51 protein-coding genes, 5 tRNA genes and 2 rRNA genes are annotated in these 55,993 nt (G+C 58.0%); 14 read left to right on the top strand and 44 right to left on the bottom strand.

The window, feature by feature from the left end; all coding sequences use genetic code 11:
• Positions 1 to 306: 306 nt before the first annotated feature.
• Positions 307 to 383, top strand: a tRNA-Arg gene (locus tag H8709_RS11150).
• A 163-nt stretch (positions 384 to 546) separates the two neighbouring features.
• Here the strand turns inward: H8709_RS11150 and H8709_RS11145 are convergent.
• Entirely contained in the window at positions 547 to 4,296 is a 3,750-nt protein-coding gene (locus H8709_RS11145) for a diguanylate cyclase domain-containing protein (RefSeq protein WP_262398415.1), read from the bottom strand.
• A 539-nt stretch (positions 4,297 to 4,835) separates the two neighbouring features.
• On the opposite strand from H8709_RS11145, the gene H8709_RS11140 reads away from it, so the two are divergent.
• Positions 4,836 to 5,564, top strand: coding sequence for a VanZ family protein (locus H8709_RS11140; RefSeq protein WP_262398414.1), 729 nt, complete (start codon positions 4,836 to 4,838; stop codon positions 5,562 to 5,564).
• Between the two features lie 192 nt (positions 5,565 to 5,756).
• Here the strand turns inward: H8709_RS11140 and H8709_RS11135 are convergent, their stop codons facing one another.
• From H8709_RS11135 to H8709_RS11120, 4 genes are all read right to left on the bottom strand, one after another.
• Entirely contained in the window at positions 5,757 to 6,053 is a 297-nt protein-coding gene (locus H8709_RS11135) for a hypothetical protein (protein WP_262398413.1), read from the bottom strand.
• A 12-nt stretch (positions 6,054 to 6,065) separates the two neighbouring features.
• The gene (locus tag H8709_RS11130; protein WP_262398412.1) at positions 6,066 to 6,191 is read right to left on the bottom strand and encodes a hypothetical protein; all 126 of its coding nucleotides are present in this window, start codon (positions 6,189 to 6,191) and stop codon (positions 6,066 to 6,068) included.
• Positions 6,188 to 6,661, bottom strand: coding sequence for a methylated-DNA--[protein]-cysteine S-methyltransferase (locus tag H8709_RS11125; RefSeq protein ID WP_262398411.1), 474 nt, complete (start codon positions 6,659 to 6,661; stop codon positions 6,188 to 6,190). The genes H8709_RS11130 and H8709_RS11125 overlap by 4 nt, the downstream gene beginning before the upstream one ends.
• A gap of 133 nt (positions 6,662 to 6,794) precedes the next feature.
• The gene (locus H8709_RS11120) at positions 6,795 to 6,929 is read right to left on the bottom strand and encodes a hypothetical protein (RefSeq protein WP_262398410.1); all 135 of its coding nucleotides are present in this window, start codon (positions 6,927 to 6,929) and stop codon (positions 6,795 to 6,797) included.
• 262 nt (positions 6,930 to 7,191) lie between these two features.
• Between H8709_RS11120 and H8709_RS11115 the strand changes: the two genes are divergently transcribed.
• The 3 genes from H8709_RS11115 to H8709_RS11105 all read left to right on the top strand — a co-directional run bounded on the left by H8709_RS11115 (position 7,192) and on the right by H8709_RS11105 (position 9,553).
• Complete coding sequence (locus tag H8709_RS11115; RefSeq protein ID WP_262398409.1) at positions 7,192 to 7,812, top strand: potassium channel family protein; 621 nt, start codon at positions 7,192 to 7,194, stop codon at positions 7,810 to 7,812.
• A gap of 227 nt (positions 7,813 to 8,039) precedes the next feature.
• Positions 8,040 to 8,699: an NAD-binding protein gene (locus tag H8709_RS11110; RefSeq protein WP_262398408.1), complete on the top strand. Its 660-nt coding sequence runs from the start codon at positions 8,040 to 8,042 to the stop codon at positions 8,697 to 8,699.
• Between the two features lie 224 nt (positions 8,700 to 8,923).
• Positions 8,924 to 9,553: a cytidylate kinase-like family protein gene (locus tag H8709_RS11105; protein WP_262398407.1), complete on the top strand. Its 630-nt coding sequence runs from the start codon at positions 8,924 to 8,926 to the stop codon at positions 9,551 to 9,553.
• 70 nt (positions 9,554 to 9,623) lie between these two features.
• On the opposite strand, the gene H8709_RS11100 is transcribed toward H8709_RS11105, so the two are convergent.
• Together H8709_RS11100 and H8709_RS11095 are read right to left on the bottom strand one after the other, a co-directional pair.
• Positions 9,624 to 10,397 carry a biotin--[acetyl-CoA-carboxylase] ligase gene (locus tag H8709_RS11100; protein ID WP_262398406.1) on the bottom strand — a complete coding sequence of 258 codons (774 nt, stop codon included), beginning with the start codon at positions 10,395 to 10,397 and terminating at the stop codon, positions 9,624 to 9,626.
• A gap of 18 nt (positions 10,398 to 10,415) precedes the next feature.
• Entirely contained in the window at positions 10,416 to 10,892 is a 477-nt protein-coding gene (locus H8709_RS11095) for a metallophosphoesterase family protein (RefSeq protein WP_262398405.1), read from the bottom strand.
• A gap of 161 nt (positions 10,893 to 11,053) precedes the next feature.
• Between H8709_RS11095 and H8709_RS11090 the strand changes: the two genes are divergently transcribed.
• Complete coding sequence (locus H8709_RS11090) at positions 11,054 to 11,881, top strand: helix-turn-helix domain-containing protein (RefSeq protein ID WP_262398404.1); 828 nt, start codon at positions 11,054 to 11,056, stop codon at positions 11,879 to 11,881.
• A 171-nt stretch (positions 11,882 to 12,052) separates the two neighbouring features.
• Entirely contained in the window at positions 12,053 to 12,529 is a 477-nt protein-coding gene (locus H8709_RS11085) for a VOC family protein (RefSeq protein WP_262398403.1), read from the top strand.
• A gap of 90 nt (positions 12,530 to 12,619) precedes the next feature.
• Here the strand turns inward: H8709_RS11085 and aspS are convergent, their stop codons facing one another.
• The 13 genes from aspS to H8709_RS11020 all read right to left on the bottom strand — a co-directional run bounded on the left by aspS (position 12,620) and on the right by H8709_RS11020 (position 28,999).
• Complete coding sequence (aspS, locus tag H8709_RS11080) at positions 12,620 to 14,413, bottom strand: aspartate--tRNA ligase (RefSeq protein ID WP_262398402.1); 1,794 nt, start codon at positions 14,411 to 14,413, stop codon at positions 12,620 to 12,622.
• A gap of 21 nt (positions 14,414 to 14,434) precedes the next feature.
• Positions 14,435 to 15,769 carry a histidine--tRNA ligase gene (hisS, locus tag H8709_RS11075; RefSeq protein ID WP_262398401.1) on the bottom strand — a complete coding sequence of 445 codons (1,335 nt, stop codon included), beginning with the start codon at positions 15,767 to 15,769 and terminating at the stop codon, positions 14,435 to 14,437.
• A gap of 601 nt (positions 15,770 to 16,370) precedes the next feature.
• A complete protein-coding gene (locus tag H8709_RS11070; protein ID WP_262398400.1) occupies positions 16,371 to 16,781 on the bottom strand; it encodes a methylglyoxal synthase in 411 nt (136 codons plus the stop codon).
• 88 nt (positions 16,782 to 16,869) lie between these two features.
• A complete protein-coding gene (locus H8709_RS11065) occupies positions 16,870 to 17,604 on the bottom strand; it encodes a nucleotide-binding protein (protein ID WP_262398399.1) in 735 nt (244 codons plus the stop codon).
• Between the two features lie 197 nt (positions 17,605 to 17,801).
• Positions 17,802 to 19,892: a penicillin-binding transpeptidase domain-containing protein gene (locus H8709_RS11060; RefSeq protein WP_262398398.1), complete on the bottom strand. Its 2,091-nt coding sequence runs from the start codon at positions 19,890 to 19,892 to the stop codon at positions 17,802 to 17,804.
• A gap of 624 nt (positions 19,893 to 20,516) precedes the next feature.
• Positions 20,517 to 21,041 carry a rod shape-determining protein MreD gene (mreD, locus tag H8709_RS11055; RefSeq protein WP_262398397.1) on the bottom strand — a complete coding sequence of 175 codons (525 nt, stop codon included), beginning with the start codon at positions 21,039 to 21,041 and terminating at the stop codon, positions 20,517 to 20,519.
• A gap of 96 nt (positions 21,042 to 21,137) precedes the next feature.
• Positions 21,138 to 22,130 carry a rod shape-determining protein MreC gene (gene mreC / locus H8709_RS11050; RefSeq protein ID WP_262398396.1) on the bottom strand — a complete coding sequence of 331 codons (993 nt, stop codon included), beginning with the start codon at positions 22,128 to 22,130 and terminating at the stop codon, positions 21,138 to 21,140.
• Between the two features lie 144 nt (positions 22,131 to 22,274).
• The gene (locus H8709_RS11045) at positions 22,275 to 23,294 is read right to left on the bottom strand and encodes a rod shape-determining protein (protein WP_262398395.1); all 1,020 of its coding nucleotides are present in this window, start codon (positions 23,292 to 23,294) and stop codon (positions 22,275 to 22,277) included.
• Between the two features lie 382 nt (positions 23,295 to 23,676).
• Complete coding sequence (locus H8709_RS11040; protein WP_262398394.1) at positions 23,677 to 24,267, bottom strand: Maf family protein; 591 nt, start codon at positions 24,265 to 24,267, stop codon at positions 23,677 to 23,679.
• A 450-nt stretch (positions 24,268 to 24,717) separates the two neighbouring features.
• Positions 24,718 to 24,987, bottom strand: a complete 270-nt coding sequence (locus H8709_RS11035) for a DUF4321 domain-containing protein (protein ID WP_262398393.1) — start codon at positions 24,985 to 24,987, stop codon at positions 24,718 to 24,720.
• Positions 24,988 to 25,015: 28 nt separating this feature from the next.
• Positions 25,016 to 25,456 (bottom strand): dUTP diphosphatase, encoded by a 441-nt coding sequence (gene dut, locus H8709_RS11030; RefSeq protein ID WP_262398392.1) that lies wholly within the window; start codon positions 25,454 to 25,456, stop codon positions 25,016 to 25,018.
• Between the two features lie 608 nt (positions 25,457 to 26,064).
• The gene (locus H8709_RS11025; protein ID WP_262398391.1) at positions 26,065 to 28,137 is read right to left on the bottom strand and encodes a U32 family peptidase; all 2,073 of its coding nucleotides are present in this window, start codon (positions 28,135 to 28,137) and stop codon (positions 26,065 to 26,067) included.
• A 481-nt stretch (positions 28,138 to 28,618) separates the two neighbouring features.
• On the bottom strand, positions 28,619 to 28,999 hold the full coding sequence (locus H8709_RS11020; protein WP_262398390.1) for a cell division protein ZapA: 381 nt from the start codon (positions 28,997 to 28,999) through the stop codon (positions 28,619 to 28,621).
• Between the two features lie 549 nt (positions 29,000 to 29,548).
• On the opposite strand from H8709_RS11020, the gene H8709_RS11015 reads away from it, so the two are divergent.
• The 3 genes from H8709_RS11015 to H8709_RS11005 all read left to right on the top strand — a co-directional run bounded on the left by H8709_RS11015 (position 29,549) and on the right by H8709_RS11005 (position 34,668).
• Positions 29,549 to 31,945 (top strand): glycogen/starch/alpha-glucan phosphorylase, encoded by a 2,397-nt coding sequence (locus tag H8709_RS11015; RefSeq protein WP_262398389.1) that lies wholly within the window; start codon positions 29,549 to 29,551, stop codon positions 31,943 to 31,945.
• A 323-nt stretch (positions 31,946 to 32,268) separates the two neighbouring features.
• Positions 32,269 to 34,221, top strand: coding sequence for a glycoside hydrolase family 13 protein (locus H8709_RS11010; protein WP_262398388.1), 1,953 nt, complete (start codon positions 32,269 to 32,271; stop codon positions 34,219 to 34,221).
• Positions 34,222 to 34,470: 249 nt separating this feature from the next.
• Complete coding sequence (locus H8709_RS11005; RefSeq protein ID WP_262398387.1) at positions 34,471 to 34,668, top strand: DUF6440 family protein; 198 nt, start codon at positions 34,471 to 34,473, stop codon at positions 34,666 to 34,668.
• Between the two features lie 54 nt (positions 34,669 to 34,722).
• Here the strand turns inward: H8709_RS11005 and H8709_RS11000 are convergent, their stop codons facing one another.
• From H8709_RS11000 to H8709_RS10980, 5 genes are all read right to left on the bottom strand, one after another.
• A complete protein-coding gene (locus tag H8709_RS11000) occupies positions 34,723 to 34,851 on the bottom strand; it encodes a hypothetical protein (protein WP_262398386.1) in 129 nt (42 codons plus the stop codon).
• A gap of 1,262 nt (positions 34,852 to 36,113) precedes the next feature.
• Positions 36,114 to 36,515: a hypothetical protein gene (locus tag H8709_RS10995; protein ID WP_262398385.1), complete on the bottom strand. Its 402-nt coding sequence runs from the start codon at positions 36,513 to 36,515 to the stop codon at positions 36,114 to 36,116.
• Between the two features lie 3 nt (positions 36,516 to 36,518).
• Positions 36,519 to 36,767, bottom strand: coding sequence for a hypothetical protein (locus H8709_RS10990; protein WP_262398384.1), 249 nt, complete (start codon positions 36,765 to 36,767; stop codon positions 36,519 to 36,521).
• 241 nt (positions 36,768 to 37,008) lie between these two features.
• On the bottom strand, positions 37,009 to 37,608 hold the full coding sequence (locus tag H8709_RS10985) for a hypothetical protein (RefSeq protein ID WP_262398383.1): 600 nt from the start codon (positions 37,606 to 37,608) through the stop codon (positions 37,009 to 37,011).
• 325 nt (positions 37,609 to 37,933) lie between these two features.
• The gene (locus tag H8709_RS10980) at positions 37,934 to 38,467 is read right to left on the bottom strand and encodes a QueT transporter family protein (RefSeq protein WP_262398382.1); all 534 of its coding nucleotides are present in this window, start codon (positions 38,465 to 38,467) and stop codon (positions 37,934 to 37,936) included.
• 245 nt (positions 38,468 to 38,712) lie between these two features.
• On the opposite strand from H8709_RS10980, the gene H8709_RS10975 reads away from it, so the two are divergent.
• The 3 genes from H8709_RS10975 (at position 38,713) to H8709_RS10965 (ending at position 39,868) form a co-directional block, all read left to right on the top strand.
• Positions 38,713 to 38,788: transfer RNA gene (locus tag H8709_RS10975), tRNA-Thr, on the top strand.
• 12 nt (positions 38,789 to 38,800) lie between these two features.
• A tRNA-Tyr gene (locus H8709_RS10970) sits at positions 38,801 to 38,886 on the top strand.
• 124 nt (positions 38,887 to 39,010) lie between these two features.
• On the top strand, positions 39,011 to 39,868 hold the full coding sequence (locus H8709_RS10965) for a DUF6414 family protein (RefSeq protein ID WP_262398381.1): 858 nt from the start codon (positions 39,011 to 39,013) through the stop codon (positions 39,866 to 39,868).
• A 272-nt stretch (positions 39,869 to 40,140) separates the two neighbouring features.
• On the opposite strand, the gene H8709_RS10960 is transcribed toward H8709_RS10965, so the two are convergent.
• The 3 genes from H8709_RS10960 to H8709_RS10950 form a co-directional block, all read right to left on the bottom strand.
• The gene (locus H8709_RS10960) at positions 40,141 to 41,007 is read right to left on the bottom strand and encodes a discoidin domain-containing protein (RefSeq protein WP_262398380.1); all 867 of its coding nucleotides are present in this window, start codon (positions 41,005 to 41,007) and stop codon (positions 40,141 to 40,143) included.
• Positions 40,943 to 41,452, bottom strand: a complete 510-nt coding sequence (locus H8709_RS10955) for a hypothetical protein (protein ID WP_262398379.1) — start codon at positions 41,450 to 41,452, stop codon at positions 40,943 to 40,945. The genes H8709_RS10960 and H8709_RS10955 overlap by 65 nt, the downstream gene beginning before the upstream one ends.
• 43 nt (positions 41,453 to 41,495) lie before the next feature.
• Positions 41,496 to 41,572, bottom strand: a tRNA-Pro gene (locus tag H8709_RS10950).
• Positions 41,573 to 41,875: 303 nt separating this feature from the next.
• Between H8709_RS10950 and H8709_RS10945 the strand changes: the two genes are divergently transcribed.
• A complete protein-coding gene (locus tag H8709_RS10945; protein WP_262398378.1) occupies positions 41,876 to 43,252 on the top strand; it encodes a glycine--tRNA ligase in 1,377 nt (458 codons plus the stop codon).
• A 382-nt stretch (positions 43,253 to 43,634) separates the two neighbouring features.
• Here H8709_RS10945 and H8709_RS10940 read toward each other — a convergent pair whose 3' ends face one another.
• From H8709_RS10940 to rrf (H8709_RS10865), 16 genes are all read right to left on the bottom strand, one after another.
• On the bottom strand, positions 43,635 to 43,805 hold the full coding sequence (locus H8709_RS10940) for a DUF362 domain-containing protein (RefSeq protein WP_262398377.1): 171 nt from the start codon (positions 43,803 to 43,805) through the stop codon (positions 43,635 to 43,637).
• A 275-nt stretch (positions 43,806 to 44,080) separates the two neighbouring features.
• Positions 44,081 to 44,947 (bottom strand): PSP1 domain-containing protein, encoded by an 867-nt coding sequence (locus H8709_RS10935; RefSeq protein ID WP_262398376.1) that lies wholly within the window; start codon positions 44,945 to 44,947, stop codon positions 44,081 to 44,083.
• A gap of 39 nt (positions 44,948 to 44,986) precedes the next feature.
• On the bottom strand, positions 44,987 to 45,913 hold the full coding sequence (locus H8709_RS10930) for a DNA polymerase III subunit (protein ID WP_262398375.1): 927 nt from the start codon (positions 45,911 to 45,913) through the stop codon (positions 44,987 to 44,989).
• Between the two features lie 44 nt (positions 45,914 to 45,957).
• Positions 45,958 to 46,281: a cyclic-di-AMP receptor gene (locus H8709_RS10925; RefSeq protein ID WP_262398374.1), complete on the bottom strand. Its 324-nt coding sequence runs from the start codon at positions 46,279 to 46,281 to the stop codon at positions 45,958 to 45,960.
• 61 nt (positions 46,282 to 46,342) lie between these two features.
• Entirely contained in the window at positions 46,343 to 48,139 is a 1,797-nt protein-coding gene (locus H8709_RS10920) for an Orn/Lys/Arg family decarboxylase (protein WP_262398373.1), read from the bottom strand.
• Complete coding sequence (locus H8709_RS10915) at positions 48,136 to 48,651, bottom strand: GNAT family N-acetyltransferase (RefSeq protein WP_262398372.1); 516 nt, start codon at positions 48,649 to 48,651, stop codon at positions 48,136 to 48,138. Before H8709_RS10915 ends, H8709_RS10920 begins: the two co-directional genes overlap by 4 nt.
• A 153-nt stretch (positions 48,652 to 48,804) precedes the next feature.
• On the bottom strand, positions 48,805 to 49,860 hold the full coding sequence (locus tag H8709_RS10910; protein WP_262398371.1) for a lipid II:glycine glycyltransferase FemX: 1,056 nt from the start codon (positions 49,858 to 49,860) through the stop codon (positions 48,805 to 48,807).
• A gap of 528 nt (positions 49,861 to 50,388) precedes the next feature.
• Complete coding sequence (locus H8709_RS10905) at positions 50,389 to 50,862, bottom strand: CBS domain-containing protein (RefSeq protein ID WP_262398370.1); 474 nt, start codon at positions 50,860 to 50,862, stop codon at positions 50,389 to 50,391.
• The gene (locus tag H8709_RS10900) at positions 50,859 to 51,692 is read right to left on the bottom strand and encodes an epoxyqueuosine reductase (RefSeq protein WP_262398369.1); all 834 of its coding nucleotides are present in this window, start codon (positions 51,690 to 51,692) and stop codon (positions 50,859 to 50,861) included. The genes H8709_RS10905 and H8709_RS10900 overlap by 4 nt, the downstream gene beginning before the upstream one ends.
• A 240-nt stretch (positions 51,693 to 51,932) precedes the next feature.
• Positions 51,933 to 52,796, bottom strand: a complete 864-nt coding sequence (gene rsmI / locus H8709_RS10895) for a 16S rRNA (cytidine(1402)-2'-O)-methyltransferase (protein ID WP_262398368.1) — start codon at positions 52,794 to 52,796, stop codon at positions 51,933 to 51,935.
• Positions 52,793 to 53,557, bottom strand: a complete 765-nt coding sequence (locus tag H8709_RS10890) for a tRNA1(Val) (adenine(37)-N6)-methyltransferase (RefSeq protein WP_262398367.1) — start codon at positions 53,555 to 53,557, stop codon at positions 52,793 to 52,795. The genes rsmI and H8709_RS10890 overlap by 4 nt, the downstream gene beginning before the upstream one ends.
• A 149-nt stretch (positions 53,558 to 53,706) precedes the next feature.
• Complete coding sequence (locus H8709_RS10885; RefSeq protein WP_262398366.1) at positions 53,707 to 54,126, bottom strand: DUF4234 domain-containing protein; 420 nt, start codon at positions 54,124 to 54,126, stop codon at positions 53,707 to 53,709.
• A 123-nt stretch (positions 54,127 to 54,249) separates the two neighbouring features.
• Positions 54,250 to 55,485: an MFS transporter gene (locus H8709_RS10880; RefSeq protein WP_262398365.1), complete on the bottom strand. Its 1,236-nt coding sequence runs from the start codon at positions 55,483 to 55,485 to the stop codon at positions 54,250 to 54,252.
• 124 nt (positions 55,486 to 55,609) lie between these two features.
• Positions 55,610 to 55,726: ribosomal RNA gene (gene rrf, locus H8709_RS10875) — 5S ribosomal RNA — on the bottom strand.
• A gap of 67 nt (positions 55,727 to 55,793) precedes the next feature.
• Positions 55,794 to 55,869, bottom strand: a tRNA-Asn gene (locus H8709_RS10870).
• An 8-nt stretch (positions 55,870 to 55,877) separates the two neighbouring features.
• Positions 55,878 to 55,993 (bottom strand): 5S ribosomal RNA (gene rrf, locus H8709_RS10865).

Genomic DNA, 55,993 nt, shown 5'->3' with positions numbered 1-55,993 from the left:
GTCAATATATTTCCCATTCTTTTTTTTGCTGCCTTTTCGTTTCCGGGCTCCCGCCCGTCCTTTTCCCGGACAGCTCATTTATTTTACCATACGCCCTCCCCCCTGTCAATCCCTTTTTTGACATTTCCCCACATTTCTCGATTTTTATGCTTTTCTTATACAAAGAGTTTTGAATACGACTTTTTCCTCCCCAAACGATTATACTATTTGCATAATTTATCGCTTTGCTCCAAGTATTTCGCAAAACGGTCTTTTCTTTTCCGGAAGTTTATGCTATAATTTTTATCGTTCCAAAGGAATTGATGTGCGCTCGTAGCTCAGCTGGATAGAGCGTTAGACTCCGACTCTAAAGGCCGCAGGTTCGACTCCTGTCGGGCGCACCAAATGAATCCGCATCACTCACGATAATGAGGGACGCGGATTCATTGTTTTCTGGGGATAGCACAATTCCCGTCGCATCAATCATCATAAAGAAGAATCATCGTTCTTTCACTGCGTTCTGCGGCCAAACCAAAAGCCCCGGCTTAAAGCCGGGGCTTTTTTCATTTATTTCATCTCTGTCCGGGCCTCCCGCTCTTTGAGGTGGGTGATATCCCGGCAGACCACCAGGCAGCCCTCCCTCTTTTGCCAAGGGATCAGGGTTGCGTCGGCGGAGGACCAGATGCCCAGCTGTTGATTGTAAATTTCCAGCGTACAGCTGCGGGTCTGGCGGATACTCCGCATGGGGCAGCTTTCACAAGGGACCTTCCTCCCCATGAACGCCTCAAAGCAGTGCATCCCCTCCCGAGCCTCGGGAAGCAGGCTGCGCGTCTTTTGGTTGATATACAAAATACTGTAGGTATCGGGATCTAGGACGTAAATCCAAGAATTTTGTTGATCAAGCAACGTCAGCAAATCCTGGGACATGCCGATGGCCTTTTCCTGGGCGCGGCGTTTGAGCAGGAACAGGGAAAGCAGGCCGGACACAAAATTGAGGGCGTCGATCTGGTCTTGGGTCCAAAGCACCTGGTCGGTGCAGTCGTCGAAGCCGACCCAGCCCTTGAATTTTCCATTGTCCCGGATCATGCATTGCAGCATGGACTTAATCCCCATCTTTTCCACCACCGCACGCAAATCCTCCGGCAGTTTGGTCACATCGGTGCAATAAAAGATGCCTCTCTCATTAAAGTAGCTTTTATAGGTGACGCTGTAGTCATTGTATCTTAGGTCTTGCAGGGTTTCCTTGGTGGAGGGAATCCCTTGGGCGCACCACTCAAAGGTGTTGCTGCACCCTTGGTCGTCGTCGGGCAGGTTTTCAAAGATATAGCACCGGCTGACCTGGAAACGGCGTCCCACCATTTCCAACACGCTTTCCACAGCTTTTTCAAAACCGGTGGTTTCATTGAGGATAGAAAGTGCGGCCGACGCCACCTCGTCCAAACTGGCGCCCGCCCTGCGGTCAAAAGCGGTGCGGGCGTTGCCGTACCCGGTCTGGCCCGACCCCGCCGGGAAAGCAGAACCAGCGTCGTAGAAATGGTATTGGTTCTTGCCCCGCTCCTTGGCCTGGTACAGCGCCATATCCGCCCGCTGGAACAGGGTCTGGAAGTCACCGCCGTCCTGGGGGCAGATGGAAACGCCCACACTGCACAGGATCTCGCATTCTTCGGGCAAGTCGTTAAAGTCCCGCTGGAAGCTCTCGATGATTCGCTCCGCCACCGACTGGACCCGCTCGGCGGAACCCGCGTCCCGGATGAGTACCAGGAACTCGTCGCCGCCGATGCGGGAAACAATGTCCTGGCTGCGGAAGAGCCTCCCCAGGAGGGCCGCTACCTTGGTGAGCACCGCGTCGCCGAACAGATGGCCAAAGCGGTCGTTTACAAATTTAAAGTTATCCATGTCGATGATGAACAGGGCGCAGACCTCTTCCTTTTCCCGCTGGGCGAGGTAGGCTTCAATCCTCTGGCGGCTGGCGGCCTTGTTGTGCAGGCCGGTCAAGGTGTCCTGCTCCGCTTTGGCCATCAGCTTTTGCGTGGCCACCTTTTCGTCGTTGATATCCACCAACATGCCCACCACCCGCAGCGGCATCCCCTCGTCATCCATCTGGGCTGTGCCCCGGATGCGGCACCAGATATACTGGCTGTCTTTGTTGAGTAGCCGGAATTCCAGCTCCCCATATCGTTTTCCCGCGCTCATTTCCTCGATAAATCTGCCAAAGGCGGCCATATCCTCGGGGTGGAGGTGGGAAACGGTGGGGATTCTGGCCGAGGCCGTGCTGCCAATGGGCTCGTAGCCGAATTTCTCCTTCCAGTTGGAGGAATAGGTGACCACGTCGGTGGCGATATCCCATTCAAAGATGATGTCGTTGGTCTGCTCCAAAATGATTTTATACCGCTCCAGGCTCAGGCGCAGCTCCTCCTGGGCCCGCTTGGTCCCGTCGATGTCGATAAGGACGCTGTAAAGGATTTCGTTGCCCTGGCTGTCGGTGATCATCTGGCCCCGGCTCATAACCCAGAAGACCTGGCCGCGTCCATCGGTGACCCGAAGCTCCAACTGAAAACTAGCGCCCCGGTTGAGCTGCTCCCGCAGCTGCCGGACCACCCGTTCCCGGTCGTCCGGATGGATGATGCGGATAAACCGGTTTTGATATTTCTGCCGGATTTCCGCCTTGCTGTATCCTAAGAACCCGTCGTCACAGTGCAACAAGGTGTAGTCCGGGTCATTCTGGCACTGGAAGATGCCGCCCAATATCCGATGCAGGACGGCGCCGTCTCCCAGCGGCCGCCGGTATTGGACGCTCTCGTCGGCCTCGGCGTCCCGCCACAGGAAGAGCGCCTTGCGCTGGCGGGGATGCTCGGTATCGATGCGCAACGCCGTGACCTCAAACCAGCGCCACCCTCCCAGCGCCGCGTCATAAATCCGGTTTTTCCAGCTCTGTTTGAGCCGCCCCTCCTCAAAAAACCGGGGCAGCTCCTTCCACCAGATGCTCAGCGCGAAATCCCGGTCGTCGGGATGGATGACCTCGTTGATGTAACGCAGCACCGCGTCCTCCAGCCGGCCCCCCTGGAATAGGGAACGGATGGCAGTCCGGGGCGCATAGGCCATTTGGTAGCGCCCCGCGGCCAAATCCACCTCCACCGCCGCCACGTTTTCATACCGGAGCATGGCGTAATATTTCATCTGCACAATCTCCAGGGGGTTGATCCCGCTCTCCGGCAACACCGGGATGGGCGGGAGCTCGGGCGTATCGCTGGACGGCACGTTGCCGTCGGCATACTCCTGCACCAAGGCCGCCAAGGTGGGCTGTGCGTTTTTAAAGCATTCCAAGAGCTTGGTGGAAAAGGCGCCGCACTCGCCTCCCAGAATCATGGCGGCCGCCCGCTCATGGGAGATGGCCTTTTTATAGACCCGGTCGGAGGTCAACGCGTCGTAAGCGTCGGCGATGCCCGCCGCTTGGGCCCAGATGGGGATGGCGTCCCCCACCAGCCCGTCGGGATACCCGCCGCCGTCCCAGCGCTCGTGGTGGTAGCGGCAGATGCTGTATGCATAGCGCAGATAATCCTGATCGCTCATACGGGAAAGCCCGGCCAGAATCTCGCATCCCTTGATCGTGTGGGTCTCCATCACCTTAAATTCCTCGGGCGTCAGGCGGCCGAGCTTATTGAGGATACTGTCGGGGATGGCGATTTTGCCGATGTCATGCATGGCCGAGGCCGACGCGATGACGCGGATTTTTTCCTCGTCCAGGTTATACTCCGGGCAGTTGCGCCACACTTCCTCCAACAGCGCCTTCATAAGCAGCCGGATGCGGCGGATATGCTGGCCCGATTCCAGGCTGCGATACTCGATGACCGAGGACAAAGCGTCTATGAGCACCTCGTTGGATTCCTGGAGTTTGACCGCCTGTTCAGCCACCATGTCCTCCAGGTTGTGTTTATGTAAAGAAAGCTCGATGATATTGTGGACCCGACGCTTGACCACATGGGGCTCAAAGGGCTTGACGATGATGTCGGAAGCCCCCAAGTCAAAAACCCGCAGCTCGCTTTCCAAGGAATTGTCCGCCGTAATGACAGCCACCGGCACCTCATCGAGCAGGGGGCTGCCGCCCAGCTCCTCCATGACCTGGTACCCACTCTTGACGGGCATAACCAGATCCAGCAGTACAATGGCGATGCTGCTGTGGTATTCTTTGAGCAGAAGGAGGGCCTGTTCCCCATTTTCCGCTTCCATCAGTTTGTATTCGTCCTGGAAGAGTCCCCCCAGAATGGCGCGGTTGATTTCCATATCGTCAACAATGAGGATGGTGTCTCTTTTCTTCACGTAAATCCCTCCTTTTCCCCGGCCCGGCGCACAGGCGAAACTGTGCTCTCAAGCTCCCGGGAAGCGCGCGGCCCTCTGCCGGTAGGTCGGTCCCTCCGGACAAAGGGCCGTCTCGGGCTCTTCTTCCGCCCCGAAGCTGGGCATAAGCGCTTCCTTGCGTATACTCCTTAAAAAGAGTAGATACAGTAAAAATTATATCATTTTGTCTGGAAAGGGGCAACGAAAGAACAGGTTTTTTGCAGAAAATTACCGATTTTCACCTTCTCCACCGGCTTGCTCCCGCCCCTTCCCACCGCCGCCGGAGCTTTCAGCCGTCTTTTGGGCCGCCCCGTTCCAATGAACGTCCCGCCCTCCCCGGCATAGCAAGCGCCTTACCCCTCTGGGAAAGCGCCGGCCTCCCCGGCGGGGGGCGGCGTCCGTTTCACTGGACCGGGGGACGACGCGCCCTTGGTTTTCCCTCTTTTTCGCTAAATTACCCCATTTTCCGTAAGAAATATGTTATACTTTTGCTAATAACGACATCGCCGGGAGGTTTTGACATGAAAACTGCCGTCTACCGGGTGTGCGCCCTCGTTTGCTATCTGTTGTCCGGAGCCGCCTTCGCCTGTTTTGTTTACGGGAGCCTCGCCCTCTCCCTGTCCCCCATCGGGAAGGTGGGGGTATTGTGCGTGGGATGCCTGTGCTTTTATCTCGGCTCCCTGGCTCTTGGCAGGACCCTGCTCCCTCCCTGGCCCCGGAGGCTCGCCGTCTTTTCTTTGGCTCTCTTTTTTATCCTCTATCTCTGGCTGCTGCTCTCCTTTACCCTCTTTGATGTGTTTTTCGGGCGCAGCGCGTTGCGCCCCATCGGGTGGAGCGGGGAGGCTTTCACCCGCTACCTGCAAACCTCCCTCAACTTGCTCCCCTTTCGTACCATTGGGGAGTTTGTCCTCGCCATCTTTACCGGCGACCTCCCACCCCGGGTCATCCTCACCAATCTCCTCGGCAACCTGTGCGCCATGATGCCCTTTGCCTTCTTCCTGCCGGCGCTCTTCCCCCGTCTGCGCTCCTGGCGGCGGTTTATCCCTGCCATGGTGCTGATCGTGGCGGGGATCGAGCTCTCCCAGTTTCTCCTCCTCACCGGCAGCTGCGATATCGACGACATCATCCTCAACGCCGGCGGGGCCTGCCTTCTCTTCGCCCTGCTCCAGTGGGCGCCGGTGAAGCGGTGGGTCCAAAAGCTCACCCTGGAAGACGCCCCGGCGCTCCCAGCGAGAAGGGACCGGCCTTAAAACCGGTCCCTTTGCGCCCCTTTCCCACCCATGGAAGGACTACCGTCCATCCCGGACCGCCTACGAAAGCGGCAGGCGCTCGGCCCAGCAGCCCGCAGCGCGGCGCGCAATGGGACAAATTCTCCCCTTCGCTCCACAAAAAAGTCCCGGCGGAAGATTCCGCCGGGACTTTTTTCTCAAAGGTGGCGCCGCTTACTTCCCGCTTTCCGGCAGGAGCCGGACGCAATCCCATAAGAAGACGAGATGGAGCAAAAGCAGGCCCCCAAAAATGATCAGCTGGGTCGCCGGGGTCATGGCGCAGGCGATGCCGCTGCTTTGGTGGATGAGATTGGCGGCGGCCAGCACGCCGTAGCCGGCGGCGCATAGGGCATAGAGTGCGCAAAAGAGCCGCCGGCGCCTCTTGACGATATGGTAGAGGGCCAGTCCCAGCACCGCGGCTGCAACCGCCAGCCCACAAAAGAATAGGACGGTGGAAAAAATCAGTTCCATGGCGCTCCCTCCTTAGGTCAGCGGCGGACAGTAGGTGCTGCCAAAGGTCAGCCACAGTCCCGCCGCCACCAACGCGAGCGCCGCCACGACGGCCACTCCCCGAAGGATGGAAAACATTTTGCTTCTATGATCGGTCATGGGGTTTCCTCCTGTTCCAATTGTAAGAGCTTTTCTTTCACGGACAACCCGCCTGCATAGCCGGTCAGGGAGCCGTTTGCCCCCACCACCCGGTGGCAGGGAACAACGATGGCGATGGGGTTTTTGTTGTTGGCCATCCCCACCGCCCGGCAGGCCGTGGGCTGGCCGATGGCGGCGGCGATCTGTCCGTAAGTCCTCGTTTCACCGTAGGGAATCTCTAAAAGCGCCGCCCAGACCTTTTGCTGGAAGGGCGTCCCTTTGGGGGCAAGGGGCAGGGAAAACCGGCGGCGCTCCCCCGCGAAATACTCGTCCAGCTCCCGGGCCGCCTGGCGCAGGAGAAGGGACTCTTCCAAGCGGTCCCCCTCGCGCAGGGCCGTTTGGCCGCCAAAGTGTACGCCGGTGAGTGCTTGTCCTTCTTCCCGCAGCAGCAGTTCCCCCACGGGGCTAACATAAACAAAGGCGTTTGCCATCTTTTTCTCCTCCTTTAGGCACCACCGCGCGGGGCCGCGTCGCAAGGGCCCCGCGCACTTCCTATTTCTTGGCGCGGCGTTTTGTGGCTTTATGATAACACAAAAATATGTCCGCACCATTTCGGCATTCGCATCATTTGGTTACAAAATCATCTCCCTCCCCGCCCCGCTCTTCCCGGGCGCCGGAGGAGAGCATGGCGCAAAGAAGAAACCCTCCCCAGAAAGAAACGGATAATAACAGGGCGGACACGGTCAATACTATGCTCATTAGGGTCCTCCTCTTCTGACTCCACCGGTTGCAAACGGCGGTAAAATCCCGCATTGCCCAACCGGAGTTTCGGTTGCTTTTCTATCCAGTTGTGATATAATAGCCGCAGAAACACCCCCGCGGTTTTCCTGCATCTATTGCTATCTTAGCAAAACGCATCCTTTTGGTGACGCATTTGGGGTATTTTCTTTTATTTTTCCGTTACTATTCTTTGATTGGGCGGCTGGTCCCGCCATTTTGTGATAAGGAAAGGGAATTCTTTATGAACATTCTCATTATCGGCTGCCGGAAGGCGGGCTCGCGGCTCGCTTCCATCCTGTGCCGGATGAACCATGACGTCTCGGTGCTGGACAAGGAAGAGGAAAGCTTTGACCGGCTGGACGACGATTTTTGCGGCATCACCGTGGCGGGCGTGCCCATCGACTTGGATGTGCTGCGCAACGCGGGCATCGAAAACTGCGACGCCGTCATCTGCGTCACCCCCAACGACAACGTCAATATCATGGCCTCCCAGATGGCCAAGGAGATATTCCATGTGCCGGTGGTTATCTGCCGGATTTACGACCCCAGCCGGGAGGAGATTTTCTCCCACATCGGTATCCATACGGTATGCCCCACCAACCTGACGGTCTCCTCCATCTGTTCCGCGTTGGCCGACACCGACATCGGTGAGTATATGGCCTTCGGCACTTCTACCGTCCGCTTCACCACCCATGACCTGCCGGCCCAGATGGCGGGCGGCACCATGAAGGAGCTTCAAATGGAGCCGGAGCACCAGCTCTTCGGGGTCCTCAACAGCAAAGGCCTCTTCCACCCGGCCATGGAGCGGGATTATATCTTGCGGGAAGACGACCGGCTGGTGGTCGCCAGCATGGTTCACTAGCGCCGCCCATCGGACAAACAGCGCGAAACGTAAAACCCGCGCCTGTCCGTTTTTATAGCGCAGCTGCAAAAAATAGTCTCTGGTTCCTGTTTTTGCCCTGTGTCCCCAGACGCCGCTTCTGCGGGGACCCAGCGCAGACAGGGCGCCGCGAGCGCGCGGCGCCCTGCGTATCATCAATTTTACGATATCCAGCACAGGCCGCCAAAAGCGCGGCGGGGAGGATTTTTATGAAAGTCATCGTTGTCGGCGGCGGAAAGGTCGGCTATTATCTGTCCAAGACCCTCTTGGCTCATGGCCACCAGCCCCATATTATCGAAGTCAACAAGAAAATCTGCGCCAATTTGGCCGAGCATTTGGAACTGCCGGTGGTCAACGGGGACGGCACCACCCTGGAAGGCCTCTCGGAGGCGGAGGCGGAAACCGCCGATGCGCTGGTGAGCGTCACCGGGCGGGACGAGGACAACCTCATCGCCTGTCAGCTGGCCAAGCGGCATTTCAGCGTTCCCAAGACGGTGGCCCGTGTCAACAACCCCCGCAATTTGGAGGTCATGAAGGCCCTGGGAGTGGATATCCCCATCAGCTCCACCGACAACATCGCCCGGCTTTTGGAGCGGGAAGTGGACACTTCCCGCATCCGCCAGCTCCTGGCCCTCAACCGGGGGGAAGCCTCCATCATCGAGCTGCTGGTGCCCAAAAACTACGCCTTGGACGGCATCACTCTGTCGGAGCTGCGCCTGCCCCAGGATTGCGTCATCTGCACCATCACCCGGGACGACGTCCTGCTCATCCCCCGCGGTAATACCACCATCCTCTCCGGCGATCGGATTCTCGTTATCGCCAAGGATACCATCATCCACGACCTGACCAAGATGCTTCGTTTAGAATAATTACCTCTATGATAAAGGGGGCCGGACTTCCGGCCCCCTTTTTTTGTAGGAAAGGTCTTTTTTTAATCGCTTTAGCAAAACAAAGACTAAATTATTAGATAAAATAGCAATTGACGGAGCCCGGGATAAAGTGCATAATAAACATGTAAACTTTTATAATGTTTAAAAGTTTTAGATAATCTTCACAATCCCGTCCTTATGACAAAAGAGAGAGGGTGTATCACATGAAAAAAACCATCATCACCATTAGCCGGCAGTATGGCAGCGGCGGCAAAGAAGTCGGCGAGAATTTGGCGAAGAAATTGGGCGTCCCCTTCTATGACAAGGAGATCATCGCCATGGCTGCCCGTTCCAGCGGCCTCGACGCGGAACTCTTCGAAAAGGCCGATCAAAAAGCCACCAACAGTCTGCTCTATGCCCTGTCCATGTTCGGAACCACCGCCACCACCTACAATGCCGCTTCCTATGATGGACTTCCCCTCGCAGACAAACTCTTTATCATCCAGTCGGACATCATCCGCTCCATTGCGGCCAAGGGCTCCTGTGTCATCGTCGGGCGCTGCGCCGACTATGTCCTGGCCGACGACCCCAGCTGCATCAACATCTTCCTCACCTCCGACTGGGCCAGCCGCGTGCGCCGGGCCACCCGCCAGTATGAACTGGACCCCTCCGATGCCGAGGATATCATCCGCAAGACCGATAAGAAGCGGGCCGCTTACTACAATTTCTACACCGGGCTCAAATGGGGCCATGTGGACAATTACCACCTGTGCCTGAATACCGACGCCATCGGTTTGGAAAATGCGGTGGACCTCATCGCCAGCTATGTGAGCATCCGGGAAAACGATGATTAACAAATAGTATTATTCCACAAAAATATAATATATGGTAAAAGAAGCGCCGGTGGATTCCGGCGCTTCTTTTTTAGATGTAGCCGTACATCCCCCGGACGGATGCCTCCCCGGCGGCGATGTGCACCACTTTCCCATCCACATGTAAAATCAGGTTGCCGTCTTCTCCCACGTCCAGCGCGGTGCCCTCCAGCGTCCTGCCGCCGTCGGTCACCCGGACCTGACGGCCCAGCGTCACACATTGGCGCCCGTATTCCTCCCGCAGCGCGCCGAAACCGGCGGCGGCAAAGCGCTCGCAAAGCGGTTCCAGCTCATTGAGAATCCGGGCCGCCACGGCAAAGGGCTCCACTTTCACACCGGTGGCCGCCGCCACACTGGTGGCATAGGGCAGGTCCCGGGCGGCGAAGTCCTCCTCCGTCTGCACCAAATTGACCCCCATGCCGCAAACGGCCCAGCTCTCCCCGGCCATCACCCGGGATTCGCAGAGGATGCCGCAGACCTTTTTGCCCCCTGTCACCACATCGTTGGTCCACTTGATGCCAAAGCTCTCCTTCGTGAGGCCCTCCAGCGCCCGGGCCACCGCCATACCGCATACCAGCGGCAGGGCGGCCATCTGTTTGAGCAAAAAGGGACGCAGGAGCAGGCTCATGGCTAGGGCCTCCCGATCGGTGGGGGCCCACTGGCGCCCCAGCCGTCCCTTGCCCGCCACCTGGCGTTCGGCGATGACCACCGTGCCGTGGGGCAGACGCTCTCCCTCCCGCTTGAGATAGTCATTGGTGGAATCCACCTCGTCGAGATAGATACAGTTTTGTCCCAGCACCTGGGTGGTTAGATTCTGTAATTCCATGTTTGATCGTCCCTTTTATTACTTTAAGTATATTATATTTGTTACTATACCATTAGGAGTGATATCGATAATGCCATAGGAGGGCCTTCCGTCCCGGGGATGGCCGAGACTGCCGGGATTGAGGAGGTAGAGCCCGTCCTCGTAGCTACACACCGGTACATGGGTGTGACCGAACAGGGCGATCTGAGCGTCCTCCTCCCGGGTCCACTTTTTGAGGGGCTCGAGACTCCCTTTCACTCCCAGCGTGTGGCCGTGGGCCATGGCGATGCGCACGCCGCCCTCCTCGATGACCCGGGTAAGGGGCGCGTCGCTGCCATAGTCGCAGTTGCCGGGCACCCCCAGCACCGCTTTTTCGGGATAGCAGTTCCGGATGTCCTCCATGTCCCGGATATGGTCCCCCAGATGGAGGAAAAGCGCGGCGGCGGGCTGGGCCTCCACCACCTTTTTGAGCCCGAAAAAGTCCCGGTGGGAATCGGAAAACACCACGATGCGCATGGCCGACGCCTCCTTTTTTCTTCAAACTTCCTCTATTATACCCGCCTTGTCCCCGGAAGACAACCACCCTTCTCCCAGATCTTTCCGCCCCTCCCCTCCTTTACAAGGGCCCTCCTTCCGGGGTACAATGGAAGCACCGACGCTCTGAAAGGAGGGCCGCCATGATTTCACCCAACGACATCCCCTCCCACCTCCTCATGGGGCGGACGGACACCCACATCTATCTGCGGCCCCATCCGGCGCTGCGGGGGCTCATCGCCCACTACACCCTCATCTTCCCCGGCAGCCCGGGACAGGCGGGGGAGAGCCTGACCCTCATCCCCGACGCCAGCGGCTGCCTGATCTTCATCCTGCGCCCCGACCGGGTGGAGGGGCTCATCTGGGGCGCCACCACCCAGGCGGCGGTGGTCCATAACGACTTTGCCACCTGTCCGCCCCGGGTCTTCGTGGAGTTTCTCCCCGGCACCCTTTCCCTCTTTGCCCATTTGCCCCAGGAGGAACTGAGCGACCGGCGGCTTCCCCTCTCCGCCGTCTCGGCGGCCCTCACCCCCGAAGTCGCCCGGATTGCGGAGGAATCTTCCTCCACCGGGGCCTTCATCGCGGGGCTCGACGCCCTGCTTTTAAAGATCATCGAGGGACGGGAGCGGCCGGCCGCCGTCCTCCATGGACTCAAAAGGCTGCGGGAGACGGACGGGATGCTCTCCATTTCGGCCCTCGCCCAGGAGACCGGGTACAGCGCCCGGCACCTCAGCCGCCTCTTTGGGGAATATGTGGGGATGTCGGCCAAGACCTTCGCTCGGGTGCTGCGGGTAAATCTAATCCTCTCCCGGATGCGGGAGGGCGCGGACTCCCTCACCCTCACGGCCCAGGAGGCCGGGTTCTACGACCAGTCCCACTTCATCCGCGATTTTTCCCGCATCTGCGGCGCGGCCCCCACCGACTATCTCCAAAACCTGTCCGATTTTTACAATGAAACCTTTAAATTTTAGGATAAGATAAAGGTAGGCGCTCATCGCCGTGCCGTTTCCTCTCCGGGTCCTCCTTTGGAGCGGGAATCGGACGGCGGAGAGCCTATGTACATTCGGCGCGCCGCCCGCTTTTCTCACCGGCGGCAGCCACGGCGGACCTTACGTCTTGTCCGTGGCGGAAGGAGGTTTCCCATGAAATTTGAATCCCCGCTTTTGGCTGTCAAAGATATCGCCGTCTCCCGGCGCTTTTACGAAGAGGTCCTGGGCCTGCAGATGATCGTGGACCACGGCCGGAACATCGTCCTCACGGGAGGGCTCTCCCTCCAGCAGGACTTTCCCGAAATGCTGGGCCTCGACCCGGACTCCCTCGTCCAATGTTCCCGCAACGCGGAAATGTACTTCGAAGAAGAGGATTTTCTCGGCTTTGTGGAGAAGCTCACTTCCCGGGGGGACATCAAGCTTGTCCATCCCATGATGGAACAGCCCTGGGGACAAAGGTGCATCCGCTTTTATGACCCGGACGGCCACATCATCGAGGTGGGCGAGCCCATGCCGCTGGTGGTCATCCGTCATCTGGTGTCGGGCATGAGCCCCGATCAGGTGAGCGAACTGACCATGTGCCCCCTCCCCATCGTCCTGGCCGCGCGGAAAAACATCATGAACAAGTAAAAAAAGGGCGCTCCCGCGGGAGCGCCCTTTTCTTTTGGGCGGAGTCGTTTCCCCGCCAAAAAGGAGGCCGAAATATCGGCCTCCTTTTGATTATTCCTCGTTTTCTTTCTCCATGACCGCGATGTGCAGTTCCCGGATGTCCTTTTCGTCCACCTCGGCCGGACACATGGTCATCAGCTCGCTGGCGTTTTGCACCTTGGGGAAGGCGATGACGTCCCGGATGGAATCCTTGTGGAGCAGGAGCATCACCAGCCGGTCCAGGCCGAAGGCCATGCCGCCGTGGGGCGGCGCGCCGTACTGGAAGGCGTCGATCAGATAACCGAACCGCTCATGGGATGCCTCGGGGGTGAAGCCCAGGGCCTCGAACATCTTCTCCTGCAGCTCCGGGTCGTTGATGCGGATGGAGCCGCCGCCCACCTCGCAGCCGTTTAAGACCATGTCGTAGGCCAAAGCGTGAACGCCGGCCGGGTCGGTGAAGAGCTTGTCCACGTCCTCCAGTTTCGGGCAGGTGAAGGGATGGTGCTTGGCCACATACCGGTCCTCTTCCTCGGAATACTCGAACTGGGGGAAATCGGTGACCCAGAGGAGATCGAATTTACTCTCGTCGATGAGGGAGAGGCGCTTTGCCAGCTCGCACCGCAGCGCGCCCAGGCTGTCGTAGACCACCTGCTTGTCACCGTCGGCCACCACCAGGATGACGTCGCCGGTCTGGGCCCCCACCTTCTGGCGCAGGGCGGTTTTCTCCTCCTCGCTGAGAAACTTCTCAAAGCTGGAGGTCTCCTTGTCGGGGGTCAGTCTTGTGTAGGCAAGGCCCTTGGCCTTATAGGTCTTGACAAAGTCGGTGAGCTTGTCGATCTCCTTGCGGGAGAGCTTCTCCGCGCCCCCCGGCACCAAAATCGCCTTGACCGCGCCGCCGGCGGACAGAGCCCCGGCGAAGACTTTAAACGCACAGTGCGCGAGCACATCGCCAAGATCGATGAGCTCCAAGCCGAACCGGGTGTCCGGCTTGTCCGAGCCAAAGCGCTCCATGGCTTCCTCATAGGAGATGCGGCGGAAGGGCGTCTCGATGTCCACGCCCAACGCCTCCTTAAAGACCCGCTTCATGAAGCCTTCGTTGACCGTCATTACGTCGTCCTGGTCCACAAAGGACATTTCCAGGTCGATCTGGGTAAATTCCGGCTGCCGGTCGGCCCTCAGGTCCTCGTCCCGGAAACAGCGGGCGATCTGCATGTACCGGTCAAACCCGGAGAGCATGAGCAGCTGCTTATACTGCTGGGGGGACTGGGGCAGGGCGTAAAACTTGCCCGGATGGACCCGGGAGGGCACCAGGTAGTCCCGGGCCCCCTCGGGGGTGGATTTGATGAGGATGGGGGTCTCGATTTCCAAGAAGCCGTTTTCGTCGTAGTAGTCCCGGGCGATCTTGACGATACGGTGGCGCATCTGCATGGCGTACTGCATCTCGGAACGCCGCAGGTCCAGGTAGCGGTATCTCAGCCGCAATTCCTCCTTGACGCTGGTCTCGTCGGTGATCTCGAAGGGCGGGGTTTTGGCCTCGTTTAAAATACGCAGATCGGTGACGAAGATTTCGATGGTGCCGGTCTTGATCTCGGTGTTCACCGATTCCCTTTTCCGAACCGTCCCCTTGGCCATGAGCACAAACTCGGCCCGCACCTTGGCCGCCTTCTCCATGATGGCGCGGTCGGAGGCGTCGTCAAAGGCCAACTGGACAATGCCGGTGCGGTCCCGCAGGTCGATGAAGATGAGGTTGCCCAAATCCCGGGTCTTCTGCGTAAATCCGCACACGACCACTTCCCTGCCGATGTCGCTTTCGGAAACCTCGGTGCAGTAATGGGTTCGTTTGAGGCCCTGCATGGTTTCGTTCATACAATCTCTCTCCTTTGGTCTTTACAACAAATTTTTAAGCGGCAGGTCGCCGAAGCTCTCGGCAATCTGTTCGATGGTATCGTTCTGGTCGTTTTCATAGATGGCGGTGAGCACGCCGCCCTCTTCGAATTTGACGTCGATCTGCTGGGAGGTGGCCATGTTCTTGAGCTTGGCGACCCCTGTTTCCAGCTCGTTGTCCCCCAGCACCAGAGTGTACCGGGCGCCGATCTTGTCGGCGTACTTCATCTGGGCCTTGAGGCTGCGGCTCATGCTGTCGCACTGGGCGAAGAAGCCCTCCTCCCGCAGCTGCATGGCAAGCTGGCAGGCTTTCACCGAGGCGGCCTCCCCCATGGAGGCGATGTAGATGTCGCAGGCCGGTTCCTCCGGGAACTGGGCTCCGGTCTTCTCCATGAGGAGGAGGAGCCGCTCCAGCCCCATGGCAAAACCCAGCGCCGGGGTTTCCTTGCCGCCCAGCATCCCGATGAGCCCGTCGTACCGGCCGCCGCCGCAGACCGTGCCCTGGGCGCCGATATTTTCGGAGACAAACTCAAACACCGTGCGGGTGTAATAGTCGAGGCCCCGGACAATGGTGGGGTTGACCACAAAGTCGATGCCCATGGCGTTTAGGCGGGTCTTGACCCCCTCGAAGTGCTCCCGGCAGTCGTCGCAGATATAGTCGATGATCTTGGGCGCGCCCTTGGCTATCTCCTGGCACTCGGGGCTCTTGCAGTCGAGAATCCGCATGGGATTCTTTTCGAGCCGCCCCAAACAAGTTTCGCAGAGCTTGTCCTTGTAGGCGCTAAAGTATTCCACCAGTTTCTTGTGGTAGGCGGCCCTACAGGTGGGGCAGCCGATGGAGTTGAGTTCCAGCCGGATGCCCTCCACGCCCAGCACCCGGAAGATTTCGTTTGCCACGGCGATGACCTGGGCGTCGGCCGAGGGGGCCGCGGCGCCCAGCATCTCGATGCCGAACTGATGAAATTCCCGCAGGCGTCCGGCCTGGGGCTTCTCATACCGGAAGCAGGAGACCACATAGCTGGCCATCACCGGCAAAGCGTCCCCCAAGAGGCCGTTTTGCATGGCAGCGCGGACCACCCCCGCCGTCCCTTCGGGGCGCAGGGTGATGGAGCGGTTGCCTTTGTCCTGGAAGGTGTACATCTCCTTTTGCACCACGTCGGTGGTGTCCCCCACCGAGCGGGTGAACAGCTCCGTGTGCTCAAAGACCGGGGTCCTGATTTCTCTAAAGCCAAAGAGGGCCGCCGTCTCCATGGCCGTCTTCTCCAAATACTTCCACCGGCCGCTTTGGCTGGGAAGCACGTCCTGGGTGCCCCGGGGGGCGTTTGTCAATAATGCCACTGTGATCTCTCCTTATTCTTTCACCGCCTACCGGCGGGGGTTGTCGCGGACCTGCGGTCAGCATGTCGCGCCCTAAAGTTTTCATCACAACATTGTCGCGTTGCCCGCGCTCAGGGTACGAACGCACTACAACGCGGTACGGCGGCGGACACTGTCCGCACGGCGGGGGTTGTCGCGGACCTGCGGTCAGCGTGCCTCGCCCTAAAGTTTACTTTGCTACACCGCCGCGTTGCACGCGTTTGGGTTGCCGTCGCGCCGCAGCGCGGCTTGGGGATGGGCACTGCCCATAAAAATACTCCTCCTCCCGCCAAATGTCAATGACACTGGTAAGGGACGAGGAGTTTTTTCCACGTGTTGCCACCCTGATTGAGCAAAACCATCGGATTTTGCCCCACTCATTGCCCCTTAACGCGGGATACGTGCCGCCCTACGCCTCCCGTTCACCGGAATTTCAGGCGGCCTGCTCGGCGGGTGTCTGTTCACAACGTCCGTCTTGACCCAAACCAGCTCTCAGCCAGTGGCTGGTTCTCTCTGCTGCTGTCCGGCCTTTGTTACTTTTCCCGCTTAAAGCGCATTTGTACCATTTTATTTCGCAACAGCTTTATTTCACGCTGCTGGGATTGACAATGTTTCTCCAGTCCAGATCGCCCCGCTCCAAGCTGTGGATAAGGGCCTCAGCCGTGGCGATATTGGTCGCTACGGGGATGTTATGGACGTCGCACAGACGGAGCATGTCCGCCTCTTTGGGCTCGTGAGCCTTGGGTGTCAGAGGGTCCCGGAAAAAGAGGAGCAGGTCGATTTCATTGCAGGCAATCCGCGCCGAAATTTGCTGGTCTCCACCCTGGGAACCGCTGAGGAATCGGAACACCTGCAAACCTGTGGCCTCGGCCACCAGTTTGCCCGTTGTCCCTGTTGCGCAGATATTGTGGCGGCTCAGGATACCGCAGTAAGCAATACAAAATTGCACCATCAGTTCCTTTTTCGTGTCGTGAGCGATGATTGCTATATTCAAGTGATTCCCTCCCCTGAGTGATGATTTTCTTTTTATGGTGTTCTTTCCTTCATCTTGGTTTTCTTTTTGCTTTCCACAATGAGCAGGGTCAGCGGACGATCAGTGGAATTTCCTCCCCCATGAGTCTGCCTGCGAGGGCGGCAAACACCTTGCCTGTCCGGCCCGCTTCATCGATGGGCTGTCCCTTTCCAATGCAGGCTGTCAGCTCCCGGTCTTCGGGTATCACGCCGATGAGCTGTACCCCCGCAGCGTCGATCACCTCGTCCAAATCCGCAAACAACTTCTGTCCCAGAAATTTTTTCCCCACTTTGTTGATCACCAGGCGCTGCCGGGTGATTCCCGAGCGGTCCAGTAGATCGGACATGACCCGACCGTCCCGCACCGCCACCGGGTCCGGCGTCACTACCACCAGCGCACGGTTGCAGATCTCCGCGCCCACCGTGAAGCCGCAGCTAAGACCCGCGGGCGCGTCAATAAAGATGTAGTCATAATAATGGGTGAGTCCTTTGCACAAAAACGTCAGGCTTTTGCGCTCCAAGTTACAAGAGGTATCCCGCGGCGCGCCCAGCAGGGAAAGTCCCCGCTGATAAGGGCACTCCATAATGGCTTTGATGGGTTCGCATCGGCCTTTGAGGACATCGGCCAGGTCAAATACCGTTTGGTCTTCGACCCCCAGCATGATGTCGAGTCCTCCCAGACCCGCGTCCATCTCGATTAAGAGCACCTTTTTACCGCGCTGTGCCAGCGCCGCCCCGGTCAAGAGGCTGACTGTGGATTTTCCCACGCCGCCTTTTCCAGAGGTCACCAATAGGATTTCAGCCAAGGCGCAGGTCCTCCTTTCACCATCATATCATAGAACGGCTGTAAAAATCAAATAAAATCTGGGACAAGTTGTGCCGCTGCTTCATATAATATTGCCCAAAAAAGTGGAACATTCTTTGGCAACCTGTCTGTTTTTTCAAATATCTAGCCCGTGAAACAAATATTGGATAATTTTTCTTTCATTATATCGGGTACCCTTTATTCTGGGCTGCTGGCGGAGCTGTCCGTGGAGGAGGTCGGCGTTGTGGCCGTGCCCGATGCCTGGGAGGCGGCGGAACTCGCCGACGAGCTGTCCCCGCTTTCCCCGGTCTGGGTGGAGCCGAAGAAGTACTGGTCAAAGACCTTTTTGGCCACCGGAGCGCCAGTATAGCCGTGCCAGCCCTTTTCAATGACCACCACAATGGCGATCTGGGGGTCCTCCACCGGCGCGAAACAGATGTAGGTGGAGTTGGGGAACTCTTTGGTCTCCGGGGTGCCGGTCTTAGCCGCCACGGTGTAGGGGTAGTTGTCGAAGACGTGGACAGAGGTGCCCTGGGGGCTGGCCGCCAGTCTCATACCCTCGATGACGGTGTCGAAGACCGCGGGGGTGGAGACGGTTTCCACCACCTCGTTGGAGAAGGTTTCCACCACCTGGTCCTGGTTATAGGAGCGTATTTCCTTGACAATGTGCAGGTTCTTCCGTTTGCCCTTGTTGGCGATGGTGCAGACGTAATTGGCTAGCTGCAAAGGGGAGAACTTGTTGTCCGACTGGCCTATGGAGGCCTGGATGACGTCGCCGGGATGCCACTGCTCGCCCATGACGTTTTCGCGATACTCCCGGCTTGCCACCACGCCCTTGGCCTCACCGATTTCCACGCCGGTGGGGACGCCCAGCCCCAGGGCCTTGGCGTATTTGGCAATGTTTTCAATGCCGGTGCGGCGTCCCACATCGTAAAAGAAGATGTTGCAGGAGCGCATCAGGGCTTTAAAGACGGTGGTCTGTCCGTGGACGCCCAGGCAGCCCGGAGTGTAGCTGGGCGCATAGTACAGATAGGTGCCCGAACACTGGACGGTGGACTCGGGGGTAATGATCCCCTCGGTCAGCGCCGCCGTGGCCACGCAGGGTTTAAAGATGGAGCCGGGGGTGTAGGTACCCTCAAAGGCCCGGTTAAAGAGGGGGCGCAGCGGGTCCTGGGACAGGGTGTTATAATTTTGCCGGTAGGTGGACAGGTCAAAGGACGGGTAATTGACCGCCGCCAGGATTTCTCCGGTGCGGGTGTCGACGGCCACCACCACGCCGGCGTTGGCCTCCTTGCCCTCGCCCTCCTTGGCCGTGGCGTTGAGGAGCTTGATCTCATCCTCCAGCGCCTTGGCTGCCACCTTCTGCAATTCGCTGTCGATGGTGAGTACCACCGTGTTCCCCGCCTTGGGGGCTTTGGTGGTTTCCACATTGGAGACGATGCCCTTGTTGTTAAGCGTGATGTCCCGGGTGCCGTTTTCACCCCGGAGATAGCTTTCAAAATATTGTTCAATGCCGCTTTTGCCCACGGTGTCGTTGAGGAGATACCCCTTATCCTTGAGCTCGGCATATTCTTCTTTATAAATGGGGCCGATCTGGCCCACGATATGGGGCGCCACCGTACCGTTGACATATTCCCGGATGGGGGTCTCGTAGACGTCGGCGCCGGGCAGGTCCAGGTTATTCTCCTTAACCTTGGCCACCGTGTCCATGGAGACGTCGCTTGCGAAGGTATAGGGGTTTTCGATGGAGTAGCCCTTGTCCACCATCTCATAGCGCACGCCCGCGATAATCCGGGTCTGGACCGGGTCAAGCCCCTCAATTTTGTATTCCTCCACCATGGCGTCCATGACGTTTTCCAGGGTGGCCCAGTTCTGGAGTCCCAAAGTCTCCTTGAGCTTGGCCACGTCATCCTCCCGCCCCTCCATAAACTGGAACGGTTCCTCCATGGTGATGGGGAGATTGTCAATCCACGGCTCGTTGTTGGCTTTGAGGATGTCCACCAGGCGCAGAATAACCTGGTTTTCCATGTCTTTGGTCATGAAGACCTTATCCAGTACAATGTCGTAGCCCACCCGGTTTTTGGCCAGGGGTTCCATATTGCGGTCCACAATTTCGCCCCGTGCCGCCATAATGGTCTGGGTTTTGATGTCCCCTTTTTCAGCCAGGGCCAGGTAGTCCTTTCCCTCCACGATCTGCAGCTGCATCAGCCGCACGCCGAACAGGACAAAGACAATCAGGACGAGGACTGCCAACACGGCGGTCCTGACGCCCACTTTCGATATTTTCATGGCAAATCCTCCTTCCCACCTGCCGGTGGGGGTTATCGCGCTGTGGATCGTCCGAGACCCAAGCGTGGGCGACGCGACAGTGTTACAAATAAAACTTCGGGCACGTCCTGCCCGCCGCAGGCGCGTGGGTGACGCGACAATGTTACAAACAAAACTTCGGGCGCGGTGTCCCCCAGCGGTAGCTGGCGCTGACACATCGCGCTGTAATGCGTCGGCAATCTGGGCGCGAGTGACGCGGCGATGTTGCGAATCAAACTTCGGGCGCGGCTTGCCGACCGCAGGTCCGCGAATGACTCGGCAACGTTGCGAATCAAACTTCGGGCGCAATATCCCCCAGCGGTAGCTGGCGCTGACACATCGCGCTGTAATGTGTCGGCAATCTGGGCGCGTGGGCGACGCGGCAATGTTGCGAATCAAACTTCGGGCTCGATATCCCCCAACGGTAGCTGGCGCTGACACATCGCGCTGTAATGCGCCGGCAATCTGGGCGCGTGGGCGACGCGGCGACGTTGCGAATCAAACTTCGGGCGCAGCTTGCCGACCGCAGGTCCGCGAATGACTCGGCAACGTTGCGAATCAAACTTCGGGCGCAATATCCCCCAGCGGTAGCTGGCGGTAGGCGGACTATTCGACGGCGAGCAGCTCGACGAAGCGGTTGCTCAGCTTTCGGATGAAGTAATAGAACAGCGGCGTGACGATGAGGGAATACAAAATGACCGGCAGGATGCTGGTGAGCAGAATACGGGAAATGCCGTCGTAGTCCCACAGGGCCAGGTTAAAGAAAAAGTCGAAGAAGCCCCGTACAACCAGGGTGCCGCCCGACAAAATCAGGCAGGTGGTCAGGGTGGGGCGCATCAGCACGTGGACCAAAAGCCCCGCCGCAAAACAACAAAGCATGAGGACCAGTCCGTTGGAACCGAAAAGCTGGCCCGCGCCCAGGTCGCAGTAAAGCCCCGCCAGCGCCCCGAAGATGGCTCCGGAAAACTCCCCCTCAAACATGGCGATGCACACCACCAGCGGCACCAGCAGCAGGGGCTTGACGCCGAACACCACAAAGAGGGAGGTGGTCGTTTGGAGCACATAGCAAAAGAGGACCAACAGCAGATAGATGCCCCATTTCAGCACGTGGTAAATCTTTTTTTGCTGCATACTTCCTTTCCCTCCCCATTGGCTTCTATATTTTCAAAAAAGGCCTTTAGATGCTCCATCCAAAAGCCTTTCTTTCCCTGTTCGTTTGTCAGAGCATCAGGCCGCCGGCGATGTGGTGCCGGGCGCGGTGGTCGTACCGGGCGTCGTCGTGGTCCCAGGCGTCGTCGTCGCGCCCGACGTGCCCGCCCCGTCCGCCGGGGTGGTGATATTGTCCGGGGTGGCCGCCTGATCCCCCGACGGCTGGCCCGATTTTTGTCCCAGGAAGGAGGTGATTACCACCACGTCCTTGACCGAGAGGATGTCTGCCGCCGGCTGGATGGTGGCTACCAAGGATACCGAATGCTCATCCGGGCGCACGTCGATGACCGTGCCGATGACAAGCCCCTGGGGATAGGTGCCGCCCGATCCGGAAGTGGTGATCAGATCTCCCACCTTGAGGGTGCTTTCCCGGTCGACGTAGATCATCCGGCACTGGCCCTTATCGGCGATGGAGGCGTGTCCCGTGACGATGCCGGTGTCCCGGGTCTGGGTATCATAGGCCCCGACATTGCTGGACACGTCGAGAATGGTCATCACTTTGGAGGAGGTCAGCCCCACCTCATAGACCCGCCCCACCAGTCCCGACGAGGTGATGACCGGGTCTTCGAAGGAAACGCCGTGGAGACTTCCCTTGTCGATGGTAAAGGAGCCGAAACGGTCGTTGGGGTCCCGCCCGATGACCGAAGCCGTCTCGAATTTATAGTCGGGATTGAGTTCTTTAATCTCCAAAAACTGCTTGTACTGCTCATTTTCCGCCTTAATCTTCTCGTAGTCCACCAGCTTTTGGTTGAGTTCGTCGATCTGTCCTTTGAGTTCCTCGTTTTCATTCTTAATGGAGGAAGCATGGACAAACTTGGAGAAAAAACCGGTGGTTCCGTCGGCGATGGCGGAGGAGAGCTTTTGGAAGGGAGCGGCAATGGCGCCCATGAGCTGGGAGGTAAAGCCCGCCAGTCCCTGGGGCGAGGTGGCGCCGCGAATCATAAAGGCAATCAGGACGATGAGCACGCCCACCAGCACCTTAAAGCGCCAGCTCTTCATAAAGTCTTGCACGCGTTGCCCTCCTTTCCCGTCATGAGTCCGGACGCAAAGGCCCGGGAAGCACTCATGCAGTCTTCACGCCCCAAAGCGCGGGGGCCATGAATCCTGCATGATCGAAATTCCTATCAGCTGCCGTTTTCTCCGGCATATGGGCGATTAATATTTTCCGTCGTCGGAGAGCACCTCTTTGTACTTATCCAGGCCCTCCAGCACGACGCCGGTCCCCTTGGCCACGCAGTCCAGCGGGTCCTCGGCGATATGCACCGGCATGCCGGTCTCTTTGGATACCAGCACGTCCAGGCCTTTGAGCAAAGCGCCGCCGCCGGTGAGGGTGATGCCGTGGTCGATGATGTCCGCGGAAAGCTCCGGGGGCGTCTTTTCCAGGGTGGTGCGGATGGCGTCGAGAACGGATGCCAACGGGTCGGCCAAAGCTTCTCTGATCTCCGCCGGGGTGATCATGATGTTCTTGGGCAGGCCGTCCACCAGGTTGCGGCCCTTGATCTCCATGGGGGTCTCCCCCTCATACTCGTGGGCCGAACCGATATTAATCTTAATGTCCTCCGCGGTTCTTTCACCGATCAGAAGATTATATGTCTTTTTCACGTAATTGATGATGGACAGGTCAAATTCGTCGCCGCCCACCCGGACGGACCGGGCCGCGACGATGCCGCCCAGGGAGATGACCGCCACCTCGCTGGTGCCGCCGCCGATGTCCACGACCATGTTGCCGGTGGCCTCCGCCACGGGCAGGCCTGCGCCGATGGCCGCCGCCATGGGCTCCTCAATGATAGCCACCTGCTTGGCGCCCGCCTTAAGGGTGGCCTCCTTGACGGCCCGGCGCTCCACCTCCGTGACGCCGGAGGGGATGCAGATGATGACCCGGGGACGGGCCAGGGCGGAATTGTTGCAGACCTTTTTGATGAAGATTTGCAGCATGCTAGAAGTGATATCGAAGTCGGCGATGACGCCGTCTTTGAGCGGACGCACCGCCACGATGGAGCCGGGGGTTCTGCCGATGACTTCCTTGGCCTCGCTTCCCACATAACGGACGGTGTCATTGCGGGTATCCACCGCTACGACGGACGGCTCCCGCATAATAATTCCCTTACCCCGCATAAAAATGAGGGTATTGGCGGTGCCCAAATCCACACCAATGTCCTTGGAAAAAGAAAACATGTACAAGTTGCCCCTTTCACTTGATAAGAACCGGCCCGAGTCGGCGGCGCCGTTCTCCTTTTTATTCTTGCCTTACAAAAGCCACTGCAAACCATTTCCCCCGCTTCTCCAAGGAAAAATGAGCGTAGTGGTACATTTACCATATAACATCCCAAATATTATACCCTTAAATTCCCCAAACCACAATGAATATTTTCTTAATAATCCCCGTTTTTTGGCCGAAAAATACGATTTTGTCGATTGTTACAACTCATATTTTTCTTTGCCTCCAAATTCCAGCAAGGATGACCGGATTTCCGCCTTTTTCGTCACAGAAAAATAGAAATAGCCGGATGGCTATTCCTATTGTTTTCAAAACGGCTTTTCTTTACATTGGCGGGCCCTATGCTTGTGCGGCTGTATTCCCCAGCTTCCAGCCGGGACAAAACGCCTGGATTTCCCGGCACAGCCGGGCGATGGGCAGGCCCATCACATTAAAATAGTCCCCCTCGATGCCCTTGACGAAGACCGAGCCAAAACCCTGGACGCCATAGGCGCCCGCTTTGTCGAAAGGCTCCCCCGTGTCCAGATACCATGCGATCTCCTCCTGGGTCAGCGGATAAAACGCCACCCGGGTGCGCTGGGAAAAGGCCCGGCGCTCCCCGTTTTTTTGCAGGCACACGCCGGTATAGACGCTGTGGATACGCCCCGAAAGAAGAGCGAGCATTTCCGCCGCCTGCTGAGGGGACTCCGGCTTTCCCAGGATGCGGCCGTCGATGGCCACCACCGTGTCCGCGCCAATGACGAGATCATCGGGATGGCTTTGGGCTACCAAATTCGCCTTGCGGCGGGCAAGCAGTCGCACCGCCTCCTCCGGCCCCATTCCCTGGGGGATACTCTCATCCGCGTCGGCAGGCATTGTCAAAAAGGGGTGGCCCAAAAACGCCAGGAGCTCCTTTCTCCTGGGCGACTGGGATGCTAGAATCATCTGCATAACGCTTCTCCCTTCTGCGGCAAGGTGCCGCTCCCATATCGCGGCGGCAAGGTGCCGCCCCCATATCGCGCTTGAGCTCGTTCCTTGCGGCTGCGCGGGTGACGCGGCGGTGGCCTGAACGGGACCTAGGCCGCGGTATCCTCGCCGGCAGGCGCGCGGGCGGACAGTGTCCGCTCCCACGCCGCGCTGTGATACGTTCCCGGCGGCAACGCGGGCGACGCGACAGTGGCCTAAACAAGGCCCAGGCCGCGGTATCCTCGCCGGCAGGCGCGCGGGCGGCAAGGTGCCGCACCCACGTCGCGCTGTGATACGTTCGCGGCGGCAACGCGAGGGACGCGGCAGTGGCCTGAACGGGACCTAGCCCGCGGTATCCTCGCCGGCAGGCGCGCGGGTGACGCGGCGGTGGTTTAGGCAAAGCCCCAACGTGCGCCATCCCGTCCCGGTAGGGACCTAGAAGCGCTTGGCCGCCGCTTTGTAGCCGAACACGGACAGAATGAGGCAGAGGATGTGGGCGACCGTGATATTGGCGGACAGTCCGAAAGCCAGGGAAAAGACGCTCAGGTCCACCACCAGCGGGGCCTGGGACGAGATGCCGATGGACTGGGAAAATCCCAGCCAGGACAAAAAGGGGACATCCTTGCAGGCTGCGGCGAGCAGGGAGCCGATGACGATACCGCCCACCAAAAACAAAATGAGCAGCAGGTTCTTCTTCCACTTCATGCTTTTTCTTCCTTTGATGTATTTTCGTCTAATTTTTCCCGGTGGAGCCAAAGCCTCCTGTGCCCCGGGCTGTGGGAGTGAGCTCCTCCACCTCTTCGATGTCGGGGGTCATGACCGGCATGATGATGAGCTGGGCGATCCGGTCGCCGGGTTGGACCGTAAACGCCGTGTCCAACTGATTGATAAGCCCCACGAGAATCTCGCCCCGGTAATCGCTGTCGATGACGCCCACGCAGTTGGCCGGGGTGACGCCGTGCTTGATACCCAGACTGCTCCGGGCAAAGACGAACCCGGCAAAGCCCAGCGGAATCTCACAGGCGATGCCGGTATGAATCTGGCAAATCTCATGGGAACCGATGGTTACCGGCTCCTCCAACAGTGCGTAGAGGTCCACGCCTGCACTGCGCAAGGTGGCGCGAAAGGGAATCCGCGCCCGCTCGTCCAGTTTCTTGATGCGAAGTGTCTGCATAATCGCCCAACTCCTTTATCGTTATTCCGCCTGCCGGCGGGGGATGACGCGCACCTGGATTCCATACAAACCACTGCCGCGTGACTCGCGCTGCGGCCGCGAACACATCTCAGCGCGATATGGGAGCGGACACCGTCCGCCCACCGCCTGCCGGCGGAGGATGACGCGCACCTGGGTCCCGTTCAGACCGCTGCCGCGTTACCCGCGCTACGGCCGCGAACGCATCTCAGCGCGATATGGGAGCGGACACTGTCCGCCCACCGCCTGCCGGCGGGGGATGACGCGGACCTCGGTCCCGTTTAAACCGCTGCCGCGTGACTCGCGCTACGGTCGCGAACACATCTCAGCGCGACGAGGGAGCGGACATTGTCCGCCTACCGCCTGCCGGCGGGGGATGTCGCGGACCTGGATTCCATACAAACCACTGCCGCGTGACTCGCGCTACGACCGCGAACGCATCTCAGCGCGACGAGGGAGCGGACACTGTCCGCCTACCGCCTGCCGGCGGGGGATGACGCGGACCTCGGTCCCGTTCAGATCACTGCCGCGTGACTCGCGCTACAGTCGCGAACGCATCTCAGCGCGACGAGGGAGCGGACACTGTCCGCCTATTGTATCTTCCGGTAATAGAGGCCCCGGGTGATGTTGTCCCGGCCCCGTCCGGCCTTGTAGTCTTCCAATACCTGGGCCGCTTCCTCCCGGCTTTCCCGGGTAAAATAGAAGGTGGCGAAGTCGATGCCCTCCATTTCCTCCATCCGCTCGGCCATCCAAAGAGGATAGGCGTTATAGAGCACCATGCTCTCTTTTTCCTCCTCACACGCGGCGTGGAAGGCCCGGCCTGTCCGGTCGGTGAGGGGGTGAAACGCCCGGCCGCACTTTTGGCAGCCGAGACGGTTTTTGAGTACGCAGTTGCGGGTGAGCATCAGCGGCAGATAGCCGTAGCAGAGCATACCCCGGGGCACATTTCCCTCCAACCTCTTTGCCCGCTGTAAGGTGAGCTCAAAGGACAGCGTCACGTCGGAAAGCCCCAAATTTTCGAGCACATCCAGGGCCGGGGTGTTGACGATGTTGAGGCCAAAGTCCCCTGACACGGCAAGTCCCGCGTCCCGGGCCATCTGTACCGCCCCCAAATTGCCGCACACCGCCCGGGCGCAGCCCTTTTCCCTGAGCGTCCGCAGGATATCGGCCACTTCCTCCTCCCGGGAGAAAACGGCCCGGGGCACTTCCGCCCAGAGCTTATCCCGCTTCCCGCTGGGAAACGCCTCCCAATGGCGGCAAAGCTCCCCTGCCGGCAGGATGACCGCTTCAAAAAGGTCCAGCTGATCCATGGGCGCCTGCTCCACCCGGTCGAACCGGGCGCGCCAGCGAAGCGGCTTCCGGGGCCGGTAAGGCGCGCCGGACAAAACTTCGCAGGGGGTAAACGGTACCGGCGAGACCCGGCCCCGCTCCTCCCCCAGGGCGTCCAGCGCCTCCCGGCGCAGGCGGTTGAGTTCGGACACCGGCGCCATGCTGACCCCGTCGGTTAAAAGCGTCAGTTCCTCCAAGAAAAAGGGGGTGCCCCCCGTCTTTTCCATGGCCCGACGGCAGAGGGCCTCGTCGGTAGGGCGGCGCTGGGCAAGCTCCGGGTTGTCCCCGTGGACCGCCGCCTCATGTCGGTCCTGGTCCCAGGCCCGCAGGGAAACCGGTTCCCCTTGGCGCACGGTGACCTCCATCCCCACCGGTATCCGCTGGGTGGGGTGGGCGTATTCCTTTTGCAATGCTCCCAGCACCCCGGCGGCGGCGGTGACGTCCTCCTTCTGCCGGGTGCCGAACATTTCCGGACCCAAGCGAGCGTCAAAATAGCCGGATGTAAAGCCGCTGCGGGAAAAGACCGACTGAAGGGCCTCCAGGGACGAAGGGGAAGCCGTCCCCTCGTCGAGGATCTGGCGCAGGGCCCCCACCGAGGCGGCCACGTATTCGGGCCGCTTCATCCGGCCCTCGATTTTGAGACTCTTGACCCCCAGCTCGGCCAGCTCCCCCGCCCGCTCCACCAGGGACAGGTCCTTGAGGGAGAGGGCATAGGGCTCCCCATCAGGAACGCGGGTGTCCAAGCGGCAGGGCTGGGCGCACAGGCCCCGGTTGCCACTGCGGCCCCCGATGAGGGAGGATAGGTAACACTGGCCCGAGACGCACATGCACAGCGCCCCATGGACGAACACCTCAATTTCGATGCCCGCCCGGCTAGTGATGCGCTCAATCTCCTCCCGGCTCAGCTCCCGGGAGAGAACCACCCGGTCGTAGCCCAACTCCTCCAAAAGCCGCACGCCGGGCAGGTTGTGGACGCTCATCTGGGTGGAGGCGCTGACCTTCATGCCGGGCGCGCACCGGCGCAAAAGGGCATACACCCCCAGGTCGGCGGCGATGATTTCGTCTACGCCCGCCCCACAGCCAAGCGCAAGGGTGGCGAGTAGGGCGTCCATCTCGTCGTCGAACACGGCGGTGTTGACGGTCATGTAAATTTTAGCCCCGTATCGGTGTGCCAGCCGCACAGCCGCACACAGGGCCTGTTCGTCGAAGTTTTGGGCGTTTCTCCGGGCATTAAAGTCCCCGGCGCCCAGATAGACCGCGTCCGCGCCGGTGTAAATGGCCGCTTCCAGCGACTCCATCCCCCCGGCGGGCGCGAGAATTTCAGGTTTTTGCAAAATACTCTCCTTTTTCCCCACCTGCCGGTGGGGGATCACGCGGACCTGCGGTCGGCATGACACGGTCTGAGTTTCGTCCAATCCACTGCCGCGTCACCCGCGTTATTGTTACGAACGTATCCACGGCGCGATTTGGGAGCGGCACCTTGCCGCCCTGCGGTCGGCATGACACGGTCTGGGTTTTGTAGAAGCCACCGCCGCGCCACCCGCGCTTCAGCCGCGAACGTATCCACGGCGCGATTTGGGAGCGGCACCTTGCCGCCCTGCGGTCGGCATGACACGGTCTGGGTTTTGTAGAAGCCACCGCCGCGCCACCCGCGCTTCAGCCGCGAACGTATCCACGGCGCGATTTGGGAGCGGCACCTTGCCGCCCTGCGGTCAGCATGACGCGACCTGGGTCCGGCATAAGCCATTGCCGCGTCACCCGTGTTCAGGCGAAAACCGGGCTACAGTGCGATCTCCTCCAACGGCGGCTTGCCGCTCAGTGGGTGGTGTCCGCCGCCTGCTTGTCCTGGGCCTTGAGCTGGCGCTTTAAGAGCATCAGTTCCCGGCTCAACCGGTCGATCTCACGCCGGGACTCGTCCACCTCGATGCGGGCCTTGGCCGCGTCCTCCAAATAATCCTTGAGCTGCTGGCGCATGTTGTCAGCGTTGGCGTTTGCCTTGTTGCAGTCGTCCAAATAGGACAGCGCGCACAATAAAAGCGCGGTCATGATGGACATGTTGGGGTTGGATTCCATCATGCTCTGGGCCTGATTATCGATCTGGTAAGCCAGTTCCTTGACGTATTCCTCATTTTCCGGGGTGGCAATGACATAATCACTGCCGCACACGTGAATTTTTACTTTGTTTGCACTCTCCATTGTGAAAAGCCTCCATTGTCCGCTGGGATGCGATCCCGCCATTGACGGCGGATATTTTCCGCCCTTGTATGTTATCATTATAATATATTTTACCCCCCGATAAAAGCTATCTTTGTAAAATTTCGCCGCACCGCTCCAACACCTTCCAGCACATGACATTTTTTTAGTTGGAATCGACGGATTTCTTGACAGTTTTACACAAAACATCGAAAAATAATCCTTAAAATTAATACAATTTTACTCATGGTGGTTGATTCAAGGGCAAATCCGTACTATAATTATGATAAGTCCCCTTGTAACTGAATTTTACGATTGGTGAGAAAAACAAAAGCCGGGCCTGAATTTGCCGAAGGCCCCGGCGGTTTCAGCGCGTGCCCCTGGCTATGCGCTGGCAGGATGGGACGGGGATTGGTTTTCGCCCGCAGTCACTGGGACCGCGGAAAACAGTTGAGTCTCCCTGCCCCTGGGCCCGCTTTGGTGCGGCGTCCAATTTCCAAGGGTGCGATGCACCCGGCTCCGCTTTCGGCGGCGGAACTGGAGGAATACAATTTGAACAAGCTTTTTACCAGCGATGACATCAAAAACAAGCTGATTACCATCCTTGATCGCGAATTCAACGAGACGCCCGCCACAGCGCCGGACAAAATTTTCTACAAGGCTTGCGCCATGATTTTGCAGGAGGTGCTCAGCGAAAAGCGGAAGAAATTCGCCAGCGAAAAGACCAGCCATGGACAAAAGCGGGTCTATTACCTATGTATGGAATTTCTCATGGGCCGGTCGCTCAAAAACAACATCTATAACTTGGAGTTAGTGGATGAGTTTAAGACCGCCCTCGCCTCCTTTGGGGTAAAACTGGAAAACCTCTACGAGTGCGAGCCCGACGCGGGGCTGGGCAACGGCGGTCTCGGCCGTCTGGCGGCCTGCTATCTGGACGGCATGGCCACCCAGGAGTATCTGGCCACCGGCCACTCCATCCTCTACGAATACGGCATCTTCAAGCAGCGCATCATCGACGGCTGGCAAACCGAGCTGCCCGACAACTGGCTCCCCGGCGGCGACGTCTGGCTGGCCGAGCGGCTGGACCGGGCGGTGGACGTCCATTTCGGCGGCGAGATTCAGGAATTCTGGGATCACAACTACCACCACATCAACCATGTGGGCTACTCTTCCGTCAAGGCCGTGCCCTACGACATGTATGTCTCCGGCTACCGCACCAAGGGGGTCAGCCGGCTGCGCCTGTGGAAGGCCGTCTCCCCCGGCATCGACATGGAGATGTTTAATAAGGGCGACTATGTCCGCGCCCTGGGACAAAACTCCTATGCCGAAGCCATCAGCAAGGTGCTCTATCCCAACGACAACCACTTAGAAGGCAAAAACCTCCGTCTGCGCCAGCAGTATTTCCTGGTGGCCGCTTCCATCGGCGACATTGTCCACTCCCACCTGATGACCTACGGCACCCTGGAAAACTTAAGCGAGAAGGTGGCCATCCACATCAACGACACCCATCCTGTGCTGGCCATTCCGGAACTGATGCGGATTCTCTTAGACGACTGCGGCTACAGCTGGGATAAGGCCTGGGCCATCGTGACCCGCACCTTCGCCTACACCAACCACACCGTCATGAACGAGGCGCTGGAGCGCTGGAACGAGGACCTCTTCAAGCTCCTGCTGCCCCGCATCTATCAGATCGTGGTGGAGATCAACAACCGCTTCACCCGGGATCTCTTCGAGCGCTGGCACAAGAGCGTGGACCAGATCAATCGCCTCTCCATCATCTATAACCACGAGGTGCGCATGGCCAATCTGGCCGTCTGGGCCTGCCACAGCGTCAACGGCGTCTCCAAGCTCCATTCCGACATCCTCAAGGACGATCTCTTCCACGAGTTTTATGAGATCGAGCCCAAGAAGTTTAAAAACGTCACCAACGGCATCGCGGCCCGGCGGTGGCTCTATCAGTCGAACCCGGGGTTGACGAACCTCATCTCCGAACTCATCGGCGACAGCTTTATTAAGCACATGTCCAAACTGGAGAAGCTTAAAAAATACGCCGACGACGAGAGCGTCCTCCAGCGTTTTGCCCAGATTAAACGCGAAAACAAGGAAAACTTCGCCCATTATCTCAAAGAGCACACCGGCGTCGTCCTAAATCCGGATTCCATCTTCGACGTGCAGGTTAAGCGTCTCCACGAATATAAGCGCCAGCATCTCAACGCCCTGCACATCCTCTCCCTCTATCAAAAGCTCAAGCAAAACCCCGGCACCCCCTTCACGCCCCGGACCTTTATCTTCGGCGCCAAGGCAGCTCCCGGCTACTATATGGCCAAACAGATCATCCGCTTTATCTGCGACTTAGGCCGTCACATCGACAACGACCCCGACGTCCGCGGCCGCATCAAGGTGGTCTATTTGGAGGACTACAATGTCACCATGTCGGAAATGCTAGCTCCCGCCTCTGAAATCAGCGAGCAGATCTCTTTGGCCGGCACGGAGGCATCCGGCACCGGCAACATGAAGCTGATGCTGGCGGGCGCGGTGACGCTGGGCACCTACGACGGGGCCAATGTGGAAATTTACGACAGCGTGGGGGATGAAAACTTCATCCGGTTCGGCATGTCGACTGAACAGGTGCGGGAGCTCAAGCCCCACTACAATCCCCGGGAGCTCTATAACAAAAACCCGGAGATCAAGGGCCTCATTGATACCCTTTACAAGGGCTTTGACGGCAACACCTTTGAGGAGATTGCCACCTCTCTGGCCACCAGCGACCCATATATGGTCCTGGCTGACTTCGAGGCCTACAAACAGGCGCAGATCAAAGCGGAACAGCTTTACAGTGATACGTTGGGCTGGCAGCGGATGAGTCTCATTAACGTGGCAAACGCCGGCATGTTCTCCGCCGACCGCTCGGTGGACGACTACGCCCGGGACATCTGGGGCCTGGTCTAAGGCCCGCTTTTATCCAATGATTGAGGGATGCTTCACCTGCCCGGGGAGGCATCCCTTTTCCACCTGCCGGTGGAGGTTGTCGCGCTGTGACGCGTACGCGGCTGCAACGCGAGTGACGCGGCGGTGGCGCGAAGCAAACCAAATGCGCGTCATCCCCCGCCGGTAGGTGCCGCCCCCATATCGCGCTGTGACGCGTACGCGGCTGCAACGCGGGTGTCGCGGCGATGTTGCGGAGCAAACCAAATGCGCGTCATCCCGCACCGGTAGGTGCCGCGTCATCCCCCGCCGGCAGGCGGTGATATCAATGAGGAGGCTGTTGCCCCATGGAACCCTGTTTATTTGACAGCACTTTGCTCGAATATAAGGCGCCCTTTGGCGCGGTGAAGGCCGGGGAACCGGTCCAGTTTCACCTGCATCTGGCCAAGTGCGCCACCTTGCTCTCCCCCCGGCTGGTGGTCTACTACGCAGACCGGTACGACGAACCCATCCAGGTGCCCATGGCGCTGGAATCGGTGCAGATGGACTACAATGTGTTCACCTGTACCTTCGTACAGGATACCCCCGCCCTTCTGTTCTATTTCTTTGAAGCGGTCACCGATGCCCAAGTCATCCCCATCAAGCGAAAGGTGGATTTTACCGCTCAGTTTAACTTATCCGACGGGGATTTGTGGCAGCTGACGGTCTATGACAAGAATTTCGACACCCCCAAAGATTTGCGGGGCGCCATTATGTACCAAATTTTCCCCGATCGCTTTTACAGTAGCGGCACTCCCAAGGAGCATGTGCCCCAAGACCGGGTCCTCCGCCACGATTGGGGCGGACAGCCCTACTATCAGCCGGATGCCCAGGGGGTCGTGCGCAACAACGACTACTTCGGCGGGGACTTAAACGGCATCCGCGAAAAGCTCCCCTATCTCAAGAGCCTGGGCGTGACCCTACTCTACCTCAACCCCATCTTTGAATCCCACTCCAACCACCGTTACAATACCGCTGATTATCTCAAAGTGGACCCGTTGCTGGGCACGGAGGAGGATTTGCGGATCCTGTGCAAAGAGGCTAAGGAACAATACGGCATCTCCATTATCCTGGACGGCGTATTCTCCCATGTGGGCAGCGACAGCCTCTATTTTAACAAGGAGGGCCGCTATCCCACCTTGGGCGCCTATCAGAGCATGGAAAGCCCTTACAGCTCGTGGTTTCACTTCACCCAGTTCCCCTCCAGTTACAAGAGCTGGTGGGGCTTTGACACCCTGCCCGAGGTGAATGAGGAGAACCCCTCCTACAAGGAGTTTATCTGCGGGGAGCACGGCGTGGTGCGCCACTGGCTGGACTGCGGGATCAAAGGCTTTCGGCTGGATGTGGCCGACGAGCTGCCCGACAGCTTCCTCGACAGCCTGAATCAGACCCTCAAGGGCTATGACCACGAAAAATTCCTGCTGGGGGAAGTCTGGGAAGACGCCTCCAATAAGATCAGCTACGGCGTGAGAAGAAGGTATCTGTTAGGCGGGCAGCTCGACAGCGTGATGAACTATCCGCTGATGGAATCCGTCCTCAACTACTTACGCTATAAAGACGGTTACACCTTCTCCCACACCATCCTGACCCTGCTGCAAAACTACCCCCGGCCGGTGATCGACGTGCTGATGAATCCTCTCTCCACCCACGATACCGCCCGGGCCATCACGGTGCTGGCCGGGGACCCGGTCCGTCAAAACGATCGGAATTGGCAGGCCACCCACTGCCTGAGCCATGAACAATACCAGCGAGGCATCGCGCTATTGCGTCTAGCCTTCACCATTATCATGTTCCTGCCCGGCATCCCCTGCATCTACTATGGCGACGAAATCGCCATGCAGGGGTACAAGGACCCCTTCAACCGGGCCTGTTTTGCCTGGAACTGCTTGGACGAGAACCAAGAACCGGCGGCCATGCTCACATTTGTCCGCACCCTGGCCCGCATCCGGGAGGAGAGCCGGGACATGATTTTGGGAGACTATGTCCCCTATATCGCCGACAACTTCGTCTATTCCTTCCTACGGCATGGAGAGCGGGGAGAACTGCTCGTCATCGTCAACCCCAGCGACAACCAGATGCGCATTCCCCTGCCGCCCCGCTTTGCCGGGGCCCAGGTCCTCCTGGGCAATGAAGTCCAAGACGGGGTCTGCGTGGTGGAGCCCCTCTCCCCCATGGTGCTGCGCAGAGAATTCCGCCAAAAGGGAAAATCCGTCCGTCCGGAAAAGCGATCCCGGGGCCTTTCGGGACGCTTCGGCCGCTAAAGAGCGGCCTTCGGCGGCTTTCCATCGAGCAGCGGCCAAGAGCTGTCCGGTAAAACCGTATATTGGAAGGTCCGGCATCCGGCCTTATCCCGCTGATGTCTTAAGGGCTCCGAAACGCTAGACATGCCGGGGGCCATTGCATCCAGTGGGGGCACACCCCAAGGGATGCGGTATAACGGAAGCGGGCCGGCCAAAAACCAAATGAAACGGGGGAATTCCCCCTCGGATAAGAAAGGAGATGGACAGGCCATGGGAAAAAAAGATCACCGTTTTATTCTCAAATTCCGACAGAGCACCTTTGGCGAGGAACTGCGCATTATGGTGGACCGGGAAACCGGTGTCAATTACCTATTTTACAGCGTGGGAACCGGCGGCGGACTGGCGCCTTTGCTGGACAAAGAGGGGAAGCCGGTCATCTCGGACGTATATGGTGAGAATGAGCGGTAGTTCGCAAAAGCAAAAGGGAGGAAACCCCACGGGGTTTCCTCCCTTTTTTCATCGCTATAACAGGATATATCCCAGCGCCAGCAGCAGCTTGAGGTCCGCGCCCTCCCGGTAGAGGAAATAAACGAGTCCCAAAAGCAGTAAGCTGTCTTTCTCAAACAGGTTGATCCCGTCGGGCCCCAGCAAGCCGTCTAGCAGACCGCCGCCCGATGAACCACCGCCGGTTTCCCCTGCCCCTTGCCCTCCCAGTCCAAGGGAGGATAGGATGCTGCCCAGGTCAAACCCTTGGAAACCCTGGTTGGGGCGGCGCCCGCTGCCTGGCCCTTGCTGGCCCGGACCCTGGGGCGGCCTGTGTCCTTGGGTATGCGGCGCGCTGCCAAAGCCGGCGCTGCTCTGCTCCTGCCGCTGCTCTTGGCGCGGGCGTTGCGTCCCTTCCCCTTGGCTGTGCTGGGAGGATGGGGCGGTGCGGGGAACGCCGTTAGACCGGGGCGCTTGGCCCGGACGGCTCTGTCCCCGCGGTGTGCCACCCGGCCCCATGACGCTCCCCCCCATAAAACCGTTGGGATTTATAGGACGGAAAGAATACGTATTGTTGTTATTTCTAATATTATTTCTATTAGTATTATTCCTATATGTATTATTTCCATTTAAATTCCCATTTGTTGAATTTCTAGGTGGTATCTCCTCCCCTTCCCGTTGGGACGGGGACTCATGGTGCGGAGCGCCGGTAGCCGGATTTACCTGGCCGCCGGTCACACCGCTTCGGCTCGGGCCGCTGGCGTTTCGTGTGGCGTTAGAACCCGGCCTATTGCCATGGGATCCGGTGGATGGATTCCGGTTTCCGTTGGGTGCAGTTCCCGGCGCGGAGCGCTGTTCGCGGCCGGTGGAAGAGGGGTTCTCCCGGCTTCCCCCGGCGCTCTGCGTGGTTGGGGTGCTCCGGGAATGGGGGCCATTCCCTTGGCTCCCACCGGTGTTCCCCGCGCTGCGCTCTGTCGACGGGTTGGGACGGTCCAAAACGGAATCGCCGCTTACGGTGGTGGGAGGCGCTCCGCCGACCGCGCTCCTGCGGCCGGAGCCGCTTCCCTGCGATCCGCTGTGACTCAGATGGTCGGCGCCTTGTCTAGAAATTCCCGATGGGTTCTGCTGCGGTGAATGGGGTGCCGTTCCGGACGGGTTCCCGTTGCGGCCGGAGGGGTTAGTCGGCGCTTGCTGGGCGCTTCCCCGCTGCTGTCCGCCCGCCCTTCTTTGCATGGAGGGCTGGCCCCCGGAGGGGGATGTGGGTTGGTGGGAGGGAGTGGCGGCTCCGGGCTGGGGAGCGCCCTCCCCCGGTCCAGAGGCGGCGGACGGCTCCTGCTGGCGGGAACGGCTGTGCATTTGGCGCATCTGTTGGATGGCTTCCCGCTGCATCCGCTCCATTTCCGCCGGTGTGTAGCTCTCTTTGACAGGGGTCATCCCAACAGCCCTCCTAACAAGCCGCTCTCTCTGAGAAGCGGCAGCAAGTCAATCATCTTCATGATCTTGATTGCGTTATCCACTCGTGCCGACCGCTTTTCGGAAAGGTGGGGTTTGAGCGCGCGCAGAAGCGCCGCGTTTTTGTCGTCGCCGCCCTGGGAGGAGAGCACCTTTTGCAGGCCCATGATCATATTCATGTCGATGTCGCCGATGCCTCCCACAGGGGGCTGGCCCCCCTGCTGCTGGGGCTGACTCTGGGTAGCCGTGTTCCCGCCACCGGAGGCATCCTGTGCCCCGCCGTCCATATCCAGTCCCAGCGCGCTTGCCATCTCCTTGAGATTTTTCATTCCTTCCTCGGAGCCCAGCATCGAGGTGATGTTGGCAATCAGATCATCCATTGGTTATTTTTCCTCCGTCATTTGACCCAACAGTTTTTTGGCCGCAGGCGTGTTCAAAATCTGTTTGACCTTTTCCGGGTCTTTGATAATGCTCTGAAACTGGTTCATATCCACTTTGCCCTGGGGTACGGCGTGCTGCACGTCTCCCTGTTGCAGCCTGTTTTTCAGCTCATTCGGGGACACGCCCAGCTTTTTCGACGCCATTCCCAGCAGCTGCTCTACCTTTTTAGCGTTAAATTGATTGTTGTCCATCAAACTCACCCCTTTCCAAGAACATTTCCGTCTCCAGACGGAATTTTGGGCATCCTGGTCCATTCTACAACCATTCTATGATATGCGTCCGTTTTCTTTCGCATGCCTGATCTTTGGTATTTTCCTTCCCTTTTCTGGGGAAATGGGGCGGATGGAAAACAAAAAAGCCGGAATGTGAGTTTTTCACATTCCGGCCCTGCCGATTTCCTCTGTCCGCGCTTGTTAGACAAACGCTTTCCTCTTAATAATCCACGATCTCAAACCGGCCCAAGTTGGACAGGGCCTTGGGATCAAAGCTTTTTGCCTGCTCTTCGCTACAAAACAGGCATCCGTGATGACGAAACGTTGGGTCTTCACAGGTCTTGAAGATATTCCCTTCTATCCTATGCTCGGGAAGAAGATTGGTGACGCCATCGATGGATTTTATTAAAGAATTGGTGAAAAAGAGCTCGCAGCCCCAATAAATCCCCTGCAAATCCTCGCCAGTGAACATTTTGCACCCGATGTCGCTGACCTGGCGGACACCGCCGTCCACGGTAAAACTGTACAAGCCGTTTTGATTGACCTTGACACAGATTTCCTTCCCGCCCTCAATGCGGAGTTTAAAGATCAGAAAGCTGTCGTTGTCATTGCCATTGCAGATGGGGTTCACTTCAAAAGACCACATCATCAGATACAGCCCCTTGTCTGTGAGGTAGCACATTCTCGCCTGGGCGAAGGGTTTAAAGTCGGCCGGCTCCAGCGGATACCGGAGCACCTTCATCACCGGCATAGAGTCCAGATCAGGCAGGTGGTCCGCTCGGGAGATGGAAAAACGCATCACATTCACATCCTTTATCATCACGCCGCCCTCGGCGGTCCTGGTTTTAGCACTCGGTATTATTATAACACAAATCGTCCCAAAATCCACCACCTGCGGGCGGACAGTGTCCGCTCCCATATCGCGCTGTGACTCCGACGCAACCGTAGCGCGTGCGACGCGGCGGTGATTTGAACAGTTCCAGATCGCTTCCTGCCGCGGCCCATATCGCGCTGTGGCACGGCGCAGCCGAAGCGCGTGCGACGCGGCGGTGGCTTGCATAGTGCCCAAGTCGCGTCCTGCCGGCCGAAAGCACCGCCGGTAGGTGCGAAAAAGGCGGGCCCTTCCTTGGGCCCGCCTTTCAATTTTACTTGGCAAAAAAGAGTTTATCGCTCAGGTTCCCCCTTTGGAGCAGCCAGACTAACATGAGGCCCAGCACATAGCAGGCAAGCAGCTGTCCAAGGCCCACATAAGCGGCGTTGAGAAGGAATACCCTGGCGTCAAAGTGGTTGACGGTCACGAAGGTAAGCTCCGCTCCCACCACAACAGCATTGAGCAGCACCGGCGGCAGCGGCGCCAGAATCGGGAGTCCCTTGATCGCGGGCTTTTTGAGCTTTCTCGTAATGAGCGCCGCCAGCAGGGTGGCAAGGCTGCCAAAGATAATGTCCAGAAAGCCCAGGATATTGACGCCCATAAACATGCCGATGGTGTTGGATAACACACAGCCGATGGTAACGCCCCAAATGGCGTTGGGAGTAAAGAGGGGAAGCAGGGTCAGGGCCTCCGATACCCGGACCTGCACCTGGCCGAAGCTGATGGGGGCAAGCGCGATACTGAGAGCCGCATAGAGCGCGGCAATCAGCGCGCCTTCCACCACAGCGCGCGTTTTTTTGCTCGTCATATTCATTTGTCCTTTCGTAGTTTTCTTTAAGGTCAGGAGGTTGCGACTGACCGCGCGAAACGTCAAACCGACGAATTTTGCGCAAGGGCTATCATACTCCATTTCCTCAAAAAAAGCAAGGGGGGTTCCAGAAATTCCTCCGTCTTCCTTCCCCGCAAAAGGCATGCAAAATTTGACGAAGAGATGCAAAAAACTGTTGACACGCCTTGTGCTTTATGGTAAACTAATACTCGCACTCATGAGTCGCTGGTGTAGCTCAGCTGGTAGAGCAGCTGATTTGTAATCAGCAGGTCGGGGGTTCGAATCCGTCCACCAGCTCCAATTTCATAACATGGGAGAGTTCCCGAGTGGCCAAAGGGAACAGACTGTAAATCTGTCGTCTACTGACTTCGATGGTTCGAATCCATCCTCTCCCACCAATAAAAATCCGACATGTTTCGACATGTCGGATTTGTTACTTTGATACTATGATTTTGTATTTCTGTTAAACTGGGCTATGAGATTGAGACAGTAATACTTTTAAGTTTGAAAGGGGGTCAATAAATGTCTAAAGGAGATACTGGAGAAGTTGCGCTTTTCTTTCCTTATTATATAAATCAAGGCAGATTATTGGACATTTACGCAATTCTCAATGAAGGGTATTCAGAGTATTCAGAAATAACTACCGCCATTAGCAATGAAAGAATAAAAAGCGGTAAACTAGAGGCGAGTTTTAACGGATTTAAATTATTTAATTTTGGAACAAACATGTCTGGAAAAATTGACAAGACAGATAATAACACAAATGAAAATAAAGAGAAGAAAATTCAGACGGTTACCTCTGTTCTCAGCATTGTAAATTCATGCCTAGCTAATAAAGGATATTTACATGATATAAGAGAAGCGGCTCCAGGACAGTTTGTATGCCTTCCAGTCGTCTTATCTATAAATTCAATTAAATCATTACTTTCAGAAATGGCAGACTTATTAAAACTATCAGAAAACATGCAAAAAGTCGGAGTAGATGTAAAAGGAATAGGGAAAAACACTAACAGTATAAATAATATCCTAAAGAACATTCAAGTGCTTTTTGATGGAGAAGAAATTTTATACCAAACAGATGATTATGCCATCATAGGTAATATTTTGGATTCTAACTTATATCAATCTGTAAGAGCAGATTTAATCGGTACAGAACTCACATGTTTAGCACAAGTAAAACGCGTTTTTCCGGGCGGCACAGAATTAATGAAGAATACCATATTCACAAAAATTAAGGATAACACAGCAAAACAAAAGCTTATTGATTCTGTACAACAAATTGCAAAGGGAAATATTTTTGATTTTGAGGCAATTGCGGTTACATCTATTCAAAACAAACCAGTATATCAACTAGAAATTATTGCTCTTTATCAACAGTAATTTTCAATTAATTTGTTGGCATCTAAACCGTTCGCCCTTTCCACACCTGCGGTGAGCAATTCGCGCTCCGCAGGTTTTTCTTTTTTGCAGCAATATGTCCTCCCGGCGCGAGCCCGAACTTTAAACCCAGTTCGGGCTTTTTTGTTCTCACTTCAATGACGCCCGGCAGGTCCACTCTATCGAACACCAAATGGACAGGCCCAAGAGCGTGTCTGCTTTATTTCTCATATAAAAAACGAGACGGTCTCTGTTTAAACCGTCTCGTTTCTTTTCTATCTGTGTTTTTTCACCAGTGCCACAAGCGCAAGGGAGGCCGCCAAGAGCAAAGGCAGCGATGCCGCCGGGGTCGCTCCTCCGGTGCGGGGGTTCTCCTTCCCGGCGGAGCCGGTCAGTGCGGACAACGCCGAAGAGGAGTGGGCGGAGGAGCCTCCACCAATCACCGGCGGATTTGTCACGGTGCGGCTGGGAGTTTTAAAGGATACCTCTACAGGCGCGGACAATCTGCCGTCTTCATCCTCCGCCACGATCGCATAGGTATATTCCTTGTCCGGCGCCAAGCCCTTGAGTATATATTCGTAAAGACCACCGGGGGCACGCATCAGTGTTCCGATGACCGTATCGCCCTGCATCACGTGATATTTTACCGCCTCACCGGCAACACCTATCATCACAGGATCCTGCCAGTAGAGACGCGCCCTGCGATCATCGACGCAATCCGCTCCCACATTCTCCGCCGGTTTAACTTCCTCTGTCAGTACCCGCAGCTCGGCCAGAACAAAAAATGGTCCTCCCGACTGGTTTTTCAAGACCGTCAGCTTGACATAGCGGGCGCTCTGCGCCGCCTTTTCTACCGAGATCTCCCGCCATATGGCTGGATTATCTTCTCTGGGAAGGTTGCCCTCTTTGATCAAAAACCAGGTGTTTCCATCCACACTGCCCTCAAGCCGGTAGTCCGCAATGTCGGCCGTCCGCATCGTCGAATTTCTGTGCAGAAAACGAATGCCGGTGATCTGACGGACCTTTCCCGTATCCACGATGAGATAATGAGGGACCGGTATTGACACAGACCACGCACTATGGAAAAAGGTGTCCGGTTTGTTGTCCACCAGGGCATCGTAGGAGCCTTCCGATGGCTCCATGGCATTGCTGGAAAAGCTGCTGCCATCCGGGGTGACGGACAGGGGCAACTCTTGGGATGCCGCGAAAGCGGAACTGGAAAGCAGTACGAGACAGGTGCAGAACAAGCTCACAGCGCCCAACCATCTCTTCCTTTTCATCATAATCCTCCTTTTTCTGCCGGCCAAAGGCGGCTTTGATCGCCGCGTGATCAAACATGATGCGCTGGTTTCCCGTTTCCATACTTTGCTCCCGCTGGCGAAGAATATCCGTGGCTATTATTTTCACTATATCACAAAAGAGAAATTTTTTCCATAAAATTTCGCGGTTATAGCCAAAAATATCGCGCGATTTTCCCAAATTCTTGGAATTTTTAAATTGTTTTTTTAAAAGGGAGCCTATTTCGCCCTCATATTTAAACTGGGAGACCACCAATAATGAAAATTGATAAACCTTGGATTTATGCAAAAGAAAAGGCCCGGAGCACGTTTCGACTCCGGGCCTTGCACGGTGGTCGAGGCGACAGGACTCGAACCTGCGGCATCTTGGTCCCAAACCAAGCACTCTACCAAACTGAGCTACGCCTCGTTGTTGCACCAGGGAAATAGAAGTTGTACGCACCCGCGCCCATATGAACGATATCGGAACATGCTAGCTAAACAGCGCAGGATCTCTTTATTTATAGTGCAAAAGTAATTATAACGGAATATCCGGCCGGTGTCAACCGGACCCATGGGGACAAAATGCGGGAAAACGGCGGTTTTATCCCCTATCGCCTTGACTTATTGTCCCCCGGCGTTTAAAATTAAATAGTTATGACCATGAGGCGCAGCAGGTGTCTGTGCCTGTATGGGCTTTTCTATTATGAATGAATAACGGGAGGGACCTTTCATGCTCAATACAGAGAAAACCATGGACAAGGTGGTTTCCCTGTGCAAGAACAGGGGCTTTGTCTACGCCGGCAGCGAAATTTACGGCGGACTCTCCAACAGCTGGGACTACGGACCGCTGGGTGTGGAGTTTAAAAATAACGTCAAACGGGCCTGGTGGAAGAAATTCGTCCAGGAATCCCCCTATAACGTGGGACTCGACAGCGCCATCCTCATGAACCCCCAGGTGTGGGTGGCGTCCGGCCATGTGGGCGGCTTCTCCGACCCGCTGATGGACTGCAAGGACTGCAAAACCCGCCATCGGGCCGACAAGCTCATCGAGGAGCAGACCGACGTGGCCCCCAACGGCTGGAGCGATCAGCAGATGATGGACTTTATCAAGGAAAAAGGCATCAAATGCCCCGACTGCGGCTCCACCAATTTTACCGATATCCGCAAATTTAACCTCATGTTCAAGACCTTCCAGGGCGTCACCGAGGACGCGAAGAGCGAGCTCTACCTGCGTCCGGAAACCGCCCAGGGCATCTTTGTCAACTTCGCCAATATCCAGCGGACCACCCGCCGGAAACTGCCCTTCGGCGTCTCCCAGATCGGTAAATCCTTCCGCAATGAGATCACCCCGGGCAACTTCATCTTCCGTATCCGGGAGTTTGAGCAGATGGAGCTGGAGTTCTTCTGCAAACCGGGCACCGATCTGGAGTGGTTCACCTACTGGAAGGATTACTGCCATAAATTCCTGCTGGACCTGGGCATCAAGGACGAAAACCTGCGCCTGCGCGATCACGAGCAGGAGGAGCTCTCCCACTACTCCAACGCCACCACCGACATCGAGTTCATGTTCCCGTTTGGCTGGGGCGAATTGTGGGGCGTGGCCGACCGCACCGACTTCGACCTGGGCCAGCATATGAAGCATTCGGGCAAGAGCTTAGAATACTTTGATCCCGAAACCAACGAGCGCTACATCCCCTATGTCATCGAGCCCTCCCTGGGCGCCGACCGGGTGGCGCTGGCCTTCCTGTGCGAGGCCTATGACGAGGAGCAGGTGGGCGAAAAGGATACCCGTGTCGTCATGCGGCTGCATCCGGCGCTGGCTCCCTACAAAGCTTGCGTCCTGCCCCTCTCTAAAAAGCTCTCCGAGCAGGCAACCGCCGTCTTCTCCGACCTTGCGGGGCATTTCATGGTCGATTACGACGACGCCGGTTCCATCGGCAAGCGGTATCGCCGCCAGGATGAGATCGGCACGCCGCTTTGCATCACCTACGACTTTGACAGCGTGGAGGATGGCTGTGTCACCGTCCGCGACCGGGATACCATGGAACAAACCCGGATGCCCATCGCAAACCTTGTCTCCTACATCGAGGAAAAAATCGCGTTCTAAAAAAGATTAAAAAGCCCGGCCATTTTAAGATGGCCGGGCTTTTTGTGATGGCTGGACTTTTTGTGACGGCCGGGCTTTTGGGAAAACTGTGGGGCCGCTTTTCACAGCAGCCCAAGCCGGCGCGCGGTATTGAGGGAAGACCCGAGCCGGGGACTGCGGTTCGTTTTTCATCGCAGCCCTAGCCGGCGTGCGACGGTTTTGAGAGAGGGCGCCGACAGAGGGGACAACGGCCCGTTTTCCTGAAAGCGCCCGCCATAGAGGCGGGGCCTTGCCAAAGGAACGGCCCGCCTTCCCCTACACAGAAACGCCGTCAAACAGGAAGCAGACCCGAAAAAAAGAGCGCACACCCCATGGGGTGTGCGCTCTTTGTTATGCAATTTGATTACTGGGGATTGGGTGCGCCGACCGGGCAGACACCGTTGCAAGCGCCGCACTCGATGCAGGTCTCCGGATCGATTACGTACTTGTCATCGCCAGCGGAGATGGCGGATACGGGGCACTCAGCCTCGCAAGCGCCGCAGCTGATGCATTCGTCATTGATTACATATGCCATGAATGATACACCTCCTTTGTTTTCAACGTTATTGTACCATATCTCGAAAAAAATGCAACCACCCAGCAGATTTTTCCGATGGTTTTCCCCATTTATTTTGCACAGCTTTCTCCCCATCCATACCACCATACACCGCGCTTCCTCCGTTTTTCCGCTCTTCAGCCGCAAAAAAGGAGACAGGTTTTCCCTGCTTCCCCCGGGGACCCGCTTATCCCCATTTTTCTTCGGGACCCCTGGCACAAAAAGAGGAGACAGGCGATGCCTGTCTCCTTCTCTTAACCTTCCAAGTCCTTGAGAGCCGCAATTTCGGAGCGGTCCAGACGGATCTGGGCGTCCTTGATGACCTTGACCTCTTCCTTGGGGAAGATGCGGGGCGCCGCGTCCCGCGCTTTGTCGAGGCGCACCTTGAGCAGCCCCGTCAGGAGGTTGACCTCGATGACCGAGCCCCGCCCCTCGCCGGTTTGGACGTAAGCGCCCACCTTGGGGGTGTTGCGCAACAGGTCCTCGTAGGCCTCCTGCTCATATTTTAAGCAGCACATCAGCCGCCCGCAGGTGCCGGAAATCTTGGTGGGGTTGAGGGAAAGGCCCTGCTCCTTGGCCATCTTGATGGACACGGGCTGAAACTCTCCCAAGAAGGTGGCGCAGCAAAAGGGCTTGCCGCACACGCCCAGTCCACCCAGCATCTTGGCTTCGTCCCGCACGCCGATCTGTCTGAGCTCGATGCGGGTGCGGAACACCGACGCCAAGTCCTTGACTAGCTCCCGGAAGTCCACCCGCCCGTCGGCGGTAAAATAGAACAGGATCTTATTGTTGTCAAAAGTATATTCCACGTCCACCAGCTTCATCTGGAGCTTGTGGGCCGCGATCTTTTCCAAACAGATGCCGAAAGCGGCGCTCTCCTTTTTGTGGTTGTCCTCCACATGTTTGAGATCCTCCGGCGTCGCCACCCGGATGACCTTTTTCAGGGGCTTGACGATCTCCTGATCGTCCACGGCCCGGTTGCCCATGGCCACCTCGCCGCACTCGATACCCCGGGCCGTCTCCACAATGACAAACTGGCCCTTTTGTATTGCCACGCCGTCCGGATCAAAATAATAGACCTTGCCGACGCTTTTAAACCGTACTCCGATTACTTCTGTCATGAAAAACTCCTATCAATATCCGCTTTTCCAGCGGGACTTTTATCCGTTGCAGATATTATTTAAACTAGCACAAAACAGTGTGCTTGTCAAACCCAAGTTCTGGTTGCGCTCGAGAGACTGAAGGGTGGCGTCGATGAGGTCGGTGATCCCCAACACATCCCCGGTGGAAATCCCCCGCAGCGTCGCCTCCGACGCTTCCCCCCGGAGTCTTCCCTCCATGGCGGTGGTGATCTTACGCCGCAGATATCCCAGTACCGCCATAAGCCCCTCCTTGTCCCGCTCAAATTTGGCGCAGATCGAGAGCATGGCAAACTCATCCGCCCCTTTGATGGCGTCCAAGAGCTGTCCGGCCGCTTCCATCTGCCGCTGGACCTTCTCCTCCCCGGCCATTCGCAAGGCCAGTCCCAAATTGCCGCCGCTCACTTCATAGAGCTTGTCCCCGTCCGCCGCCGCTTCGGGCCCCAAGAGCTTGGCCAGCGCGTCCATAAACTCCCGGCGGGAGAGTTCGCTCACCTGGAAGCAGATGACACGGGAGAGGATGGTGGAGAGTAGGGCGTTCCGGTTTTTGGCGGTGAGGATGAACATGCAGTAGGAGGGCGGTTCCTCCAAGACTTTGAGCAGGGCGTTTTGGGCCGCGGTGGTCATATTCTCGCAGTTTTGCAGGATGAAGACCTTTTTGTCCGCTTGGTTGGGCAATACCCCCGCGTGTTGGCGCAGGCGGCGGATGTCCTCGATGTGAAAGCTGGACGCCCCGCCCTCCCCGCCGTAGATTTCCACGTCGGGATGGTTGTCCGCCAAGACATTCTTGCAGCTGTCGCACGCCATACAGCCCCCCGGGCGCTCTTTGCACAGGGCCATGGCGGCGATGATCCGGGCCAGGCGGCGCTTGCCCAGGCCCCCTTCCCCCTCCAAAAGAATGGCATGAGACAAACGCCCGTCGGCACACAGGCCAGCGAGCGTCTGCAAAAGTTTATGATTGGCAAAAAAGAGTTCCTGAGAAGATGGGTTCATTACAGTTTTTCAAACCTCTCGATATTGGTGACAAAGATGGTAGCTCCGCCAATGGTGACCTCCACCGGGAAGGAGGAATAAAGTCCCACGCCATAGGACGAGGAGGCCGGCACCATCTGGGTGCGCTTCTTTGAGTGCTTGCCGATGACGGCGATGACATCATCCACCTTGTCGTCGTCGGTGCCGATGAGGAAGGTGGTGTTGCCCGACATCAAAAAGCCGCCGGTGGTCGCCAGCTTGGTCACCGAGAAGCCCGCTTTGGTCAGCGCGGAGGATACCTTGCCGCTGTCTTCACTGCCAACAATCGCAAATATCAGTTTCATCAGTCATGCCTCCTTGGATGGGGCGTCTCGGGAGCCGTGCTGTACGCCCTAGATTCCGCCTTTATTGTACCACTTTTATGACGGTTTTTCCAGATGCTAAGAAAATTTCACACACTTTTTTGTCGATTCTTTCCCCCGGCAGGATGATGGGAATGGCCGGTGGGCAGGGCCAGCGGATATCCGCGTAAATCCGGCCCTCGGCGTCTACGGTATGGATATGTTCACTCGGCGCGAAATATGCCTCCCTGGGCGGGCGGACAGTGTCCGCCGCCATGCCGTGCGGAGGCTCGGTCGCCAAGGAAGCGCTTTCCCCACGCTCCAGCATTCCTGACGTGGGCACAGCGGCCTCTCCGCAAATGGAGCCAGGGGCGCGACATCCCCCGGCGGCAGCCGTCTGGAAGGGCGCCTGCTCCCGCAAAGATACCTCCGACGCGGGCACGGCGGCCTCACTGCAAACAGAGCCACAGGCGCGGCATCCCCCGGCGGCAGCCGTCTGGAAGGGCGCCTGCTCCTGCAAAGATACCTCCGACGTGGGCTCAGCGGCCTCACTGCAAACGGAGCCAGGGGCGCGGCATCCCCCGGCGGCAGCCGTCTGGAAGGGCGCCTGCTCCTGCGAAGATACCTCCGACGCGGGAACAGCGGCCTCACTGCAAACGGAGCCAGGGGCGCGACATCCCCCGGCGGCAGCCGTCTGGAAGGGCGCCTGCTCCCGCGAAGATACCTCCGACGCGGGCACAGCGACGTCGTTACAAACGGAACCAAGAGCGCGGCATCCCCCGGCGGCAGCCGGCGCGTCTTGCCCCACCGCTAGGTGGCGGGTGAGGCGGATGAAATCCTCGTCGGGGGTGTTCATGGAGGGCATGAGCACCACCCATTTCCCGTCGGCAAATTCGGGCTCAATGCCCGCTTCCCGCAGTAGTGCCGCGGTCTCAAGCCCCGTGCGGCCGGGGCGGCGGAAGGTGAGCTTCATGGGGTCCCCGTCCAGGACCGCATAGCCCCGGTAGCGCAGGAGCGCCCGGACGCGCTCGCACTGGCCCACGGTCCGGCGGATCTCCTCCGTCAGTCTTGCGGGGTCGGAGAGGAGCATATCCATGGAAAGCATCATGAGATAGCTGGGACTGGTGGAGCCGAAGAGGCCCATGGCCTCCTTGGCCGCGTCCCGGGAAAAGCGGTCGGCGCCGATATGGAGGATGGCGCTTCCGGTGAGGGCCGGGAGGGTCTTGTGGAGAGAATCACAGCACAGATCCGCGCCCAGGGAGATGGGGTGCCGGTCCCGCTCTAAAAACCGAAGGTGAGCGCCGTGGGCGTTGTCCACCAGAAGGGGCACGTCAAACGCGTGGCAGATTTTGGCGATGGCGGCGATATCGTGCATGCCGCCGTAGTAGTCGGGGGAGGTGAGATATACCCCCCGGATGTCCGGGTGGGCTTCCAGCATCTCTCTGACCTGATAGGGCTCCGCCCTGCCAAAGCCTTCCGCATCCCCCTCCGGGTAAATCCAGACCGGACGGATATCCAGTAAAATCATGGCGTTGAGGGCCGCCCGATGGATGTTGCGGAAAAAGAGGATTTTCTCCCCCGGATGGGCGGCGAGCGCCAGCATGGCCTGGATGCAGAGCGTCGAGCCGCCGCAGGAGAGAAGACTCTCCTTGGCCCCATAGAGGGCGGCAAAGCCCTCCTCGCAGGCCCGGATGACCCCGTCGCATTCAAATAGGCTGTCCGCGCCTTGCACCTCGGTGATGTCATAGGCCGCCGCATCACCCAGCGGCGGGGGCAGGATGCCCTTGTGCCCGGGCATGTGCATCCGGGCCTTTCCCTCGGCCAGATAGGCGTCCAGCATCCGGCGGATGGGCGTGGTCATACGCTCGCCTCCTTCTCCCGCTTCCAGAAAAGGCCCTCTTCCGTGGCCCGATAAAGCTGCATGCCGCAGTTTTGCAGCACCCGCTGGGAGGCGAGATTGCCCCGTTCGGTCTCGGCCGTCACCCGGCGCACCCCCGGCTGCGATAACGCCCAGTCGCACAGGGCCCGGGCCGCCTCGGTCATATAGCCCTGGCCCCAATAGCTTTCTTCGAGCCCATAGCCCAGTTCCACCGATCCGTCCCGATCGGGCCGGCCCATGAAACAGGCGCTTCCCACGGCCACATTATCTACATTTCGTATGATCATCCAATTAGTATACCATTGGTAATTATCTTCATTGCGGACAGCTTCGGCATACAGGGCCTTCATGGCCTCCTTGGTGTGGGGGTCCAGCTCCCTGCCCGCGGGTGAGAGGCCCAGCGCCGCCTCCACCTGTGCCGTCCCTTCCAGCAGGAGGCGAAACTCCTCCATGGTCAGCGGTTGGATCCGCAAACGGCTGGTATGTAACTGCATGCCGCTCCTCCTTTTTGCAAAAAGGGCGGCAGGAGTTTCCCTCCTCCGCCCTGTCGTTTTCCTACCCGTAAATTGGACCGCTCTCCCGCATCCCGCGCAGGGACGGCCGCGGCCCGGTTGGCGCCCGGCCTCTCACCCGCGGGCGCCGCCGGTCTAATGGGAGCCCCGCAGCTTCCGTTTGAGTTTGCCCATTTTTTCCTTGGTGTCAATGGCCAGGTCCACGAACTTGTAGGCAAAGGGCTTAAAGATCATGTCAAACTCCCCCGCCAGCTCGTCGAGCTGGCCGTTAAAGCCCTTTTTAAAACGGTAGAGCCCGTAGAGATGGCTGGACTCGTCCAGGTTGCCGGAGACGCCCTGGAAGTCGTAGACCGTGCAGCCGCCCTCCACCGCCCATTTGATCATCTCCCACTGGATAAGGTAGTTGGGCATGACGTTGCGGTTCTCATTGTCGGAAGCGCCGTAGACATAGCAGGTTTTCCCCGCGTACTGGGTGGTCAGCGCGCCGGAGATGGCCTTGCCGTTATAAAAAGCCATATAGAGCCGGGCGTGTTCGCCCAGCGCGTCGAGCATCCGTTCAAAGTAGGCCTTGGGCCGGACGTTAAAGCCGTCCCGCTCTCCCGTGACCCGCATGAGCCGGATGAAGTCGTCCAGATATTCCTTACCCACCACCTTGATTTCCACGCCGTGCTTCATCGCCACCCGCACATTGTAGCGGGTCTTGCTCTGGAGGTTCATGAAGAGCTCCTCTTCGCTGCGCCCCTGGAGGTAGAGCCGGTAATTGTAGCGGGCCTGGATGGTTTCAAAGTTTTCGCCGCCGGTAAAGTGGGTAAAGCCCAAGCTCTTGGCAAGCTCAATAAACGCCGTGTCCGAGATGAGCACGTCCGGGTCCATTTTAAACGCGTGGGCCCGGCGCTCTTTGGCCAGGGCCTTGACGCCGTCGACGAGGTCGGAAAGCACCTCCCGGTCGTGGAGGTCGCAGACCGGGCCTCGGGGCGCATAGAGAAACGTCGTTCCGATCAGGGGGATTTTTTGAATGAGGACCAGCATGCCGCCCCGGATATGTCCATCCCCGCCCCGGGAGACAACCACCGCGTGATCCCAGTTATTCTTGACCTGGGGCCAGTGGATGGACTGGGTAAAACATCCCTGGGGATGGTTCTTCGCAAATGCTTCGTATTCTTCATATTTCGATGGTGCCAGTATTTCCACAAGCAGTCACTCCAAATTCTATGAAATCCAGGACAGTTTCAGCCTGGATCTTTATTCTACCACAAATTTCCCGTTCCCGCCACCTGCCGGCTGTCGCCGGGGGACGTCGCGGTCCCTACCGGGGCGGGATGTCGCGCGCCCGGTTCCTCTTTTGAGCAGGTCGCTTGGCCCGCGTTGGGGGCGCGTTTGCCGGGACAAGCGGCTTCGCCACCTACCGGCTGCCGCCGGGGGAAGTCGCGGCCACCTACCGGTGGGGGGTGTCGCGCGCCCGGTTCCTCTTTTGAGAAAGCCTCTTTCCCCGCGTTGAGGGCGCGTTCGCTGGAACAAGCGGCTTCGCCACCTACCGGTGGGGGACGTCGCGGTCCCTACCGGCGCGGGAAGTCACGCGCCTGGTTCCTTTTTTGAGAAGGCGCTTTGCCCGCGTTGAGGGCGCGTTCGCCAAGACAAGCGCTCCCACCGCCGGCCCACAAAGAGAACCACGACCAAGCCAACAATGGCAACCTTCCGCCGCCTGTTGATGCAGTGTCCCTATCCCTGGACAACGGGGCCCGGCGATGCGGGCTGGGAGATATTGTAGAGTGCCCGGGCCACCTCGCTGTCCGTCTTCTCCTTGACAATGTCGCCCAGGGTTATAATGCCCAGCACCTGGTTATTCTTTACCACCGGCAAACGGCGAACCTGGGCGGCTCCCATTTTGGCCGCGGCTTCCGAAATGGTATGTTCCGGGGAAACACAGGTGGCCCCAGTGGACATAATTTCCGACACCTTCATCTTGACTGGGTCATGGTGGCAGGCGATACACCGCACCACGATGTCCCGGTCGGTGACCATACCCTGGAGCCGGTCTGCCTCCATGACCGGCAAAGCGCCGATGCCATATGTCTGCATCTTTCGGCTCACACTCGCTAAACTTTCCGACGGTGACGCCGCCACCACCGATTCTTTCATCACTTCCGATACCTTCATGGCGCATACCTCCTGTTTGATGCCGTTGACGCTCATTCCTCTGCCACTTTAGTATCCGCCTTTTTTCCATCCAATATGCGCGCGTTGCGTTTGAGGACGCCCACTCCTCGGAAGCCGAAGGCTCGTCCCCTAATCTTGCTTCCCGTGACGGACGCGTCGATGCGGGTGACAATATCTTTATAGAATGCCACGATGGGGGTGAGCTTTCTCCCCTTGTTCATAGGACAGACCTCCTGGCACCTATCGCAGCCCCAGAGGATGCCCGACGCGGCGATGAGCGCTTCTTCCTCCGGCGTCAGCTCCCCCCTTTTCTGGGTAATTTCGGAGAGGCACCGGCTTTTGTGGAGCCCGCCTTCCTCCCGGATGGCGCCGGTGGGACAATCCCGGACACACCGGTTACAGCCGATGCAGGCGGGCGGCGCGGCGACGGCATTACCTAGGGGCAGATCGGTGACGATTTCCCCCAAAAAGACAAAGCTGCCATAGTCGGGTGTGATGAGTAGCCCATTTTTGCCCACACAGCCCAGGCCCGCCAGCGCCGCCGCCCGGACTTCCCGCACCGGGGAGCTGTCCACAAAGGGTAGAAAATCGTGGTCCGGTAGCATCTCTTTGAGTTTTTGGGCGGCTTCCCGCAGCATACCGCCCGCCACCCGGTGATAATCGGGCACACAGGCGTATCGGGAGAGGTTGCGCGCCGGGAGCTCACCGATGTCATAGGGAAAGAGACAGCAAAGGACGCTTTGGTGTTCCGCCCCCAGAAGCCCAGCGCCCCGACAGGGGAGCACCGGCCCGCAGTCGTCCAGACGGGCGCTCCCCCAGGCGGGGATTCCCGCCTGGCGAAAGACATCGTCTATGACTAAAAACAAGTCTCGCTCCATGCCGCTCCTCCCTTCCCTCTTGAGATCCTCTGCTGCGTGGCCCGCCATACCTTCTCAAATGACACCACAGCGCGATGTCCTCACCGGCAGGTGCCGCGTCTCACGCGTTATTTTCTCGTACGATACCACAGCGCGGTGGGTCAGCGGCTCCTACCGTGGCGGGGACCGCGCCCCATATCTTATTCGCATCTTTGCCGCGTCGCCCGCGTTACTACGTTGCGAATGAGCCTAATCGCGACTTGCTCCACCGCAGGTGGCGGCAGCTTTGTAGAGCTCGCTTTTTTTATAATGGGTGGCCTTTGCCACCTCCTTAGCGGCCTCTGACAGAGATTTCCCAGCCGCCGCCTTTTCCTTGACCTGCTCCACCGCCTCTTCCAGGCTGATCTGCTCCTCTTCTTCCTCGCCCCGGCCCTCAATGACCAGCACAAACTCTCCCTTGGGAGGACGCTCGGTAAAAAGCCTCCATGCCTCATCCAAGGTGGTGCGGATGACCTCCTCGTGGATTTTGGTCAGCTCCCGGCACAGAGCGATTCTCCGCTCCCCGCCGAAGGCTTCCGCCATGTCCCGCAGCGTGTTTAAGAGCTTATGAGGCGCTTCGTAAAACACCATGGTTCTGCGCTCTCCCTCGAGCTCCTGCAGATGTGCCAAGCGCTGGTTGCGGCTGACACTGAGAAAGCCCTCGAAGGTAAACCGGGAGGTGGCGAGGCCCGAAAGAGCCACCGCCGACACCACGGCGCTGGGGCCGGGCACCACCACGGTCGGAATGCCCCGCTCCCCGCAGATGCGCACCAAATCTTCCCCGGGGTCGCTGATGCAGGGCATTCCCGCATCGGTTACAATGGCGCAGTTCTCCCCAGCGGCGATGCGGTCGGCGATATATTGCCCCCGCTCCCGGATATTGTGCTCAAAATAGCTGACCATGGGCTTTTTGATGCCGTAATGGTTGAGGAGCTTCAGGGTGACCCGGGTGTCCTCCGCCGCAATGAAGTCCACTTCTTCCAACGTCCGCACGGCCCGGGGTGTCATATCCGATAAATTCCCGATGGGCGTTCCCACCAGGAAAAGCGTTCCCTGTTCGTTCAACTGATTCACTTCCCCGCTTCTTTGGCCCCTTGGGGCTTATTTTCCTTCTTGTGATAAATGTCCAGCACCTCCCTCGAAAAGCCGCCCGGCCCCTCGATGATGAGGTCCCGCTCCACCTGCAAAAAGGGCTTGGCCCCCTTCTTCCCCTCGATGAGGAAGAGCCAGGGCGGACATCCGGGACGCTGGACGACAAAGCGCAGACGCTTGGGCTCGATGCCGGCGTCCCGCATGGCGCAGATGACGTCGCACAGCCGCTCCGGCCGCTGGCAGAGGCAAAGCCTGCCGCTAAATTTTAGATAGCGCTCCGCCGCCGCGCACAGCTCGTCCAAGCCGCACATCACCTCATGCCGGGCAATCTGGTCGCTTACCTCCCGGCTCATGACGCCGGTGCCCGGCGTCTTATAGGGCGGGTTGCAGGTGATGAGGTCCAGCGAACCTGCCTCGATTTCATCCCCCAGCTCCCGCAGGTCCCGGCAGAGGGGCCGGATTTTGTCTCCAAGGCCCGCCCGCTCCACCGTGCGGCAAAGCTGTTTGACCGCCTGCTCCTGGATGTCCACACAGGTGCAGTGACGGGGCCCCTCCTCCCGCCGGCGGTACCAAAGGAGGGCCACAATGCCGCAGCCGGTGCCGAGGTCGGCGCACCGGTCCACCCGTCTCGCCCCGGCAAAATGGGACAGCAGAAAGGCGTCGGTGCCGAATTTATGGGCGTCGGTGACACAAATGTCCAATGTGTCACTGAGCTTCTCCCAATTTTCCTTCTTTTCTTCCATGGAGTCCTCCCCATCCAGCTTATATTTTCTCCGCGTCGATGACCTGCGATGCGGCCCATCCGTTCTTTTTGCGTCCGGGCGGCACTTTTATACGAAAAAGCGCCTGCGCTCATAATAAAAGCGCGGGCGCTTGCGATCGTTTAAAAAATTTACTGGCCGTTGTAGGGATTATACGGGTCGCCCTGATTGGGGTTCGGTCCACCCTGGTTGGGATTGAAGAAGGTCTGGTCCCAGATGGTGTGCAGCTGTGTCTGCATGATGGCCATGGAGACGATGGAGAAGCCGAAGATTCCCAGCACCAGGTTGAGGATGGCGTTGTCGGAGGGATAGGGCACGCCCACGTTGATGGAAATTTCCCACATCTTCTTGCTGTATTTATACAGCCAATAGAGGCCGTAAATGCCGCAGGTGACGATGGTCAGCAGCACTTCCGTACCAGGGGAGGTGGAGCGGTCACCGGTGAAGCGGCCGATTTCGTCAGAGAACTGGTACATCCAAACATAGTAGTAGATACCGCAGGTCACAATGGTAAGAATAATAATCAGCGGAATACTCTTCTTTTCTGGCATGAGGAGTTCCTCCTTCATTTTATTAGCAGAACCTGTTTTGCTCTAGCCTCTAGTATATCATATTTTGTGATTTTGAAAAGTATTTTTTGTGATAACATAATAAATTCCAAGAGACGCATGCCCTCAGGAAATTTTCACGGCTGTAGCTTCCTTCTCAGCCGCCGGTGTACCGCCGTTCTTGCCAGCCATGCCCACCACAAATACAACGACCCCAGCGATGGCCACCGCTGACATGATGGCGGAAAAGGCCATGGTACCCAGATTTTCCATGATGAGGCCGCTGAAAAAGTTGCCGCAGATGCTCCCCACTCCCACGGTGAGGGAATAACCGATGGTGAGGGAGGTGGCGTAAATCTTCGACGGCACAATGCGGCTGATATAGACCACAAAGAGGGGGATATACATGCCCCAGGAAATGGCCTCAAAGCTTTTGAGGAGGATGAGCCCGGTGACGGAGTGGACGACCAGGAGGGCCAGGGTCCGCACCGCCAGGACGATAGCGGTAAAGGTATAGAGATGTTTGAGCTTTGCTTTATCCTGGAGTCGAGAGAAAATGAACATCATGGGCGCTTCCACCGCGGCGCCGGCAAAGACCAGCATGCCCACGTGGGTGTTGGTGCCTCCCGCGTCCTGGACAATGACGGGCATAAAGGCCAGCATGGAACGGTAGGCCGCCTGGTAAAGGGTGGTGCTGATGATGAAGACCATATAGGGCCGGTTCTTTAATAGGATGCGCAGTGCCCCGCCAAAACCAATGCGTTCCTCGATCTGGGCGCCCCGTTTGATGCCCTTGTTTTCCGGCTCAATCTTTTCAATGCACAAACAGCAGGCGATGAGCAGGACCAAATGGGCGGCGCTGCCCCAGAAGATGACGTCAAAGCCCCACAGGTCGATGAGCTTACCGGCCACCAGGCCCGTCAGGGAGTAGCCCACGGCCCCCATGACCCGGGTGACGGGATAGTTGACATAGGGCTTTTTCTTGTTGACCCGAATCTGCCAGGCTTCCGGGATGCAGTTATATGTATAGGTGAGAAAGCCCAAAGAGAGGATGGCGACAAAGCAAAGGGGCACAATGCTCACCGTCAGGGGGATGCACAGGGTGACAGGGATGGCCACGGCGGCGATCACGATCATGAGGGAGCGGCAGGAGATGAAGGTATCGTTGAGATAGCCATAGAGGGGCTGGCTGATCATGCTGACCCCGGCAATCAGGGCGTTGAGTAAACCCACCTGAAAGTCGCTGTACCCGTGCTGGGTCAGATAAACCACAATAAAGCTGTAGATCATACAGTGTGCGGAGCAGTAGAGCCAGTGCAGCGCCGCAAACGCCACATTCTCCTTGCAGAGCAGTTTTTTCATGCTGTTTCCTCCCCTTCTTCTCTCTCCCCTAACTTTACCATGTTACTGCATCAATTACAATTCCCAAGCGCCGGGAATTACAGAAAAAAAGAACACAATGTCTTTGGACATTGTGTTCTTTTTGAGCCGGCATCGACCTATTTTCCCAGGCAGTCACCCACCAAGTATTTTCGGCACAAATGAGCTTAACTACTGTGTTCGGTATGGGAACAGGTGGGACCTCATCGCAATAAACACCGGCCATATTTAAATGTATCAAAAGGGAAGGATTTTCGAAAGAAAGAACCACCTGGCGTCAGATGGTTCTATGGCTCCCCCTGTCTGGCTCGAACAGACGACCCTGCGGTTAACAGCCGCATGCTCTACCGACTGAGCTAAGGAGGAATATGAGAAGCCGGCACCGACCTATCTTCCCAGGCAGTCACCCACCAAGTATTTTCGGCACAGATGAGCTTAACTACTGTGTTCGGTATGGGAACAGGTGGGACCTCATCGCAATAGGCACCGG

The sequence above is a fragment of the Zongyangia hominis genome, from assembly GCF_014385095.1.
Classification (GTDB): domain Bacteria; phylum Bacillota; class Clostridia; order Oscillospirales; family Ruminococcaceae; genus Zongyangia; species Zongyangia hominis.
Note: the sequence above shows the minus strand (reverse complement) of the source record. Positions and strands in the feature narration are given on the sequence as shown.

Bases quoted from the DNA above. Each gene is read 5' to 3' on its own strand.
- H8709_RS11140 (WP_262398414.1), top strand. From the start codon at position 4,836: ATGAAAACTGCCGTCTACCGGGTGTGCGCCCTCGTTTGCTATCTGTTG.
- H8709_RS11135 (WP_262398413.1), bottom strand. From the start codon at position 6,053: ATGGAACTGATTTTTTCCACCGTCCTATTCTTTTGTGGGCTGGCGGTT.
- H8709_RS11130 (WP_262398412.1), bottom strand. From the start codon at position 6,191: ATGACCGATCATAGAAGCAAAATGTTTTCCATCCTTCGGGGAGTGGCC.
- H8709_RS11125 (WP_262398411.1), bottom strand. From the start codon at position 6,661: ATGGCAAACGCCTTTGTTTATGTTAGCCCCGTGGGGGAACTGCTGCTG.
- H8709_RS11120 (WP_262398410.1), bottom strand. From the start codon at position 6,929: ATGAGCATAGTATTGACCGTGTCCGCCCTGTTATTATCCGTTTCTTTC.
- H8709_RS11115 (WP_262398409.1), top strand. From the start codon at position 7,192: ATGAACATTCTCATTATCGGCTGCCGGAAGGCGGGCTCGCGGCTCGCT.
- H8709_RS11110 (WP_262398408.1), top strand. From the start codon at position 8,040: ATGAAAGTCATCGTTGTCGGCGGCGGAAAGGTCGGCTATTATCTGTCC.
- H8709_RS11105 (WP_262398407.1), top strand. From the start codon at position 8,924: ATGAAAAAAACCATCATCACCATTAGCCGGCAGTATGGCAGCGGCGGC.
- H8709_RS11100 (WP_262398406.1), bottom strand. From the start codon at position 10,397: ATGGAATTACAGAATCTAACCACCCAGGTGCTGGGACAAAACTGTATC.
- H8709_RS11095 (WP_262398405.1), bottom strand. From the start codon at position 10,892: ATGCGCATCGTGGTGTTTTCCGATTCCCACCGGGACTTTTTCGGGCTC.
- H8709_RS11090 (WP_262398404.1), top strand. From the start codon at position 11,054: ATGATTTCACCCAACGACATCCCCTCCCACCTCCTCATGGGGCGGACG.
- H8709_RS11085 (WP_262398403.1), top strand. From the start codon at position 12,053: ATGAAATTTGAATCCCCGCTTTTGGCTGTCAAAGATATCGCCGTCTCC.
- aspS (WP_262398402.1), bottom strand. From the start codon at position 14,413: ATGAACGAAACCATGCAGGGCCTCAAACGAACCCATTACTGCACCGAG.
- H8709_RS11060 (WP_262398398.1), bottom strand. From the start codon at position 19,892: ATGAAAATATCGAAAGTGGGCGTCAGGACCGCCGTGTTGGCAGTCCTC.
- mreD (WP_262398397.1), bottom strand. From the start codon at position 21,041: ATGCAGCAAAAAAAGATTTACCACGTGCTGAAATGGGGCATCTATCTG.
- H8709_RS11045 (WP_262398395.1), bottom strand. From the start codon at position 23,294: ATGTTTTCTTTTTCCAAGGACATTGGTGTGGATTTGGGCACCGCCAAT.
- H8709_RS11040 (WP_262398394.1), bottom strand. From the start codon at position 24,267: ATGCAGATGATTCTAGCATCCCAGTCGCCCAGGAGAAAGGAGCTCCTG.
- H8709_RS11035 (WP_262398393.1), bottom strand. From the start codon at position 24,987: ATGAAGTGGAAGAAGAACCTGCTGCTCATTTTGTTTTTGGTGGGCGGT.
- dut (WP_262398392.1), bottom strand. From the start codon at position 25,456: ATGCAGACACTTCGCATCAAGAAACTGGACGAGCGGGCGCGGATTCCC.
- H8709_RS11020 (WP_262398390.1), bottom strand. From the start codon at position 28,999: ATGGAGAGTGCAAACAAAGTAAAAATTCACGTGTGCGGCAGTGATTAT.
- H8709_RS11010 (WP_262398388.1), top strand. From the start codon at position 32,269: ATGGAACCCTGTTTATTTGACAGCACTTTGCTCGAATATAAGGCGCCC.
- H8709_RS11005 (WP_262398387.1), top strand. From the start codon at position 34,471: ATGGGAAAAAAAGATCACCGTTTTATTCTCAAATTCCGACAGAGCACC.
- H8709_RS10995 (WP_262398385.1), bottom strand. From the start codon at position 36,515: ATGGATGATCTGATTGCCAACATCACCTCGATGCTGGGCTCCGAGGAA.
- H8709_RS10990 (WP_262398384.1), bottom strand. From the start codon at position 36,767: ATGGACAACAATCAATTTAACGCTAAAAAGGTAGAGCAGCTGCTGGGA.
- H8709_RS10985 (WP_262398383.1), bottom strand. From the start codon at position 37,608: ATGATAAAGGATGTGAATGTGATGCGTTTTTCCATCTCCCGAGCGGAC.
- H8709_RS10980 (WP_262398382.1), bottom strand. From the start codon at position 38,467: ATGACGAGCAAAAAAACGCGCGCTGTGGTGGAAGGCGCGCTGATTGCC.
- H8709_RS10965 (WP_262398381.1), top strand. From the start codon at position 39,011: ATGTCTAAAGGAGATACTGGAGAAGTTGCGCTTTTCTTTCCTTATTAT.
- H8709_RS10960 (WP_262398380.1), bottom strand. From the start codon at position 41,007: ATGGAGCCATCGGAAGGCTCCTACGATGCCCTGGTGGACAACAAACCG.
- H8709_RS10945 (WP_262398378.1), top strand. From the start codon at position 41,876: ATGCTCAATACAGAGAAAACCATGGACAAGGTGGTTTCCCTGTGCAAG.
- H8709_RS10940 (WP_262398377.1), bottom strand. From the start codon at position 43,805: ATGGCATATGTAATCAATGACGAATGCATCAGCTGCGGCGCTTGCGAG.
- H8709_RS10935 (WP_262398376.1), bottom strand. From the start codon at position 44,947: ATGACAGAAGTAATCGGAGTACGGTTTAAAAGCGTCGGCAAGGTCTAT.
- H8709_RS10925 (WP_262398374.1), bottom strand. From the start codon at position 46,281: ATGAAACTGATATTTGCGATTGTTGGCAGTGAAGACAGCGGCAAGGTA.
- H8709_RS10920 (WP_262398373.1), bottom strand. From the start codon at position 48,139: ATGACCACGCCCATCCGCCGGATGCTGGACGCCTATCTGGCCGAGGGA.
- H8709_RS10915 (WP_262398372.1), bottom strand. From the start codon at position 48,651: ATGCAGTTACATACCAGCCGTTTGCGGATCCAACCGCTGACCATGGAG.
- H8709_RS10905 (WP_262398370.1), bottom strand. From the start codon at position 50,862: ATGAGCGTCAACGGCATCAAACAGGAGGTATGCGCCATGAAGGTATCG.
- H8709_RS10890 (WP_262398367.1), bottom strand. From the start codon at position 53,557: ATGGAAGAAAAGAAGGAAAATTGGGAGAAGCTCAGTGACACATTGGAC.
- H8709_RS10885 (WP_262398366.1), bottom strand. From the start codon at position 54,126: ATGCCAGAAAAGAAGAGTATTCCGCTGATTATTATTCTTACCATTGTG.
- H8709_RS10880 (WP_262398365.1), bottom strand. From the start codon at position 55,485: ATGAAAAAACTGCTCTGCAAGGAGAATGTGGCGTTTGCGGCGCTGCAC.